A 57671-nucleotide genomic window follows, 5' to 3' on the forward strand; every position below is an offset into this window, starting at 1 on the left:
GCCCAATAAATCGAGGTCATGCGGCAGAGAATTTCAGTACATTTAGGCATGTAGGACTGAACCAGTTGAAAAGAGAAAGTACCTTAAAAGCCAGCGTACGACGAAAACAACGTCGCGCTGCGATGGACACTGAATATTTAGATAAGGTGATCAGGGCTTAGCTGTTAACAGAATATTCACGCTCTCGCCCTGCAATTATATCCGGTACATACCTATTCACGCTTTAACTATGATTTATTATATCAACCCGCTTTATCGCATTCAGCTTGTGATATCGCATGCTCCATCGCGGTAATTAAAGCCCTTATTTTACGTTCAATATTGTCTATGTCATCTGTTTTCAAACAAACATCTATATCTGCAGACAATTGATGAATGTCTTCACAATCAAACATCCCTGCCGTACCTTTTATGGCATGTATTGATTTTGATAACCCATCTAGATCTTGATATTTTATCTGGTTTTGTAATTGCACCTTTTGCTCATATAAGCCACTGATATATTGCTGCTTTAAAGCTTCAAATTCTTCATCAGGTAAATCTAACTCATCATCAACCGCAATATTTAAATAGTGACTAACTTTTTGGTTGAACTGTGCTCTATCAATTGGCTTTGACAAATGATCGGTAAAACCGAGCTTCATATAGCGCTCAATTTCATGGCGCATCGTATTGGCGGTTAATGCGATCACTGGTGTGCTGCACCCCGTTGCTTGAATAAAGTTCAGTGCTTGCTCACCATCCATCACGGGCATCTGAATATCCATTAAAATTAAGTCATATTCGTTATCTAACACCGCTTGCACAGCCAACTGACCATTTTCCACTGTAGTCACGTTCAACCCCATACGCTCTAAAATACGCTTGATCAACCGACTATTATCACTATGATCTTCTGCTAACAATATATCGCCATTGAGTTCATCCTGTGTGTGAAGGGGCTGCTCTTGCGCTATTTGGCTTTGATTAACTTGCTCGAAACTCGTTAACCAACGGGTTTTCTCAGTCGTAAATAAACCTAACTTTAAGGTAAATGCGGTACCAGAACCCACCTCACTTTCAACATCAATATCACCGTCAAGTTTACGTGCTAAGCTTTTAGAAATATTAAGCCCAAGTCCAGTGCCTCCGTACTTCCTTGATGTCGAGGAATCAGCTTGGTAAAATGCGCTAAATAACTCTTTTTGTTCATCTTTTGCCATTCCAATGCCCGTATCTTTTACACAGATAAGTAATTTTTCATCTACACACCTTACTTCAATAGAAATCTTACCGACTGTTGTAAATTTCATGGCATTTGAAGTAAGATTCAGCAATATCTGTCTAAGGCGTGTCGGGTCAATCACCACATAGTCAGGTAATGGAAAATGGTAATTCAACTCAAACTCAAGTCCTTTGTCTCGAATTTGTTTACCCAGTAATGACTCAACATGTGCGATTGACTGGAATAAATTGGCCTCTATTAATTCAATTTCTAACCGGTTGGCCTCTATTTTAGACATATCTAAAATATCATTAATAAGGCCCAGTACATGTCGGGAGTTTTGTAAAATAACACTGATCGCATGATTACGTTCATGCGGTTTTATATCCCCTAACATTATGCCATCAGCATAGCCAATGATTGAGGTCATAGGTGTCCTGATCTCATGACTCATATTGGCTAAGAAGCGACTTTTTGCTTCACTTGCATCACGTAATTCAGACGCTAACTGTTCTAGCTCATACGTGCGTTTGAGTACCTTTGATTCAAGGTTTTTATTAAGCTCAATATTCTCTTCACTGGTTAGCCTAAACTTGTCTGCAACCGCAAATGCCAGCAACATCGCATCTAATGCGATACCGGTTAAACCGAGCAAATATAAGTTAAGAGTAGAAGGGGGCAATATTCCTAAGTTGGTTAAATTACCAATCATGTTGGGAACCATCATAGCAACATACGCGAGTACAAAGTATCGCGCTGGCACAAAGCCATCGAGCATGCACCTCACCCCAATGTACATACCTAGACATAACGCAATGCCTGTCATAACGGTTGCCCATAAAAAACCAAAGCCTGGGAACAAAATACAAAAGGGTAGCCCTGTTGCCGATATAACGCCAACCCAAATCGACAAGGTCGCTAAGTTAGGGTGTGTTTCTTTGAGTTTAAGAAGGCTGTTATAAAAGAGCACGTTGGCAATCGGTGCTAGCGCAAAGCCTAACCAATGTAAGTGGGCTGAATAAAATCCAAATAACTGATCTGAAATATGAAAAAAGTGGCTCCAAGCAAAAACCCATACGCCAGTAAAAATAGCGTAATAAAGATGTGTCGTATCTTTAGAGCCAATGTATATCAATAAATTATATAACCCCAAAACAATGCCTACACCAAAACACAGCACCATGACGAGGTTTTCTCTTACCACCAGCTCTTTAAATTCACTGACTGGTTTAATAACAAGCTTTGTCGGCGTATAAAAAAAATCGCTTTCAAACATCGTAATTAAATAATAACTTTCACCAGGCAATAACCTAATAGTATTCCCATAATGAAATGCAAATTCATTTGGGTTCTTACCACCAGTATAATAACGTTGCACCTCACCATCACGATGGTAAACTCTTGTTTCAATACTCGACATCACCGTGTTGTATGGATACAGTACCAATTCTTCTTGCTCAGTGTTATTTTCCAGCTCCATCACTAACCAATAACGCCCTGAAAATAGAGTCGTTGAGGGTAAAATATCAAGCCTGTTAGACCAGTCTTCTATTGTCTTAAATGAGTCAGGGAACCCTGTATTATCTTTTGAAGCGAACAATGCAGCATGATCATGTAAATTAACATCAAGTTTTTTTGTGTCGTACGAAAAAGGCTCGCCAAAACCCGGCAAGGAAATAAACAAACTCAGTATCACGATCAATCTAGTCAATAAATACATATAATGCCTTGAACGATTCAACTCTGTAGGCAAACACTGTACTTTGCTTGCCCACCCATGACACCCTTCAGTAAGTATTGGCTATTACGGTCAAAAACGATAGGTAAAATCAACACCAACCCGTCTTCCCTCACCTTTAAAGTCTTCTAACATGCCCAAAAATTGGCTTAGATCAAACTTCAAATGGCTATACTCTTTATCAAATAAATTTTTAGCCCAAACATTAGCTTGCCAACTTTGTGTCCGGTACTGTGTGTTAAAATGCCATAGTGCATAGCCAGATTGCATTGCATATGGATTTTGGTTTTGGTTTTGGTCGAAGTAATACTCCGATTGATAGTCGACACCTAACGAAGTCACAACATCGGCACCGTCTAGCATGTATTCATAACTTAACTGAGCATTGGCGTTAATTTCAGACGTGAAAGGTAAACGCTTATCTGACAGAGTAACCCCTAGCGGATCTGTATAATTCTCAAACTCGGCATGTGGTATAAATCCTACCCCAACATTAAGCATAACGGCTGCTGTTGCCTGATACTCTATATCAATTTCAGCGCCATAAATTTTTGAAGAAGCAACATTTTCTAGTAATTGGATCGGTGGTAACCCAGGTTCAGATGCAGGTTGATTCATGAACACCTGTTGATCTTGGTAATCATAATGAAACAATGCTCCGTTCATTTTAACGCCCACCTCTGACCAAGTAAGTCTTGTGCCTATTTCATGCGCATTTAATGATTCAGGTCCATAAGCCGCATTCTCTGCCTGTTCAGGGCTAGATAAATAACCACCATTATAACCGCCACTTTTATTGCCATTTGACAAACTATAGTAAATCATTTGATATTCAGAAATGTCATAATTTATTGCCACTTTACCGGATAAACCATCGTCGTCACTTTCACCAACCACGTGATAAAAGGGCATAAGTACACCTTGAGGTTCGCTTTGTTCTAGTACGCTATTTACCATTGATACCGAATCATATTCAACAGATTCATCACTATAGCGTAATCCAGCTGTAATACGCGTTGACGGCAGCCATTGCCACTCGTACTGCGCAAATAATGCAGCAACTTTAGTTTTTATATCATTATCATAAAAAAACATTGCTGATGCAGCACCAAATGGTGTGCCACGTAAGTCTCGACCTAAGTCATTATAATTATCTTGGTAAAGACGCTCTTCTAATAAAAATATACCCGCTGTCAGATAATCTTTTCCTATCTGCGAATGGTACCTAACTTCATTATTAAGTAACTCAGCTTTTAAACCTAAATTACCTTCACATAACTTGGTTGGTGCACCATCACAATTAAAGGCATGCTCTCGGTCTAAGCGGGTGAAAGCGTTTAACCACACCAATTTACTATTATCACTGACATCCCAATTAACTTCTGCAGTCCACCCTTTTCCAATACTGTGATGAGGAGAGTCATTGTTTACGCTCACAGCCCAAAAGTCATCGCTACCATCATTAAAACCAAACCGATCAACACATTTACCTTGAGCAGCGACCTCAGCTGGACACGTCACTAAATTTACAGGGTCACTGTATATTCCTATATTACCCACTGGTTGCACAATGCCATTCCAATGACTGTAGTGAGCCTTAAAATAAAAACTTATGGTATCCCACTCGCCCAAATAACTTAACCGAGCATTATTTTGTTCTAAACCAGCTTCGGGTGATGGTTCATATAAATTGTAACTGGTGTATTCATACTTAGTGTGGCTAAAGGCCACTCTAACCGCTGAATTTGCGTCAACTTCATGATTGTAAGCCCCTTGCAGTTTTTGCCAATCATCTGTACCAATACCACCTGTAACATAACCATAACTCCCCGCATCTGGTCTCGCAGAGCGAATTAATATTGCGCCGCCGGTGCTATTACGTCCAAACAACGTCCCCTGAGGACCCTTTAATACTTCGACCTGCTCAATATCAAATAAATCAACTAACTGATTATTAGCAGAACCCACTGAGGCACCATCGAGGTACATGGCTACAGGAGAGGTATTTGCCGTGTTGTAATCAATTAGCCCAACACCGCGAATATTTATGGCTGGAGGTGTCCCTTCTGCAGCGTTTTGGCTAATCTTCATATTCGCTACAAAATGGCCAAGTTCAGTGGCATCTTTAATGCTTCTTTTCTCCAACTGCAACCCCGTGACATGTGAAACGGCAATACTTATCTCATCAATGGATTGAGCACGTTTTTGAGCGTAAACTTCGATTTTTTCAATAGACTCTTGGGTAGCAAAAGTGTCTTGGCTATAAATACCAACCACAATAGACGATAGGATAAAATTAAAGGCGAGAGATTTTGTCATTTCCATACTCTTATATTGCAAATCATTAAGTTGCTGACCGAGAGTATAGTTCAAATGTCATATCATCCCAAAAATATCAATAGGTACAAATCACATTTATTCTGATGATATAGCTGTGTCATGCATAAGATAATTTTAAGGTCGGCAATTTCAGGAAACCTGCGTTTTAGATACTTATATCACGTATTTTAGTCACACGCCGCCTTTTGACATCAACGTAAGCTCATATCTACATCGCCGCAACCACGGCACGACTCGTTTTAAATTGCTCAGTAATGAGTATCCCCCCTCTACTTTCGAAAACAATACATATTGAAAGTCGCTGTGCTCTGTGATGTCCAACGAGCTTTTTATTCTCCTTCAAATAGTATGCTCTTAATAAATTGTAGAGTGAGCGATAACACTAATTGCAGAATTTAATTTTTGACCTTTTCATTTGTAGTACAAGCTTAGGTACAGTACTTCGTATCGTCACCTAAAACAAAATTAGCCTAAACCAGATATACCATCCATCGAGACGCATACCAAATTAGCTCTTAAATTCATCACTCAACATATCAATAAACCGACGGACTTTCGGCGAAAGATGTTTTTTACTTGGATAAATGACATAAACATTAACCGTTGCTTGGGTATACTCTGCAAAGAGCACTTCTATATCATCACTAGTCAATGCATTCCCCAAATAAAATGCAGGTAACCGGCATACGCCTAGCCCAGCTTTAACCATCGCAAGTTCCATGTGACCGTTATTACATTTAACTCGCTGTTTTACATCAACCGAAAATGCTTTTTCACCACGCTTTTCAAACTCCCAGCGACCTGGCATCTTTAAATTTGAATAACAAATTGCATTGTGGTTAACCAACTCCCGAGGGTGGTGTGGCTTCCCATATTTTGCAATATAACGCTTGGACGCGACGATATAAGTCGGGCAAGAATAGATTCGTTTGCATATTAAGCTCGATTCATCGAGTGCGGGGGCCGCTCGCACCGCTAAATCATACCCATCACCAATCACATCAATACGCTTATCACTCAAGTCTAATTCTAAGCTGACGTTCGGATATTGTTCCATATATTGTGCGATAACCGGCTTTAAATGATCATGACTAAAGCCTATTGGGCAGCTGATCTTTAATGCCCCTTTTGGGATCGAGTCATTATGAGCCACTAAATCAAAAGCGGTTTGAGCATCTGAGACCAACTGCTCACATTGCTGAAAATACGCTTCACCTTCTGGCGTCAATGCAACTGAGCGCGTCGTACGATTTAAAAGTCTCACCGCTAAGCGCGATTCAAGCTTAATAACCTCTTTACTTACGTGTGAATTAGAATGCCCTAATGCTTTAGCCGCTGCACCAAAGCCCCCACGCTTAACCACTTCAACAAAAATAAGGATCCCATCAAACAAATCATTATTAGCCATATGGAAAAAGTAACTCCACTTTTAAAGTATTAACATCATATAGAACTTAATATACACTTCTTTTCATCGAGTCAAGCGTAGTCACTATCATTTAAGAATTTCAAAGCAAACCGCACGCTAACGCTCATTATCATAAATATTATTGGAGAACACCATGAAAGTATTAGCATTTGCAGCAAGCAGCAGCCGTCAGTCAATTAACAAGCAATTGGCAATCCATGTCGCATCAAAGATAGATAACGCAGAAGTTGAATTACTTGACCTCAACGATTACGAAATGCCTATTTACAGCTCAGATAGAGAAAATGAATCAGGGATCCCTGAACAAGCACAACGATTTTTTGCAAAAATAACAGAAGCGGATGCCATCGTTATTTCTTTCGCGGAGCATAATGGGACATATACTGCAGCTTATAAGAATATCTTCGATTGGGCGTCTCGTATTGACATGAAGGTCTATCAAGACAAAGCCGCTATTTTGCTTGCAACATCACCAGGCCCTGGTGGAGCAAAAAGTGTGTTAAGTGCGGCTACGAGCTCGGCACCTTATTTTGCTTTGAATGTAAAAGCCTCAATATCAGTACCAAGTTTCTATGACAATTTCGATATGCAATCAGAGCAAATCACTCACTCTGAAATTATTGACCAGATCAACACGGCGATAAGCGGGTTAGTAGCATAGTCAATCGAGTGTAATCGTAATACCGCTATCAACAACAATGATTAGGGAGCTTCTCCTCCCTAATCAAAAAAACATGAGTACAAAATAGCCTAGTTAAATAAAGATTACTAAAAAGTTAATTAATGAAAGACTGGTAACTATACAACCCATTTAAGAAAGATTAATATCACTAAATATTAAAATTATTGAAATATAATATTACATTCTATTATCAGCAAACAATAAAAACACATTACTCCAAGCTATAAAAAACACCCATTATAATTAGTATTTTAGTATTAATTAACCCTTTTTCATTGACACTCGTTTACAAATATACGCTGATAACCATTCTCATTCGTTGACGTATCGTGTACATTGCGCCGCTGTTAATAATGAGTGGAGTATGTATGCTAATTAAAACCCGGTTACTATTATCTTTTATGTTAATTGGTCTGGTGCCAGCAGGAATAATCGCGCTATTTTCCTTACTAACGGCAAGCTCTGCTCTAGAAAAGCAAGCATATAACCAACTCACCTCGATTAAACAAATAAAACACACACAATTGACGGATTACTTTAACGCACGTCAAGCAGATTTAGAGATCTTAGTCTCCGAGTGGCAAGCCGCGCACGCTAAAAAAGCAAATCAATCTCTCAAGCAAACAGCGCAGCAACATCACAGCTTTTTTAAAACGTTTATAGAACAAAAAGGCTACTACGATTTATTTGTCATAAACCCAAATGGCTTTGTAGATTACACCGTGGCCAAGGAACCTGATTATCAAACGAGTTTGGTGTCAGGCCCATACCGAAACTCTGGACTAGCAATACTTTACAACAGTGTACTTATTAAGCGCAGCTTTGTACTTCAAGATTTTAGTCGCTACGCACCGAGTAATAATGAACCAGCTGCTTTTATTGGTTTGCCTGTTATTGTCAATGGTAAAATTGAAACAATAATCGCGCTACAGCTGTCTATCGATGCAATCAATCGAATTATGCAAACTCGAGATGGAATGGGTGAGTCGGGTGAATCATATTTAGTGGGTGATGACTTATTAATGCGCTCAGACTCATACCTTGATCCAACAGGCCATTCTGTTATTGCAAGCTTTGCTGGCAACGTTGAGCAAAACGGCGTAAATACCGTCGCAGTAAAAAAAGGCTTGCAGGGCATTTCTGATACTGAGATTATTATCGATTACAATGGTAACCCTGTACTCTCAGCATACCTCCCCTTCACTTTTTCAAACCTAAAATGGGTTTTGCTCGCAGAAATTGATGAATCAGAAGCCTTTGCCCCCGTATATAAAATGTATTGGGCGATTGGTTTAATTGTCATTATCACGTTAATTGGCGTCGCTGCCATCACCATTATGATCGCAAAGTCAATCATACGCCCGCTTGGCGGAGAGCCAAGCACAATGCAATCAATAAGCGAACGCATAGCACAAGGTGATCTTCGTCAAACCTTTGACCATGTGGACTCGCAGCAAGGTGTTTATGGTGCCATGGCACGAATGAATCAATCATTAAATAGTATGATTGGCACTATTGTTGAATCTACCTCGCAATTAGCGAGTACCGCAGCGCAAACCAGTGCTGCCAGCAGTCAATCTAATGCCAGTTTGCAAGAGCAACACGCAAATATCGAGCAAGTCGCATTTGCAATGGAGCAAACCAATCAGTCTATCGAAGAAGTTGCCACTAATGCACGTGTGGTGGCTGATTTAAGTCATAGTGCTGAGCAAACCTCTAGTTCAGCCAATGAAAACCTGCAAGCAACCGTTATTCAAATGCAAAAGCTGGGTACTGCCATCGATAATGCAGAGGCGGTGATCAAACGTGTTGAAGGTAATGCACAAAATATTAGCCGCGTATTAGAGGTTATTCAAACTGTGACCGAACAAACCAATCTACTGGCGTTAAATGCGGCGATAGAAGCAGCACGCGCAGGCGAACATGGTCGAGGCTTTGCGGTTGTTGCTGATGAAGTTCGACAGCTTGCTAGAAAGACCCAAGAGTCAACGGCTGACATTGAAGGAATGATCAATAACTTACAGTCAGGTACACATCAAGCTGTTGAAGAAATGCACCTTTCTATTGAAGCGACCAAACTGACCATTAATGCTGCAAACGACAGTGCAACGTTACTTGAAGATAGCGTGCAACAAATCAATCAAATTGCACAAAGCGCTGAAATGATTGCCACTGCAGCTCATCAACAAACCATGACCACAGATGAGATCAAGCATAACGTTGAGTCAATTAAACAAGCAGCTGTTGATAACGCAGCAGGCGCAGATCAAGTCTCTTCCGCGAGCTATGAATTAGATAGACTAAGCAAGGACCTTAAAAACGTGACTGAAAGCTTTAAACTCGCTAATTAATTCCCCCTCAAATAAAACGCCAGTTCACTCACTGGCGTTTTAAAAGCTAAGTTATATTAACGTTTTACAGTACATCCCTTATAGCTTTTTGGTGATCATCAAAGCTAAAGCCAGCAATATACTCGATACCACTAAGCAAGCTTCTAACCCATAACTTTGATAAATTAAGCCTGAAAATACCGTGCCAAATAATCGGCCCATAGCGTTAGCCATATAGTAAAATCCAACATCTAACGATACGCCATCGCTGTCTGCAAGTTTGACAATTAAATAACTGTGTAAAGACGAGTTAATCGCAAACAAAGCACCAAACACCAAAAGCCCAATAACAACAATAGCGAGTGGAGCAACATCCAACACCAAACCTGCCGCTATCAACAAAGGCACCAAAGTTAATGGCGTAGCCCAAACCACGGCAGCTCGGTTGCTTTGCTGAATATTAGTCGCTTTACCAGTAATTTTAGGCGCATTCGCTTGCACAATACCATACAAAATGACCCATGTTGCCATAAAGCCGCCTACCCAAGTGTGATCCCAACCAAACTGACTAGACAAGTAAACAGGTAATGCGACAACAAACCATACATCTCGGGACGCAAATAGACACAATCGGGCCGCAGACAGTAAATTAATCGCTCGGCTTTTTGAGAAGATCTCAGAAAACTTGGGTTTATTTTGCTTTTTACCTAGGTCTTGCTTTAACAAACATAAACTCACCAACCAAGTAATACTCAACACACCAGCCATCATCCACAAAGCACCAGAAAAACCAAGCCATGTGAGTAATACCGCCCCCAGAAAAAAGCCAACCCCTTTTAAGGCATTTTTTGAGCCAGTTAACAAAGCAACCCATTTATACAAGGTGCTATCTGCATTTTTGGGGATCAATAATTTAATGGCACTTTTTGCACTCATTTTATTAAGGTCTTTGGCTATTCCAGATAACGCTTGTGCCACCATAACATAAGCAACGGTTAGCCATTGAGGGTCAATGGCCAACATGGCAATGGCGCCGATTTGTAAGAATAGCCCCACATTCATCGTTTTATTCAAACCCAAGCGTGCACCAAGCCAACCACCGAGCAAATTGGTAACAACACCAAACAGTTCATAAAACAAAAATAGCATGGCAATGCTTAGCGGGCTGTATCCTAACTGATGAAAATATAACACCACCAGCATGCGCAGCGCGCCATCAGTCAACGTAAAAGTCCAATAGTTCGCTGTGATCACTAAGTATTGCTTTAGCGCGTGCGATAAATGTGGAACGGGCATAATACGCTCTAACTATTTTGTGCAATAACATAGCGAACAAGGTCGGCGGTACGATTTGCATAACCCCATTCATTGTCATACCACAAGTACATTTTTACTTGGGTATCGTTAATCACCATTGTCGATAATGCATCAACCACACTGCTGCGGGGATCTGTTTTGTAATCAACCGATACTAACGGTCTCGTTTCATATCCTAACACCCCTTGCATATCACCATTTGCAGCGTCTTCCATCCAACTATTGATTTCTTCAGCTGTTGTCGCTCGACTTACTTCAAAAACACAGTCAGTAATAGAAGCATTTGCTAAAGGCACACGTACCGCATGGCCATTGAGTTTACCTTTTAATTCAGGAAATATATGTGTGATTGCAGTCGCAGACCCAGTGGTTGTTGGGATTAAGCTAGCACCACATGCCCTCGCTCGACGTAAGTCTTTGTGAGGCGCATCTAAAATGGTTTGCGTATTGGTTATATCGTGAATGGTGGTCATTGACCCATGAACGATACCAATCTTATCTTGTAACACTTTAACAACTGGTGCCAAACAATTGGTCGTACACGATGCTGCCGTCACTATTGGGTGTACTGATTTATCATATAAATCATGATTTACACCCATAACAACATTCAACACGCCCTCTTCTTTAACTGGCGCAGTCACTACCACATGTTTAACACCTTGTTGCAGATATCCTGATAGCTTTTCTGTGGTTTTAATTTTTCCTGATGCTTCGATGACTAAATCACAGTCAGACCAATTCGTCTCTTCAAGCAGCGTATTTTGTGTCACTGCGACCTGCTGCTCATTAATAATGATGTTTTCGCCTTGCGCTACCGCTTCATGCTCCCAACGCCCATGTACAGAGTCAAAATTCATCAAGTGCGCCAATGTATGTGCGTCACCAGCAGGATCATTAATGCGGGTGATCGAAATATTGGCACTGTTAAATAAAGCGCGCATTGTTAAACGCCCCATACGGCCAAACCCATTAATACCAACTTTAATCGTCATTTTTCTCTCCTAAGTTTTCTGTATCACAGCATGATAAAATACGCTCAGGCCTAGAGCCCATTGTATTCAGTTTGGTCAATGCCGCTAAATAATATGCTTCGTTATCTTTATGTGTCTGCGCCAATGTTACTAATGCCCATTGAGGCAACGCATCGTTTACTCTGTAATACACCCACTGCTTATGTTTTCTATCTAATAACAGTTTTTCTTTACGTAACTGCGCAAGGTGGCGAGACACTTTTGGTTGGCTTTCATTCAGCGCCACCATAAGTTCACACACACATAACTCACCCTCTTGCTGAATGAGTAATAACGCTTTTAAGCGTGTTTCATCCGCTAAGCACTTGAAGAATGTGACAGGATCCATACTGACTCGCTATAGCTTTATAATATATGAAATATCATATATTCGATTTACCGTATATACAAGCGTAAAATGACTCTGACACATTTTGTAATAAAATATTCATTGATAATTATCGATATTTGTATAGGTTAATAATCACCCAAGGAACCTTGGGCAATCAAAATTAAGGAATAGTTATGAAATTAAGCTTGAATAAAAAACAAATAAAAACACTTATTAATGAAAAGTCAGGCCTTAACTTAGATGCAACACCACAAGTAGCAGGCGGTCGTCCTAAAAGTTGGTGGGGGGGCTGTGGCCCGTCTATGGACCGTTTTTGCTATGAAGAGTCTCTTTCCCCACGCTTTTGTGAAGGCTAACTAAGTAAGTCAATAAAGCACTTTTAGAGTGCTTTTTATTTCCCACGCATTAAAGAACATAGAGTAGTCCTCTATCTACTAAATTTGATACTAATCTTTCACCTAAATCGGCATAATAGTACAAAATAGTTCAACAAGGATTTAACATGAGTGAGCAAAGTTCAAGCTTTGAAGTCAACTTTGATGGTTTAGTGGGCCCAACACATAATTACGCGGGGCTATCCTACGGTAATGTCGCATCTCTCAATAATGCCGACGCAATTTCTAATCCCAAAGAAGCAGCACTACAAGGCTTAGTCAAAATGAAAGCCATGAACGATATGGGGTTAAAACAAGGTGTATTCGCTCCTCATGCCCGTCCAGATGTTTCTGCATTACGCCGACTGGGTTTTACAGGCAATGATGTACAAGTGATCAATAAAGCGGCAAAAGAGTCTCCCGTATTATTGAGAACTTGCTATTCAGCGTCAGCCATGTGGACCGCCAATGCTGCAACTGTGTCTCCTTCTCAAGATACCACTGATGGGAAAGTACATTTTACCAGTGCAAACCTAAATAATAAGTTTCACCGTTCATTAGAGCCCAGTACAACCAGTAATTTGCTCAAAGCCATGTTTAATGATGATGAAGCCTTTGCACATCATACTCACCTACCCGACCAACCATTTTTTGGTGACGAAGGCGCAGCAAATCATACTCGTTTATGTGATGAACATGGTGCTAAAGGGTTAGAGGTGTTTGTGTATGGTGCAAGCAGTTTAAATCCACAGATAGTCGGACCAAGTAAATTTCCTGCGAGACAAACATTAGAAGCGAGTGAAGCGGTCGCGCGATTACATAAAATTCCAAATGAGCAGCGTATTTTTGTTCAACAAAACCCTGCCGTAATCGATCAAGGTGTTTTTCATAATGACGTTATTGCCGTGGGTAATGCGAATGTTCTATTTTGCCATGAACAAGCATTTTCAAATCAAGCACATGCATTAACTCAAATACGTCAAGCCTACACCGGTGAAAAATTACATATTGTAGAAGTGCCGACCCATGCGGTCAGTGTGCAAGATGCAGTAACTAGCTACCTGTTCAATAGTCAATTAGTTAGCCTTGCTGATGGCAGTATGATGCTGGTTGCGCCTGAAGAATGTGTTAAAAATCCAAAAGTCGCTGACTATATTGAGTTTATGCTGGGCGCTAATAACCCTATTAATTCAGTGAAGTTCTTTGACCTACGTCAAAGCATGCAAAATGGCGGCGGCCCAGCTTGTTTACGTCTACGTGTAGCGCTCACTCACACAGAACTAAGTAAAGTCAATCAAGCGACATTAATGAGTGAAGAAAAATTTAACACTTTAAACCAATGGGTTGAAAAACATTATCGAGACAAGTTAAGCGATCATGATTTGGCAGACCCACAATTGCTCGTTGAAACTCGCGCGGCGCTTGATGACCTTACTGGCATATTAAATCTGGGGAATGTTTACGAATTTCAAAAGTAGGCACACACTAAAAGACACGTTCTCTTTAAAGGCTACAAAGATTTTGTAGCCTTTAACCACTCTGTACTCATGTATTGCTATCCATATTTAAATTTGTATTCAAAAATATGACATGATAAATTAAATTGCATACAATATACATAAATGGATCTTCTTATGCTGCGTACTTTTATTATACTCAGTACACTACTCTTATCAGCCTGTGCCCAAACAGGTATTACTGTGCCTATTAACAAACAGGCTAATTTACTACAGCCAGTTTCTTATCATGATCAACGCGTCGATATTCAAATCAGTGGCAGAACCTCTAAACTGAACCACATAGACATTGCCTTTTTAGGGAAAACAATTCCCCGCACTTATAGCGACAATAAAATTCATAACAGCAGAGGCTATGACTGGTGGGTAAGTAAACATTTCGCTTTGAAAAGTGATTTACCTGAAGACAAAGTCCGCCTCTATTTAGAGTTGCTAGAAATGTCTTATCCTCATTACGTTGAACTGTTTGGAATGGCACCCAGCAACATCGCTAACCAACGAATAGCTGTCGTATATGGAAGCTCTCGAGAACGGGTGCGAGAAGCAATGTTAGATGATGGTTTTTTAAGAGGTGTACATAAAACAGCGGGCGGAGAGACCATGTTCTACAATCGCGCGGGCTATAACTTTCCAAGTCACCGTGAGCATCATCAAAGGTATATCGTAATACATGAAACTATGCATGCATTTCATATGGCACTCAATGGTCATTCAACTTGGGCACCCAATTGGATCACAGAAGGTCTTGCTGATTCAATTGCCAGTCATGTATATGACCCAGAGACGAAAGAACTCACCGTCATGGTTTTTGATAGAGCGCCAATGAATTACATCACGACTGGCTTAAAGCAATTTAAAGCAGGCTATGCCCCTTCAATTGAGGCAATTAATAATGATCCGGCACTAAAACGAGGCCTCAATTTCTTCGTCATACACTTTTTAATGCAAGATCCAATAAGGCAGCATTACTTCAAACGTTTTCTTGCTAAGCTCATGCACAAAAACCCCCATTCAGGTGATACGCTCCCGACAGCAAATCGATTATTGAAGGAAATATTCCCCAACTGGGAAAAGGTTGAGCGTCAATTTCAAGCGTTTGTAACAAACGTTCGGCCTACATTTCAGATAAAAAGTGGTCCATGGGAACAAAATGGCGGCGCGTATTGGTTACGAAGTGACGACAGCAAAACATTACACGAGCTCACAATCTCCCCTCATAAACAGGCGCATCACGCAGTTTTAGACTTTCCTAGGCCTCAAGCAAGCTCTCTCGTAGATACCACGCTCTCAGAAAATATTGCCATTAAAATTGATTTTGAAAAGTCACACATTCATCGAGGTCAGATAGGTATTGGGCTACGTGCTCATCGCGTATTACACCAAGATGCACAGGAACATGTGATCCCGTTAATGCTTACTGAAGGTCAACGACTTTCCCTTGGCTCAATCGCTTCGACTGCTCCTATTGAGTCACTTGCACTCACATCAGATATAATCGAGGAACTTGCAAAAACTGGTCGTTTGGGTATGACCATTACTCAACAAGACGATAAGTTAATCGTTATTGCTGCAACTAAGAACCACAAACAAACTCTGAACTTTAATTTACCTATGCGTGTTGACCTAAACACTCTATCAATACTTGGCCAAAGCATGAACCACAAGCTAACACCTTATTTATCAAGCCATACTCACACCGTTGTGCACCAAGAAAATAACAATACTGACCCTTGGCGCTATCCTCAGCCAGATCTCATTCTGCGCGCTTTTAATGCATGCGAAAACTATGCGACTATTCTACGTCACTGTCGCTCACAACTCGCTCAGTATATGCAAAAGCTCCCCGACCCAAGCCAACATTTATCAATTACACAAGCAATTCATGACTTGATTTCAAAGTGGCAACCACAAATACCAACCTATGCAGCCCTGACCCTTAATGGGGTAGATATCAATACTTACTACGACGCCCTGCAACCTTACATGACCGTTAATAACACAAGCAACACTGCTGTGAAGATCATGATAAGTCCGCTCTCTTTGTCGAGCAACAAGCACGCAGAAGTCAAAGCGAAAACGACTGCTCATATCAAGCTAGATCCTAAAATGGCAGTAGTTAACTACACTCTACAACTAAATGATTTAGTCGCGGGTGGTCAAATTGACCTGCATGACACATTATTTGATGGCGTGTATTTAAGTGTGTCCAAAAGCGATGGAAGATTGACAGTTGAATTAAGTGGCCCTTATTCAGGACAAACGTCAGGGGAAATTTCTGCCAATTTTATAAGCTACACGCATTCAGGCGCAACTAAGAGCGTATGGCGTAAACCCGTTTCAATAGCCCCTTACGAGCATAAAGTTTGGCGCCCCACAGAACTAAGTTTGCAGCACTATAAAATGGGCATACTTGAAATATCAGCGATCTTAGATGTAGATGGAGAACCTCTCAAGCTGACTAAACGAGTTAGCTTATGAATCTAAAGTCGTTTAAGTAAATACGACCGCCTACACTCAGTCTAGAATCCAGTAACTAGCACATTCATGTGAGTAATATACTTGTATGAATGTGCCACCGCCTATACATAACTGGTCAAGTTGAAAAAAGTGCTCAATTAAACCAATGCCAAATAACATGTTATTAATCTAATCGCTATCTTCGAGATCCAACTTAATATCAGGAAATGGAATAGTTAGATCCTCTATGCCAAACTTTTTCGATAACTGTGAACAAGCTATGTATTCCTTATTGGACGTGCTCGTGTATGGGACAATTAAATGCTCTGTCACACTTTTCCCATCAAGCTTAATCATATTCTCAATACCTGGAGGGGTATAAAATATCATCATTTTCGCTATGTCGTCTGATTCATTACGAAACGCTCTTTTTGTGCCAGGAGGGCACATTACAAACGTGCCTACATTTGCAACAACTCGGCGTTCACCTTCATAAAAAACTACCTTCCCCTCTGTGATTAAAAATGATTCATCTTCATTATGATGAATATGACTTACTCCTCCTTCACCAGGGTTAACGAAGGCTTCCATAATACTAAAGCGGCCTGCTGTCTCTTCACCAGTCAGTATTATTCGATAGGTATTACCCATAGATGAAATTAGCATTCCCATATCATTTGTACGCACGATCATTTGATCCAAGTTGGTATCCATATGCTTTCCTTTAAAATAAAAATGAGTAAACTAAGCCGCCTAGATATAGCCCAACGCCAAAGATACAATGCGTCTGTATACTTCGTATTCGAGCAACATTAGGCAATGGGGTCTTTGCTGCTGCAATGCCTAACCCCATAGCCGGCTGCATAATTAAAAATGGTAGTAACACGGTAAATAAGCCAAATAATATGGATAGATAGATAGTAGGTTCATGAAACCAAAGTTCATCAACAAGGCCGATGAATACAGCTGAAAATATGACGCCAATCAGGTAATGGAGAACCCAACCCAGCATTAACTCTCCTGTCATTTCTTGGCTCATATTAATGTTTTTATGGAAGAACTCTCCTTTTATAGCATGTAACCCCAGCCGCCCTACCAACGCATAATTTAAAGGACGTACACCAAAGACATGCTTTAAAAAAATAGCCCACATATCCATGAAAGCCGTTGCGACCATACCAACAACGACACACGCAATCATATGCTCAAATACACTTTCAACGTTCAATTTTATCTCCTATATAGTCAAATATTGCCATTACATACTCCATTCTAATTATAGGAATATGCCTTGTTTACCCTGTCCTTTGGTTCTATCATGGCACTTAAAGTTAACTTGAAGTCAATAGTCAAATGCAGAAAACATTAGATATTAGTGAAGTCGTCAAACGCTCAGGGCTGCCAGCATCAACTCTGCGCTACTACGAAGATAAAGGGTTAATTAAGTCTATAGGTCGCAATGGACTTAGAAGGGTCTTCAATGAAAAGGTGATTAATATTTTGGCATCAATATCACTGGGTCAATTGGCAGGATTAACGTTAGATGAAATCGGAACAATGATCATTGATAGTAATCGAGTGCAAATAGATCGAAATAAGTTAACAACAAAAGCCAACGAAATCGAACAAACTATTGCACAGCTAAGTGCTGTTCGTGACGGCCTGCGTCATGCCGCTGTTTGTCCTGAAGAAAATCACTTTAACTGCCCTAAATTTTTAAAGCTTTTACATAATGCCAATCAATACACTAAAAAACGAAACAAGTCATAGCTGTCTTTCGCATTCTATGGAGAAGGCTTAAGTCACTTAAATAGAGAGAAATAGAAATTCAGGGGGATACAAATAATGGAGGAGTAATGTAATTAAATTCAGTATTTGGCTTATCTCTACCATTCTGTCATATATAAAAACCACACCCTAACTGTATAGTACAGTGTCGCTATATCGAATAAAATGTGCAATATCTCAGTAAATTGACTTAGCTTTATTCACGCATCTGAAACAGGTATTCGAGACTAATAATCGGCCTAATACTCCATCGTTATAGCAAGTTCCTTTGCGGTTTACTACCTATTAATCAGGTAGTAAACAATTTCATCTGTGCTAGCGTATCCTACCACTTATATAAACGGCACTTCTGTTTTACTTTTACACCATAATTTGCCACGGTGTATGGTCCTACTTTAGCATCTCTGATAGTCTCGAACGTAAAGTTGTCCATTGACACATCTAACGTACCATTTGAATTTAGCGCGTATGTGGTTTGGATTTTACTAGAACCAATCTCAAACATGCTAACAAACTCATTACCAACCAAGAATTGGTCAATAATAATGCCGTTATTCTCATCTATGGCGTAATGCCCTTTTGTTTCATCTATCGTCAATAAATTATAATTTCGGATACTTTGTGACGGTGCGCTACCATAAGTAAGCACCCAAGACACTTCGCCGTTTTCTTGATTGGCAATTTCTAACGACATCGCAAAATTCAAGTAAGCACCGCGTTGCGGGGAGATCAGATCACATTCCCCCTTATATAGCCCAGCCCATCCATCAGGGATTGTTGAAGAGGCGTGAACTGCGCCAGAACTAAATACAATGCTTGAAAGCAATATTGGTAAAATTTTCATATATTGAGGTCCTTATCTAACTAATCGCAAATGATAAGGACCCAATATAGCAACAAAGATAAATTGTTCACAAGTGTTATTACGGTGTAACTTACTTTTCAATCCAAGGCTTTACAGTCACAATGTTTGCCCTATCATTACTCGATAATAATTTCATCGTGCTCTCTTGCCACGTCGAGTCAATTGAGAACTTGCATACCGTATCTTCACACTGTATTTGTTCATGACTAAACGTAACCGGTTTGGAAAACTCAATCACAACGCCTTTTTGCTCCGGTAATAAAAAGTGCATTAATTTACTCACAAAAAAACCTGATAAATCAGCTAGTAGCTCATCAAATTCAGTATGTAGCTGAAACAAATGTGAGGGTGTTAAATGAGATGAGTCAAAATGTTCAGCTTCAATTTGAAACTTCAATTGGCAATTATGTTGTGAGTTTTTAGGCTCTAATACGACCACAGCTTTATCTTTATCTAACTGTTTATCGAAAGGTAACAACAATTTCGCCTGCTCTGTATACGCAAGTGGAGCTTCAGTCTTCTCTGTAATTATCTTCCCAGACGCAATTGTACAAGGCGCTAACGTCGCAATATCCACAACGTAGAAGTTCACTCGAGCAAACTCAAATTCCCCTTTTTCAATGACTTTCAATCGGTCGTAAAAACCATCATAAGACACAACAAATTCTTTTGCTTGCGCAACATGGCTAAATCCAAATGCGAGAAAAAGCGCTGCTAACCAATTAGTCTTCATCAAAATACGCCTTGTTATGTCTGATCATATCATTAAGTTCATTTACGTATGCTTCGCCGCGCTCTGAATAAGCGATTAACCCTGCGGTTAATTGTGTTGCGTCAATAGGCTGCTTATTTGCTCTTAGTTCAGCTCGCTTGGCCCTAAGTCCTGTGTAAGCGTCATGTGTATTAATATTTCTGAAGTAAGACTTTACTGCCGCACGTACTGACTTAAACGCCGCAACTTCATGTTCGGCTTCGTTATCTCGGCGTTTAGGCACCATGCCACACCCTTTTTTGTAACACCATTGGCCAAAAAAGTTCAACCCTATGCGTGCGAACCTAGACGTGCCCCATGCAGATTCATTCGCTGCTTGCATTAACGCCAACTCTTTTGGGATCACATCAACATGTGTCAATGCATTACTTAGACTCGCAACCGAATAGCGCTCCCCTTTTATGCGATAATGGGTATAAATTACATTTAATTTATCTGTTTGTGCAGGGGTCAGTGCTTCACCAAACTGCAACATCATAAGAGCAATCTCTATGCTCGCACGTTGCTGCATAATGTCTTTATTTTCTGCAATAATATGCGGTTTAATAAAGTTGAAAAATTGTTGCTTCTTTTTCGCAGTGCTTTTTATTTCTGAAAACCTCGGCAGAACCACCGTATGTAATGGCTGTTCTACTTTGACGGGAGGTTCTTGAATTACTATCGGACTCTCTTCTTTAGGTTCTATTACGGGCGCTTGCATAAACACAAACGGGTAAGCTAATGCCCACAGTGCCACGACCCAAATCACTAATTTTACTAATTTGACTTGCATGTCTTTCCTCATCATTGAGCGTACCAGCCTCTATCCATAATTTGACTGTAAGTTACTGATATAACTTGCTACCATCAGTATTTGTGTACACTATTACATCATTCTTTCATTTTAAAATAACGGCGTATTATACTTAAAGTAGCAATTAAACGCGAGTTTGTGCACACTCAACTATGTATGAAAATGTACAACCTGCGTTACTATGCCATTTGATCATGGAGTCATTATGCATTCTGCTTGGCAGCAAAGACTATCTGAACAGCAAAAAAATCGGCCAAACGACAACCGTTCTGCATGGCAAGTAGATCGCTCTCGAATCATTCATGCAGCAGCGTTCAGGCGCTTGCAAGCTAAAACTCAAATTATGAGTATAGGCGTCAATGATTTTTATCGTACCCGACTCACTCATTCACTTGAGGTCGCACAAATTGGCAGTGGTGTTTTACGACACCTTCGTATTCAAAACCCCGACTTTACGCACTTTCCTTCCACCAGCTTAATAGAAACGCTTTGTTTGGCGCATGACATTGGCCACCCGCCTTTTGGTCACGGAGGTGAAACGGCCCTAAATTATTTAATGCGAGAATACGGAGGGTTCGAAGGTAATGCACAAACACTCAGAATTGTTTCAAAACTAGAACCTTACAGTAAAGGGTTTGGTATGAACCTAACCCGACGCACTCTGTTGGGGTTTATAAAATACCCCGCCATTATAGATACCTTGTGGTTTAACATTCCCAAACATGATGCAAGCCGACCTTTTATTAAAGCCAAAGACTGGTTACCTGCAAAAGGCGTTTACCGCTGTGATTTAGATGTATTTAATTGGGTGCTATCACCTTTTTCCGAATCTGATAGGCACTTACTGCAAAAAAATAAGCCCTTTGACGGGCATAAACGTAAGACGCAATTTAAATCTTTAGACTGCGCTATCATGGAATTAGCAGATGATATTGCCTATGCAGTGCATGATTTAGAAGACGCCATAGCCACGGACACATTAAGCTTAACTGATTGGCAAAACTATGCGTTGCCGCAATTAAAAGCCGTGCCATCAAAGTGGCTTACAAACAATTTAGACAGCTTAACTACCCGATTATTTTCTTTTGATGAATCTCTCCGTAAAGATGCCATTGGCGAGCTTGTAAACCTATTTATCGTTAATAGTCATTTGGTTGTGCAAAATACGGGGTTTGATTCTCCTCTTCTTAAGTACTGCGTAGAAATTGACGCTGAATATGCGGCGATTTTACAAGTGCTCAAAACCTTTGTGTTTGAACGGTTAATTCGTGAACCAAAAATGCAGCAAATTGAATTCAGTGGGCAAAACTTGCTCATCGACTTATTTGAAGCACTCGCAAGCGACCCAATGCGATTACTCCCTTACACAACACAAGAACTTTATGTGCAAGCCAGCTCTAAAGCCGAACAAATGCGTGTATTAACGGATTATTTAGCGGGCATGACGGACGAGTATGCCAGAAGAACACATAAACGGTTATTTAGCAGTGAATAAATAACAAAAACGCCAAGCAGTCGCTTGGCGTTTTACACAATAACTTTTCCCTCATCAAATTGAGGAAAACAATTAAATGGCAGTATTTGCGAACTGTCTAACAAACTCTCTTACAGGTACATCATTACAACGTAGGCTACGCGCTTTATGGCCATATTTTGAAATACTTGATAAACCATTTTTTGCTGCTTTTATGCATAATTCAGTCGCTGATGTTGACGTCTTAGCATACAGTGCAACTTGTTTGGTACTGGTATTTGTATCATTTGTAAGTTGCTTTGCAATATCACGAATATCTTCGCCATTACATAAGATGCTTTTTGAAAAGCGAGAAATATGAATACCATGTTGTGATGCAGCCAAACGTGCCGCACTCAACCCTTCTTGTGCAGCAACTACGCATACTTTTGATGCCGCAGATGCGTCACCTTGAGTATATTGTACCGGTGTCGCGTTAACTGACAATGTAGCAGAGAGTGCAACAACTAAAGAGATAGATTTAAACATAATATACTCACAAATAATAAATTTGCGCGCATTATATAGCCAAGTGTAAGTTTGTAAATGCTTAAACAAGCCAAAATAGCGCATTTAATAGCCTATTTACATATTACTAAAGTGATCTCTGTGCAACAGTAACAAATGCATACATTTGCCTCATAAACGATCAAATATTAACCTTTATTTTTTATTCCTGACGATATGCCATAAACGTATTTCAGTGGTAGAATATGAGCACCTTAGCGTATAACAATAAATGTTCATAAATATGAAAGTCATTTCTTTTAATATCAATGGTTTGAGAGCAAGATTACATCAGTTGCAGGCAATTATAGATAAACATCAGCCTGATGTTATCGGATTACAAGAAATAAAAGTCCATGATGAAGCATTTCCCATTGAAGATGTTGAAGCCATGGGTTACAACGTGTATTTTCACGGACAAAAAGCCCACTACGGCGTAGCGCTCATGTCTAAAAAGCCAGCTAAGTCTATTCAAAAAGGCTTTGCGACAGACACTGAAGAATCACAAAAACGCATGATCAGCGGCACATTTGAAAACGCGGCAGGTGAAGACGTTGTGATAATGAATGGATACTTCCCGCAAGGTGACAATATTAGTCACGAAACAAAGTTCCCTTATAAGCGTCAATTTTACGCTGACTTAATGACGCATCTGCAAGCGCACTGCGACCCTAAACAGCACCTGATCGTTATGGGTGATATTAATATCTCTCCAACCGATTTGGACATTGGTATTGGTGAGCCAAACAAAAAGCGCTGGCTAAAAACAGGTAAGTGTTCTTTTCAGCCAGAAGAGAGACAATGGTTAGCCACATTACTTGATTGGGGTCTAAAAGACACCTTCAGAACCCTCACGCCTGATGCAACCGACCTGTACTCGTGGTTTGACTACCGCTCGAAGGGTTTTGTAGACAACAGGGGCCTAAGAATTGACGTTATTCTAGCCACAGAGTCTCTCTTACCCCGTTGTACCATTAGTGCAATAGACTATGAGTTACGAGGTATTGAAAAGCCATCTGATCATGCGCCTATTTGGGCTGATTTCAACGGCTAAGCAACCATGTTTGAAGCGTTTATCGCAGGCATACTGCTACTGCTTACTTTCAATAAAGCAGAGTGTTACGCCCTATTCACAAGCCCTGCTCGCCAAAGTGGGGTTTTTGCTTGCTCGTTGGTTTTAGCGCTGCTTTGGCAAATCAAAGCTGGGATATTACCCTATCTCAATATTCATATATTGGGGGTAACAGCCATCACATTGGTGATGGGTTGGCGATTAGCCAGTCTTTGTGCGTTGCTCAGTACCAGCCTACTTTGGTATTTTACACCACTGTCGGCCAGCGAGTTTGCTCCTTTTTTACTGTTAACAGCTCTGGTTCCTATCTATTTAAGCTATGGGTTATTTGTACTGTGTTACAATTTCTTACCTAGGCACTTTTTTGTTTATATTTTTGTATGCGCATTTATATGTGCAGGGCTCGTAGGCGCAGCAAAAATTATACTCAACACTGGCTACTTCTGGTGGTCAGGTGTCTACCCATGGCAAACATTGTACGACAATTATTTGTTTTACTCTGTGCTCATATGGTTTCCAGAAGCAATGCTTAACGGCATGGCCATAACCTTACTAATTACATACCGCCCTGAGTGGGTAAAAACTTTTTATGATCGGGAATATTTAGATAAATGACCTTGATGTATCGCTGTCCATTATGTGACGAACCTTTGCTTCTCAATAACAAAAGCTTACAGTGTAAAAATCGCCACCAATTTGATTTTGCTAAAGAAGGTTATGTTAATTTATTACCTGTACAAAATAAAAACTCGAAACAACCCGGTGATAATTTAGAAATGGTACAAGCACGTCGTGCTTTTTTTGCAACAGAGCATTATGCGTTTCTAAGAGATGCTATTGCTGAGCGCATAACTACAACTGAGCCATCATCCGTCATTGATTTAGGGTGTGGAGAAGGCTTTTATACACAAGCTTTTGCTAAACAACTGCCCGATGAGACACAAGTTTATGGGGTCGATATTTCTAAGTCTGCCGTAAAGTATGCCGCAAAGCGCTATAAAAATGTCAATTTTAGCGTCGCGTCAATTAAACAGGCCCCCTTTGAAAACCAGACAGCTGACGTATTAGTTAGTATCTTTGCTCCCGTATTTGCCGACGAGCTTCACAGATTATGTCATGAAAATGGCACAGTGATCATTGTTAGCCCAGGGCCGACACATTTATTTGAACTAAAAGCGCGTATTTACGATGAAGTGAATTTGCATGAACCCGTAACGTGTCCAGAAGGATTTGAGCTCAAAAAGCAAACCCATCTTGAGCAATGTCAGTCTCTTCCAACCAGTGTGATTGAACACCTTATAATGATGACGCCGTTTGCATGGAAGTTTAAAGCTTCTCATTATCAAGACTTAAACCAAGCCCCCGAGCACATGGTTACGCTGTCATTTTATATCAGTGAGTTTGTGCCAAATAAAGTGTAACTAAACGCAATAATTAAGACTAATAGGCTGTTAAAACAGCCTATTTGATCAATCTTCACCTAAAACTGCTCTTTGGTGAAAGCTTTATCCATTTTGTTAAACATGTCAGTGAGCAATTTCGCCAATTGTCTATAATTCGGCTTCCTAGATGCCAGCGGCGTATCATATCCATTAGCAACCATTTTATGGTACAGATCGTTATACCAAGAATTCAAAGACGGGTTTAACGACGTATCTGCGCGCTTACCTAGCCATAAAAGCCCTTGAACTGGCAGAGATAAAAAGAATAAAGCAATTGCTATTGCTTGTGGTAAATATTCCATACCTAACTGACTGGTCTGAAAAAACACAGTAAAAATGGCCAGCATCGGCATAACAGTCAAGCCAAACTCTGTGGCTTTTATCACTCTAAACTCGGCAAACATCGGGGCGAGTTCTTTTCGCATAGGCCATTCTTTGGCGTATTGGCGTCCAAGCTGCACTTGTGAAATAAGACTTTTTTGCATCATGACTCCTAGGTGCTAACTTTTAGGTAAATATTCAGGTAAAATCACTGTCTTAATTAAGTCAATTATACCTTGGTCTAACGTGTAGCTTTAGTGCAACTTCACTATAAGCTTAATACGCGTTTACTGTTCTTGTCAAAAACGGAAAGTCATTATGTCATCTTCGCATGTTCTGGTCCTAAACTGTGGTAGCTCTAGCCTTAAGTTTGCCATTATCGATATCAACTCTGGCGCTGAAGCCCTGTCGGGGTTAGCTGAGCGTCTTGCAGAGCAAGCTCCACTTATAAAATATAAATACAATGGCGCCAAACACAACATTGACTTAAGCGCGGGTGATGCTCACCAAGTCGCTATCGAAAAGCTTGTTGAGCTTGTGAAGCAACTAAAGTTGGATACCCACCTGATTGCTGTTGGCCACCGTGTAGTACATGGCGGTGAGCATTTCACCAAATCGGTTCTTATCAATGATAACGTGATTGATGCCATCAAACAAACCAGTGCCCTAGCCCCGCTTCACAACCCTGCAAACTTACTTGGCATTGAAGCGGCGAAAAAAGCATTTTCGCATCTGCCACAAGTTGCTGTATTCGATACCGCCTTCCACCAAACAATGGACAAGCAAGCGTTTTTATACGCTATTCCTCATGCATTATATACTGAACACGGCGTGAGACGTTACGGCTTTCATGGTACTAGCCACTATTATGTATCGACTCAAGCACACAAAATCTTAGCTCTACCTGAAAATAACTCTCGTATCATTAGTGCACATTTAGGCAACGGGTGCTCGGTAACAGCCATCAAAAATGGTCAGTCAGTCGATACGAGTATGGGCCTTACCCCACTTGAAGGGCTCGTCATGGGAACTCGCAGTGGTGATGTCGATCCAGGTTTATTTTCATTCTTAGTCAATCAACTTAATTATTCTGCACAAAACGTTGATGAACTACTCAATAAGCAAAGCGGTTTGCTAGGTATTAGCGAGTTATCAAACGACTGTCGTACGATAGAAGAAGCCGCCGCTGAGGGCCATGTGCAAGCGACATTAGCGCTAGATATTTTCTGTTACCGATTGGCCAAACAAATCGCAGCATTTATTGTGCCTCTTGGCGGTTTAGACGCGCTAATTTTCACTGGCGGAATAGGCGAAAACTCAGATGTGATCCGTGCAAAAGTCGTTTCTATGCTCGAATTTATGGGCCTGAGCATTGATCACGATAAAAATCTGGCGGCTCGATTTGGCAATCAAGGCATTATTACCAGCCAAAACACGCCATGCGCTATTGTGATCCCAACAAATGAAGAGTGGGTAATTGCGTCTGACGCAGCCACCATCGCACAGGAGCAATAGTATGGGCCGTCGTATTATGCTGATCCCTATCTCTACAGGCGTAGGGTTAACCTCTATATCTGTAGGTTTAGTGCGTGCACTGGAACAAAAAGCCGTTAAAGTTAATTTCTTTAAGCCGATTGCACAACCACGTAAAGAAGATGAAGGCCCTGAAAAGTCCACCGTTATCGTACAACAGGGCTCGACTATACAGCCACCTACACCATTTGCACTAAGCTACGCAGAACAAATGATTGGTGACGGTAAAGGCGACGATTTACTTGAAGAAATCGTCGAACGTTTTGAGAGCGCTATAAACGACGATGAAGTTGCCATTATTGAAGGGATGGTGCCTACCCGCCTGCAACCCTATGCTGGGCGAGTCAACCGTGAAATCGCACAAACGCTCGGGGCAGATATTGTGTTTGTCCTCACCCCAGGTAACGACAATAACAGTCAATTAGAAGATAGGTTAGAAATTGCGTCTGGAAACTACGGTGGAGTCGACCATAGTCGTGTATTGGGCTGTATTTTTAACAAAGTAAACGCCCCGCTTGACGAAGAAGGCCGTGCACGTGCTGATCTTGTTGATCAACATAAGCCTGAAGAACTTGAGAACGAAATTAACCGTTTAGCTTCATTGCCTATTTTCCGTAAACATCCGTTCAAATTACTGGCGACGATCCCTTGGGATTTTGACCTCGTTGCCCCACGAGTCGTTGATTTAAGTAATTACCTCAACGCCGAAGTAATGAACGAAGGCGATATGGCACATAGACGCCTACGTCGTGTGACCTTCTGTGCTAGAACAGTATCAAATATTCTTAACCACTTTACCCCGGGTGCACTGCTTGTTACACCGGGTGACCGTTCCGACATTTTAGTGGCCGCATGTCTATCAGCAATGAATGGTACAAAACTAGGCGCGATTTTACTCACTGGTGGCTTTAAGCCAGAACCTAGGATCATGAGTCTATGCGAACAAGCAATGGCAACGGGTTTGCCCATTCTTGCAACCGAAGCTGATACATGGCGTACCTCTTTGCTACTGCATAATTTTAATATGGAAGTACCCAGTGATGATGAACAGCGCATTGATAAAGTGAAGCAACACAACGCCAATCATATAGATTCAGACTGGTTAGATAGTTTGGCTCAAGGGGTCGCAAAAACACGTAAATTATCACCACCAGCATTTAGATACCTACTGACTGACTTGGCAAGAAAAGCGAATAAAACCATTGTACTACCTGAAGGTAACGAGCCCAGAACAATCAAAGCTGCTGCAATATGTGGTGAACGTGGCATCGCTAAAACAGTTTTACTAGGTGAACGCGAAGAGATAGAACGTATTGCATTACAGCAAGGGGTTGAACTGAATGAAAATGTGACCATTCTTGAACCTCACCAAGAAATTGAGAATTATATTGCTCCAATGGTTGAACTTAGGAAAAACAAAGGGTTAACAGAAGTCGTCGCAGAAGAGCAATTGCAAGACAACGTGGTACTTGGCACCATGATGTTAGCCCAGTCTCAAGTCGATGGGTTGGTTTCTGGTGCGGTCAACACGACGGCAAATACCATACGCCCTCCCCTACAGCTGATAAAAACAGCACCAGGCTCATCACTTGTCAGTTCGGTATTCTTTATGCTGTTACCAGATCAAGTACTGGTTTATGGGGACTGTGCTATTAATCCAGATCCGACAGCCGAGCAACTTGCAGACATCGCAATTCAATCAGCAGACTCAGCCGCGGCATTTGGTATTGAACCACGTGTTGCAATGATTAGCTACAGTACCGGCACGTCAGGACATGGTGCCGATGTTGAAAAAGTACGCCAAGCCACGGAGCTTGCTCAGCAAAAGCGTCCTGATTTAGACATTGATGGACCCCTGCAATATGATGCTGCAATTATGGAAAATGTTGCGCAAAAGAAAGCCCCAAACAGTAAAGTGGCAGGTAAAGCGACCGTATTTGTGTTCCCTGACTTAAATACCGGTAATACAACGTATAAAGCCGTACAGCGAAGCGCAGATCTGATCAGTATTGGTCCTATGTTACAAGGCATGCGTAAACCTGTGAACGACTTAAGTCGCGGAGCCTTAGTAGATGATATTGTTTATACTATTGCGTTAACGGCTATCCAAGCCCAGCAAATTATAGAGTCAGACTCTCAAGCGTAAGTCTAAATTAGCCAAGCGTTAAAAAGGTTTTAATTTTTTGCGCTTGGCTATACTATTAACTTAATTAGTGTTTATAGAGCTTACGGGATGTCAAAGCAAACCTTACAATTGCTCAACCAAGACTTCACCATTCACAGCCTCGACTGTGATGACACTATTCCGGCGGCTGTCTTAAACGCTGAGATATTTTTTATCGCAAAAACAGATGAAGAACTCTCGATTGTCTGCCCAAGCCAAATAAAAATGAATAGTTTTGCTGCTGAAAAACACTGGCGTGCCTTAGAAGTCGTCGGCCCTTTAGGTTTCTCACTTACTGGGATCATGGCCGATATTTCTGGCGTGCTTGCTAATGCTAATATTTCCATATTCGCCATGTCGACCTACGACACCGATTTTATCTTAGTCAAAGAACAACAAATAGATGTGGCAATTCAAGCACTCAAAAAAGATGGTTATATGGTACTTTAAAAATGCAATTTTCCCCTGTTATATCTTATGCGCCGATTAACTCAATTGACCAGCCTTTACTGCATTTAGCGAGTCCATTTAGCGGTAAAGTCGCTCCCCTCAGCAGTCACCCCGACCCTTTATTTTCACAAGGGATGTTAGGCCGAGGAATTTGCGTACAATTGAGCAACTTTAAAATCGTTTCACCTGTCCATGGCACAATAGAACAAATAAAACAGCATGGCACCGAATTCATCATCTCAGCGCAAAATGGCCTTAAAATACTGGTGAATATACGTATTCCTACTGAGTATTCTGCCCCCCAATATCAAACCTTTAATACCTTTGGTAAAACCACCATACAACAAGGTGAGTTGCTTGCTTATTTTGACATTCCCGCCTCTGTCACCCCAGCAATTGGATCGGTAATACTCATCAATGCAGAAAAACTGGGACCATGTTATTATCCATTAAAACAAGTAAGTGCAGGGCAAGATCCGCTCGTAACACTTACTAAATCTGAATAATTTTATGAATAAGGCCTGTTTATGACCATCATGTACGGTATTCCAAACTGCGACACTATAAAAAAAGCCAAAAAATACCTTAATGATAAAAACATCGAGTTTACTTTTCATGACTACAGAAAAGACGGTATTTCTGCAGACCTTATTGATCAGTTCTTTTTACAACTTGGGTGGGAAAACGTTTTAAACAAGCGTGGCACAACATACCGAGCACTCACAGATGAACAAAAAAGCACTTTAAATGAAAGTTCTGCAAAACAATATTTGCTCGATGCACCTGCAATGATCAAACGGCCAATCGTGATACACCAAAACAGCTATTATTTAGGATTTAAGGCTGCACAATATGACGAGATTTTTACCTCATGAATGACGCAAACGTTAGCCCTGTTATTGCACTTGCTCAAGCGTTAATACAGCGCCAATCGGTCACACCAGAAGATGCAAACTGCCAGTCGCTAATGAACCAACGACTACAAAAGCTTGGCTTTAACATTGAAGAACACTTCTTTGTTGATACCCTCAATACCTGGGCACGTAAAGGCCATAGCCAGCCACACTTCTGTTTTGCAGGGCATACTGATGTGGTCCCTGTAGGTGATGAAGCCGCATGGCAATACCCTCCATTCTCAGGCACTATCGAAAATGACATGCTACATGGGCGCGGTGCAGCAGACATGAAGGGCTCGCTTGCAGCCATGGTTATCGCGACCGAGCGCTTTGTCCAAAAGCATCCTGATCATAAGGGGTCAATCTCATATTTGATCACTTCTGATGAAGAAGGTCCCTTTATCAACGGCACAACCAAAGTCGTCGATTTACTCGAAGCTCGTAATGAGAAAATTGATATGTGCTTGGTGGGTGAACCATCATCGCGAAACACGTTAGGAGATGTAGTAAAAAATGGTCGCAGAGGTTCTTTAACGGCACACTTAACGGTCAAAGGAAAACAAGGCCATGTTGCGTACCCCCACCTAGCCACTAATCCGATTCATAAAGTCGCGCCATTTATAAATGCTTTGACTGAAACCGTTTGGGACAATGGCAATGACTACTTTCCAGCGACCAGCTTACAGGTGTCAAATATTGCTGGCGGTACAGGTGCTGGCAACGTTATTCCCGGCGACGTATACGTACAGTTTAACTTTCGCTTCAGTACACAGGTCACGGCTGATGAGCTGAAAAACCGAGTTCATAACTTATTAAGCGACTTTGATCTAGAGTACAATATTGAGTGGATAGTAAACGGCTTACCATTTTTAACAGAACCAGGGCCTTTATTAGATGTTACCTTAGAGGCAATTAAAGAGGTAACAGGTATTCAAAGTACCCCTGAAACATCTGGTGGCACCTCTGATGGACGCTTTATTGCACAAACGGGCTGTAAAGTTATAGAGCTTGGTCCACTCAATGCCACCATCCACCAAGTGAACGAATGTGTAAGCACAGACGATCTCGATAAGCTCGCATTAATTTATGAACGAATCTTGGAAAAACTACTGACCTAATGCCTCAGCAAACTTTTGATACAGATTTAGCCAATATCGCCTGTGGGTTAATACAAACCCACTTGTATGACTACCAAGGTACTTGGTTACATAAAGACATTGTTAGTGACTTTGATAAACTTAAAACTAACGCGATGAATGCAGGTTTTGAGTTATCTATTGCATCAGCCTACCGGGATTTCGAGCGTCAAATGCGTATTTGGAACGGAAAATTTCAGGGTGAGCGCACGGTCTTAGACAAGCTAAATAAACCGATTGATTTATCACAGCTCAACGAGCTTGATAAGTGTCATGCAATTATGTTGTTCTCAGCATTACCAGGCGGAAGTCGACACCACTTTGGCACCGATCTCGATGTATACGCGGGTAACTTTTTAAAACCGGGCCACAAACTACAATTAGAGCCTTGGGAATATCAAATTGATGGTCCTTTTTATGAATTTAATAACTGGCTAGATGAAAACTTGGCATCATGTGGCTTTTATCGACCTTATGCACAATACAATGGTGGAGTGGCCGCTGAACCATGGCATATTAGCCACATCAACACTGCAAAACACCTTAACGACGCGCAAAATATCGATAATCTAAGCAATGCAATAAGTCAATTTGAGGTAGCTGGTAAAGACACTATCTTAGCTAATTTATCAGACTTGCATGCACGTTACATACGCAATATATCTTTACCCTAAATATGGCAATTAGGTGCGTTTTTGTTTTAAATACACACCTACCGAAACTAAAATTACTGCCGCACACACAGCTTGAATTAGACTAATTGATTCACTTAGCAAAATAAAGCCAAGGAACAACGTAATAATTGGCACTGTCAGTTGTAATGTTGCTGCTGTATCGGCTTTTAGCCATATTAAGCTTTGATACCACATGACATAGCCTAAGCCAGAAGTAATTGCACCACATATTATGGCTAAGACAGCACCGTACCATGTAAATACCATGGACGGTGTAAACAGCAGTATTATTGGCACAAACAAGCTACATTTGATAAAGCTACCTGCGGTACTTTGCGTTGCCCCTTGTCCTCGCTCGCTGAGCGTTGCGCCATGTAAACTATATGCCCCCCACCCCAATCCACTGATCATCATAGCCACGACAGCAGGCCAACTTATATCTGATACAACGGGGTTTAATAGAACACTCAAACTTATCAAAGCAACAACTAATGCACCCCACTGGACACCCGATAGTCGCTGACCAAGAAGCAATCCCCCAACCACCATTGTTAAGGTTACTGATGTAAACAGTATTAAAGCGCCAAATCCGGCATCTAATGCTGTATAGGCAAGACTAAAACCAACAAGGTACATGAGTAATGTGATAGCACCATACCAACTACCATAACCAGACAGCTTCCTAACGCTTTTCTCTGATGCGATTAAGATAACTGCAAGCATAGCAGCACCACTGGCCAATCTCAGTCCGGTATAGGTATACTCATCGAGTAATTGAGAATTGATCACGTATCGCGTAAATAGTGAGTTTAAGGCAAAACATACAAGTGCACATACCAGTATCAAATATCGCATATCATGATGCCTATTAGAAAAGCGCTACGTTCATATCAATCGTGTTCCGTATCAAGTCTGTTTTTTTACATAGAAATAAAAGACTAATATATTGTTCACACCGTGATTAATACAAGATTTATCACACAGGAAGGACCCGCTATGCAATGACTTACCTAAAAAGCATTATCTTCCAAGGTAAATCATTTGCAACAGCCCACAGGGGGTATCATCAAAGAGCAAATCAGCTACAAGACCCGACTATGACTGTCGATAACCATCAAAGAAGTATTTAATTCTTTGCATTGCAGGTTCAAGTTCATCTTTATGAGGTAAGAAGACCAATCTAAAGTGATCTGGCTTCGGCCAATTAAAGGCTCGCCCAGGTACTAACATGATTTTCTCTTCGCGCAGTAAATCAAGCATCATTTGCTCATCATTGGATACGTTAAACTTCGCTAAGTCTATTTTTGGAAAGGCATAAAGCGCGCCTTTAGGCTTTACACACGTAATACCATCAATCGCATTAAGGCCTTCTGTTGCAATATTGCGTTGCTCATACAACCGGCCACCAGGCAAAATCAAGTTATCAATTGACTGTATTCCACCAAGCGCTTGTTGAATTGCAAACTGAGCGGGCACGTTCGCGCATAATCGCATTGAGGCTAACATGTTAAAACCAGTAATAAGATCACTCATAGCACTGATTTTTCCACTTAGGATCATCCAGCCCATACGCAATCCTGCTGCGCGATATGACTTAGCTAATCCATTAAATGTGATAACAGGAAGGTCATCACACATCGCCGCAATTGACGTATGCTCTATATCGTCATAAATGATCTTTTCATAAATCTCATCACTCAGTAATAACAGGTTATGCTCGCGCGCGATATCAATGAGCCCTTGAAGCAACGCCTTATCATAAACTGCCCCTGTGGGGTTATTCGGGTTGATCAAAACCAATGCCTTAGTGCGAGAGGTCACTTTAGCGCGAATGTCTTCCAAGTCAGGAAACCAATCTTGCTCTTCATCGCATAAGTAATGTACTGGTGTCCCACCAGCCAATTTTACTGATGCTGTCCAAAGTGGGTAATCGGGTGCAGGAATTAACACTTCATCACCGCTATCAAGCAATGCTTGCGTGGTCATTTGGATGAGCTCACTCACTCCGTTGCCAATGTAGATATTATCAACATTAATATTCGGTAAGTTTTTTTGTTGGTAATGCTGGTAAATAGCGACTCGTGCTGAATATAGCCCTTTGGAATCGCAATAACCTTGCGCCGCATGTAGGTTACGAATAATATCGCGGTGCATGTCTTCAGGCATATCAAAGCCAAACACGGCTGGATTACCTATGTTAAGTTTTAGGACTTTTAGCCCTTCGTCTTCCATTTTTTTTGCTTGATCAAGCACAGGACCACGAATGTCGTAGTACACCCCATTTAATTTATTGCTTTTTGTTAGTTTAGACATTAATTTCTCCCTCATTCGGCTTTAGAATAGCCTAAAAGGCATTCTAATAACCAGAGGGAGCTTGCACTTTTTGGTAGGTTTATTTATCGCTTAGCTACAGAGAAGCTTTAGAAGAGAGCCATTGTAATAATTGCGCTTTTGAGCCTGCAACTTGTGCAGATAAACACGCCACATTCTCTTGTACAGATTGCGTGTCTTCATTTATCAAACCTTGCTCAATTGCACGAGCCGCATTACTCAAACTCATCGCACCAAATTGTGCTGCGTTTGATTTTAAACTATGCGCATGACGTATTGCATCTTGGTTATTAGACGTCAACGCCATTCTCAATTCATTTTCGAGTCGTTCAAACTCATCACAACAAAAGGTCAGCGTGTCTTCAAACTGCTCACCCAAAAGTGATTGCATACCTTCTAAGGCGTCTTCATTAATAGTTACATTCATAACAATCCCTTCGTCTTGTTTGTTACTTGTAATGCTAGTCAATTCAGTAACTATTAGCAAAACAATTCGCGATATATGGTACTATTTGCCTAGGTTTTATCCACGAGTAGCTCATGAAACGTTTACAATGCTCCAACTGTACATACCCACTCACAACGTGTGTTTGTAAATACCTTCAGGAACCGATTAAAAATAGAACTAGAATCATCATTTTGCAACATCCTGATGAAACAGAATTGGCAAAAAATACCGTGCGGTTATTGACTCTGCAATTATCAAATATAGAAGTCTTTGTGGGTGAGTCACAACAAGATTTTATGCAGTTACAGTCGCAGCTTAATTTAGCAACCTGCGCATTGTTGTATCCATCAGAACATGCGGTAACAACAGATGCCTTATCAGACTCAGAGCATATTATAGAAACTTTGCTGGTTATTGATGGGACATGGAAAAAAACCAATAAAATTTTAGCACTCAATACATGGCTAAAAACACTCCTTGCCGTGAGCTTTAAAGATATTCCCCAAAATAAATATACCATTCGTAAGGCTGAACAAATATATAGCTTGTCCACCCTTGAAGCCGTGGGGCTTTTTCTAACCCACCAAGAACAGGTAGACTCACAACCTTTGCTATTACTATTAGACGGCATGATAGAAGAACAAACAAAGTTTATGCCTGCACATGTTAAGGCTAGATATCAGAGATGAAAGTGACACGCTTGAGCAAAGGGTTTCGTCGCCACGGCCCTGATTATCGATTTGGTGATCAGGTTGATTTCGATGAAGTGCGTGATACATTTGGTTTTTGTACCATTTCTATCGGCCATTGGGTTACTAAAAATGAGCGATTCCTCAGCGCTAATTTAGTCTATGATGCACTGGCTGATTTGGCGCAAATTCTTAACATTCCACCAAAGGCTATCGGCTTAAGAGGTACTCTCAATTTTTCTTTTGGCACCGGCGGTCAACTTGGCGTACAAGCACATTATAATAGTGCGTCTCGCACTTTAGCACTGGCTAAAAATGCGGGTGCAGGCGCCATCGCACACGAATGGTGGCATGCATTTGACCATTATATTTGTAAGCATATGTTCACGTCATCTTCAGCTCACGGGTTTGCATCTAGCTACTGGTTAAGTAACATACAAACTAAGTTACATCCCTTAAACACCATACTCAGTGAGTTTTATAAAGCATGTTTATTAGATTCCACCACAACCAAGCCCAGTGTTTACTTTAATAACGCCGTTAAGCTAGACAAAGAATACAAACAGCTCTATTTCAGTAAACCTGAAGAGCTGACTGCCCGAGCATTCGAAGCATGTATCGCATATTATGCCGATATACGGAACGAGTTCTTGGTTAGTGGTGTCATTAATAGTGATCTAGAAAAAGCCGGAGGGTTTCCTTGCCCGTTACTTCGCCCTCAACTCTCTCAGCATGTGTTTAAATACTTTAACGTATTAGGTGCTGCTTTACATCATCAGCGCGGGTAGCCTTATTTAACCATAGGATATATTCGTCAAATCCCAATGGACGAGAAATAAAATAACCTTGTCCAAAATCGCAGCCAAACCCCTGCAAACGGGTATAACTGGCTAGACTTTCAATCCCTTCCGCCACGACTTTAGATCCTAAGCTATGTGCCATATCACAAGTTGCTTTACAAATGGTTTGATTACTTCGAGAGCTTTCGATATCCATCACAAATTGCTTGTCAATTTTCAGCTCATCAAACCCTAACTGGCTCAAATATGCCAAAGACGAATAACCCGTACCAAAATCATCAATCGCAACCTTGATGCCAATACGTCTATAATCATCTACCACCCCTTTTAAATTGGCTTCTTTACCAATTGTCACCGATTCTGTGATCTCCAATATAATTTGACGTGGATTCAAATTAAATTCGTTGATGAGAGTGATCAGCTGCACCGTTAGCTCTCGCTTCGCTAAGTCTTTTCCAGAAATATTGAGTGATAAAACATGATTTGGGTACAACTCTACTATTTGTTTTTGATAATGTAGTCCCTGCTCAATGACCCATTCTGTCACTGAATAAATCATTCCTGATGACTCTGCAATAGGTATAAACTCATCTGGTGGCACTTGCCCTAACTCTGGGTGTTCCCACCTTAATAACCCCTCAGCCCCATGTACCTTGCCAGTCGACAAATTAACTTGGGGCTGCATATACAGTGCAAATTCGCCCTTATCTAACGCGGTTTTCAATGCAGAAGTGACTTTAAGCCTGCGCTCAGACACCATAGAGTTAGCCACATCAAAAAGCTGCCACCGCTCACTGCTTGAGCACTTTGTCGCTAGTGCTAGCATGGCTCGCTGTATTAACTTCTCCGCACTTTTTGCATGTACAGGTGAATGGGCAACACCAATCTCTATTTTATCAACCAGCTGATGGCCCTTTAACTCGACACCTTCTTCAAACACCGAAGAGAGTAAACATACATATTGTTCTACTTGCGACAACGACAGTTTTCCCACCAAAATTACCGCAAACACCGAGTCATCTAGCCGATAAATATCAGTATGCTTGTCACTGTGCTTAGTGCTGATGGTAGAATTACCATACGTATCCAGTTGTAAATTAAGCTTTTCAAACAAACTATTCAAATGACGGTCGGCATAATCCATTCCATAATTTAATCGAATGCTGTTTAATACCAATGGTTTAAATAACAACAATGTGTGGTGCTGGTGACTTGATGCAAGTTTGCTTAATTGCTGGTTAAGTGCCAAACGATTGGGCAGCCCCGTGTCTTTATCATGATTAGTGTAAAAAACAAATGCATCTCTTTGCTGCTTATCTCTTAGATAAATAACCAACCCAAGTAAACTAACATGTGAGATCACGGCAATTTGACTCATATTCACTAAAGCACTGTTCACAAATATGCCTAATTGCATACTTACCCATGTAAAGGCTAAAACAAACATAGGCAGCCAAGCGAACAACAATACTCGAACCTCTGTTACATGCTCTTTACCCAATTGTGCACATATGGCGATACCTAGCCCTATCGTCGTTAGTACGCTCAACGCTTGGACTTGCACCGCAATTGGCGAGCCAATACCAATAGACAATAACCCCATAAAAATGAGTAAACCAGCCAAAATAAAAGTAGGATATGTCAGCTGCTTTGCATTCTTACTGATTTTAAAAAAGGTAAAATGAAAGAGTAAACAAGCTGCAAGTCCCATGACCACCAGCATACTGCAATGATGCGTGAACCACTGGGCGGCCTTTTGTGGTAAATAATAATAAATACTGCCATTGTTAGCACTGCACTGTAATGCTAACAGCAGTAAATATGTGCCCAAGTACAGTAAGTAATGACGACCACTAAATACCGCAACCGACAAAATAAAAAACGCCACAAAATACAATAAGCCAAGTTCTAGGCCATACCAAAAAAGCCTCGCTTGAGAGTGTTCAGCAAAATCATGAATAGACTGTACTTGATAATTAATCCGAGCATTGAAGGGCGCTTGAAATCGAACATAAACCTGTTGAGGGAACGCAGACGTTTTATATTTAATATGAGGGTAAATACTTTGTAATCGCGGCAGTACTGCGTTGTCTGTCGGTAAATTAACAGCAGCAATGACTTGGCCCAATTCGACAACATACATATCAAGTGTGGTTTCAACAGGCTTGTAAATAGTAAAGAACGATTCGCGGGTTGCTTTTGGTTCTGCTGGAATATCAAATTTTACCCACGTAGACACCGCTTTTGACGCAACAGCACCGTCTTGCTCAATGTTTTCAAATTGGCCATGGCCATTGATTATTTCGTTAATGGTCATTTCATTACTTAAATCGTTAAATACCTGTGATGCATTCGCACTTGCACACACAACGACCATCATAAGCAATGCACACAGCACCTTTAAAGCTTTGTCACATCCCCACATACTCTCTCCTTGATGTCGAGACAGTTCGTCTCGTTCAATCAATATTAAAGTATGTAAACTTTATTCAGTATTGCCAGTCTCGAATAAAAATATTCATATATTAGGCACTGTTAATCTTTCAGATTCATTTTTGCAGCCGTTTGATTGGCTTTTATACAAGGCAGAGGCTGCGTAGCATGGTTATTCCATGTGAGTCAGCCGATAACATAGTAGAAAAGCCAATCAAGCGCTGCGTGAGTCATTTATCTAATTAAAAGCCAAGCATATAGCCTTACTGTTTATCGTCGCTAATTCGGCTCGCTACAGCACTATTTTGCCCTTTATATTTAGCATCTTTCCTTGTGTTATAAGGGGTTTGTGCCTCACTGCTCATCGTTTCAAAACTTAGCGCACCTATCTTCATATTAGGTCTAAGTGCAAGGGGCAATTTACCAGAATTATAAAATTCAAGTACAATATTACCAGACCAACCCGGATCAATACGGTGAGCGGTTACGTGCACCATTAGGCCTAATCTCGCCAACGATGAGCGCCCATCTAACCACCCAACAAGATCTGCTGGGAGTGTCACAGACTCATAAGTTATCGCTAATGCAAGTTGTCCTGGGTGTAAAAAAAAGGCTTCATTCTCGTCCAAGACAATTTCATCGCTCATAATCGATTCCATTGCAGCATTTAGTTGATCTTTTGGCCCACTTAAATCAACGTACGGGGCTGCATGATCTTGAAATACTCTAAATTTATTTCCTAAGCGTAAATCTAACGTGATCCCAGAGATCATACCCTCTTCTGGTTTTGGCTCAATAATGATCCGTTGCTCTTCTATCGCTTGTTTTATATGGGTATCTGATAATCTCATTGATTAGTCATCCGTTATCACTATATCGACCGTTGAGGTGGATTGTGTTTGATAATGCAATATGCTGCCAACAAGCTGTGCACAAGCAACATAGTTAGCTGCTTGCTCTGTTGACGCCGTTAAAATATTTTCGCCCTGCTCTGATGTCTCTCGGATATTAATATCTAAAGGCACTTCAGCTATCAAAGGAACACCATGGCGACTTGCTAGATCAGCACCGCCATGCTGACCAAAAATATGGTTTTTTTCTCCACAATGGCCACATAAAAAATGACTCATATTCTCTATTAAACCTAAAATAGGTAAGTTAACTTGGTTAAACATCGCAATGCCTTTTTGAGCATCGGCTAACGCTAAGTCTTGTGGAGTAGTCACAATCAATGCGCCACTTGCAGGCACTTTTTGTGTCATGGTCAGTTGGATATCTCCCGTACCTGGAGGCATATCCACAATAAGGTAATCGAGTTCGCCCCACTCGGTTTCATTCAATAACTGATTTAATGCTTGTGAAGCCATTGGTCCTCGCCACACAGTGGCATTTTCAGCAGGCACTAAAAAGCCTATCGATTGAATGCTGATCTCGTCTTTTATAATGGGGTTAAGCGTTTTATTGTCTTTTGACGTTGGTTTTGCATCCTGCACACCAAAAATAGTCGGAATAGATGGACCGTATATATCAGCATCAAGTATGCCTACTCGCCCGCCTTCTGCAGACAGTGCCTGTGCTAAAAACGCTGCGGTGGTCGACTTTCCGACTCCCCCTTTCCCGGAAGCCACTAATAAAATATGTTTAACTGCTTTATACTTATGTACGTCTGGCAATTTTACGTCAATCGTCAGTTTTACTGATTGACCCAACTGTTTAGTGAGATAGTCAGTCAAACGTGAATTTACGCTTTTCACAGCAAAGGGCATCTGCAGAGCCAGGGTAACTCCATCATTACCTTGAGTATAATTTTCAACCCACTCTCGCTCTATTCCTAAAGGAAATACGCCGCTTTTATAAGCTTCTAATACCTCGTATAGCCGAGTTCTGTCTGAATTATTTTTTTTAAATAGCTTATTAATACCAAACATAGAAATAAAACGTACTCGAGTGATGAAAAAGACCTCGGAATTATGTAACATTCAACCCATTAACACCAGTCTATTGATGCTTTACACGAGCACAAAGTGGCAATTGTAAACTAAAACTTAGAGGGTTGGCTGTTTCTTAAACAGAACCGCTCAGAATTCACGGAACCGTTATGACTAAGAGAAAAATTCTCATCACCAGTGCTCTACCTTATGCCAATGGCCCGACTCATTTAGGGCACATGCTTGAATATATCCAGACAGATATTTGGTCACGCTTTCAAAAACTACGTGGTCATGAAACATATTATGTCTGTGCAGATGACGCGCATGGCACGCCAATTATGCTTAACGCGCAAAAACAGGGTATTACACCTGAAGAAATGGTGAAAAATGTCAGCATCGAACGCCAACGTGATTTTGCGGATTTTAATATTGAGTTTGATAACTACCACAGCACCCACAGTGAAGAAAATAAAGAACTCAGTGCGCTAATATATAACCGCCTAAATGCAAAGGGGCATATTAAAAAGCGCACCATCTCTCAGTTGTTCGATCCTGAAAAGAATATATTTTTACCAGATCGTTTTGTAACAGGCACATGTCCAACCTGCGATGCAGTTGATCAAAATGGAGACAGTTGCGATGCGTGTGGTGCAACCTATAGCCCAACGGAGCTAAAAGAGCCGCGTTCTGTAATGTCAGGTGCGACGCCCATCTTAAAAGACTCTGAGCACTTCTTCTTCGACTTACCCGCATTCGAAGGCATGCTCAAAGAATGGCTTCATTCCGGCAGTATTCAAACAGAAATGGCTAATAAGCTAGATGAATGGTTCGCTGATGGTCTTCAGCAATGGGATATTAGCCGAGATGCGCCTTACTTTGGGTTTGAGATCCCAGGTGCGCCGGGTAAATACTTTTATGTTTGGTTAGATGCACCGATTGGCTATATGGCCAGCTTCAAAAACCTGTGCGATAAAAAAGGCTTGGATTTTGATGCTTTTTGGGGTGAAGGCTCTGATGCGGAACTTTACCACTTCATTGGTAAAGATATTATTTATTTCCACAGTTTGTTCTGGCCAGCCATGCTAGATGGTGCGGAGTTCCGTAAACCAACGAATGTATTCGCGCACGGTTTCGTGACGGTCAACGGTGCTAAAATGTCAAAATCAAAGGGCACATTTATTAAAGCCCGTACCTATTTAGAGCATTTAGATCCAGAATTTTTGCGTTATTACTTTGCCGCTAAGCTTAATGGCGGGATCACTGATTTAGATTTAAATTTAGAAGACTTTGCACAACGTGTAAATTCAGATCTGGTCGGTAAAGTAGTTAATATCGCATCCCGTTGCGCTGGTTTTATTACCAAAAAGTTTGATGGGAAAACAAGCGAGAATGTACTTGAGCCTGAACTGATCGCTGAATTCCAAGCTGCTTCAAGCGTGATAGCTGACTATTATGAGCAACGTGAATATAGTCGTGCCATTCGCGAGATCATGGCACTTGCTGATAAAGCAAACCAATTCATCGATGCACAAGCACCATGGGTGTTAATTAAAAATGAAGACACGCATGAGCAAGCACATCAAGTATGTTCATTAGGCTTAAACCTATTCAAGATACTGATGACGTATTTAAAACCTGTGTTACCGGCGATGGCAAGTAATGTTGAACAGTTTTTAAACACTGAGCTTACATGGGAGAGTGCCCAAACTGTACTAACAAGCCACTCAATCAATAAGTTCAAGGCCCTAATGCAGCGTGTTGATATGGATAAAGTAAATATCATGCTTGAAGAATCTAAAGAAAGCTTGGCAGCGACAACTCAACCGAAAGTTGATCCAAATAGCCCGCTTGCAAAAGAACCTATCGCAGACGAAATAGAGTTCAATGACTTTGCTAAGGTCGATTTACGTGTTGCAAAAATAGCCAAAGCAGAGCACGTAGAAGGAGCTGATAAGCTGCTCAAACTGACGCTTGATTTAGGTGGCGAAACACGCCAAGTATTCGCAGGTATTAAATCTGCCTATGCGCCAGAAGACATCGAGGGGAAACTTACTGTCATGGTTGCTAATCTTAAACCACGTAAGATGCGCTTTGGTATGTCTGAAGGCATGGTCTTAGCAGCTGGACCTGGTGGCAAAGAAATCTATATTCTTAACCCAGACGATGGTTCAGAGCCGGGTATGCGTGTCATGTAAACGATAATAGAAATGGCCTTATAATAGGCCATTTCTTTACATTACTACTCTGAACTTTTTTCACCTTCAATGGGGACTTTTAGTTTCACTGCAATTCCATTACCTTGCTCAGAGAAACACTTTATTTCTCCTTTTAACAACTGTGTCACCAAGTTATACACAATATGCATCCCTAAGCCACATCCGCCCTGACTGCGTTTGGAAGTGACAAATGGATCAAATACGGTTTTCAACATCTCTTCACTCATACCAACACCATCATCGGTATAGTTAACGTACCAACTCGTATCATCAAGCGCAATGGTCACCAAGACCTCTCCTTTGCCTTGTTGCTCAAACCCATGTAATACAGAATTATTTAGTAAGTTGGTGAGGATCTGATAAATCGCACCGGGATATGTTGTTAGCAACACAGTATCGCTCCCCGTTACATTTACAGTAATGTTTTTCCCCTTTATTAATGGAGCCAAAGAGTGAAATACATCTTCAATATATGCTTTAAGGTTGATCTGTCGCGACGTTTCACTCGACTGATCAACGGCAACCTGCTTAAAGTTACCGATCAGATTTTGCGCTCTATCTAAGTTTCTCAGGATCAACTGATAGCCTTCAGTTTGCTCTTCTATGGCTTTTGTTAAATCACTTTGCTTTAACGTTTTATCTGCCAGTTTTTTCTCAACGCCTTGCAAGCACTCTTGGTTGTAAGTCATCGCAGTTAAAGCAACACCCAAAGGTGTATTTATCTCGTGAGCAACCCCCGCGACTAACCCGCCTAACGACGCCATTTTTTCACTTTCAATGAGTTCTTGCTGAGTTTGCTTCAGAGTGACCATCGCATGTTCGAGAGTTTGATTCTTGGTATATAACTCGTTAGTGCGCATCTCAACTTTAATCTCTAGCTGCTCATTAAGCATTTGCAATGCATTCTCATGCTCTTTAAGTTGCGCAATATCTTTTAGTGCCCCTGCGATCCTAATTGCTTGTCCATTTTCATCTCTATCGACCACTTTTCCTCTATCGAGTACCCATGTCCATTTACCACTTAAATCCTTAACGCGTATGGCAATTTCATAACTTTCCACATTGCCTCGAATACATGCCTCTACTTTGTCTTCAAGTAAAATATTGTCTTTGGGGTGCACAAACTGAATGAAGTCATCTAGTTCCATATGACTTTCAGCCTTACCATAATCCACTCTGGGCGAAACGCTATGTCGATATATCGCTTTCTTATTTAAATGCCAATCCCATAATTCATCACCACTGGCCCAAAGCGATAACTCTAACCGTTGGCGTAATTCACTCATTTTTAAGTTATCAGCAACCACTTGACGATATCGTTTTTGTCTAATTCTGACTGTGATTAAAATTAATGCGAGTAGCGCCAATACATAGACAGATTTTGCATATATATTCCACCACCACGGTGCATTAATTGTAAGAGCAAAATGGTGTATGGGTGACTGAACGTTAAACCGATTTATCGTATAAGACTCCACAATATAATTTCCTGGTGCCAAACGCAGCAGGTTAACTTGTCTCACCCCTTTGGCAAGTTTCAACCATTTGTCGCTGAGCCCTATCACACGGTAATAAAATTGTTGTTGCTCTGAACCATACTCTAAGCTGGAATATTGCAAAGAGATAATATCTTGGTCGTAGCGTAACTCTAAGCTTTGTGCCAGCTCTGGTGCCGTTTTCAACAGCCCTGTTTCACTTGGCTCTAAGCTTTTACCTAATAGCTCGATGTGACTTACAAGTAAGGGGCTAGCAGAGTTATCCACTCTCAGTTTTTGTGGGTAAAACTGATTGAACCCCATCGCGCCTCCAATAAAAATACGTCCATCGGGTGCAAGCCATGCAGCGTTATAGTTAAACTCGTTGCCTTGTACGCCATCAACGGGGGAGAAATTATGAATACTCAAGTTACTGGTGTTGATTTGACTCAACCCGCCGCTACTCCCAACCCACAAATGGTTTAAGTTATCAAATACTAAGCCCCATATTGCATTATTTGCTAACCCATCTTGCTGCGTAAAGACTTGTTCAATCTCAAACTCTTTAGACACAAGTGACAGGCCTGATTCACTTGCAACCCACACCCTGCCATATTGATCTTGTTCAAGCATAAACACCAGATCAGAAACTAACCCTTCAGTCGTTGAGAGCTGCTCAAGCGTCCCTCCCATATCTCGATACAAACCGTTGCCTATCGACCCAAACCACAGCTTACCGTCAACTACCGCCATAGAAGAAACGTGACTGGGAGCGTTCTGTTGTGGTGTGTACATAGATTGCAAAGTTTTGCTCTGCTCATCGAAGTACATGGCACCCATTGTTCTTGAGCTGACGAGCACTTTCCCATTGAATAACATAACATCATTGAAGCTAAGCTCCGGACCGTTACCAATATCTGGCTTTAAATGGATAAGCTCTTTACTCGTCAAATTAAATGAAACGACCCCATTACCCCGGGTAGCAGCCCACAACCAGTCCCCATTAAAAATAATACGTGTAATAAAACTACCATTGAGTACTTTAAGCTCTGAAAAGTAATGATTTGCGGGTTTAAACCCCCTGCCATCAAAAATATGCGCACCATTTGACGTAGCTAACCAAATGCGATCTTCACGATCAATTGCGAAATTACGTATATCCGCGGTTTTCATTGGCGAATGGGGGTAGTTATATTCGCTCACATGACCAAACGACTCACTGAGCTGACTGAAGAAGTGTAACCCTCGAGTTTCAGTGCCTATCCATAAATCTTGGTTTTTGTCCCGCATGACGGTCAAAATATTATTATCTTGTAAGCCTGCTGTTTGCCTATCTCTTTTATACCAATGATTAAGCAGCTTTCCCTGAAGATCTAATAAATAAACTCCATGATCACTGGCTACAAGAATTTCATTGCCATTTATTTCTAAACTATGAAGGGTAATATTTTGAACAGTATCGAAGTTACGTGACCAAAGCACTCTTTGATACAGGGTGTCATAACTGATCAACCGATTTGACTTACTAACCAGCATGGCACGCTGACCTTGATAGGTCATTTTTTTAAATTCACCGGCAAGTAACTGCACAGATGTTTGCGCTTGCTTGTGATATGCCATAAAACCCATATCACTTAAGTAAAAATAATTGTCACCGCGCTGTACAACATTGCGAATGTAATTGCCTTCAATATCAAGAGAATGTGGCATGAGAGATGATTTATCAACTTCGTAGGACATATTGTCTTCAGTAGAGATAACAACATGCTCACCTTTACAATCTATCCAGCTTACACGATCAGATTCTATCACTGGTTGATCTTTTGCTAACAACGACGTAAAGCGCCCTTGTATTGTATGATAAACGCTCAACCCTGTACTGGTGCCAACCCAAACCTTATCATTACTTACACACAAGGCTGTTATAAAGCCACCCGCTAAACTTTTAACATCTTGTTGTTGTGAAGCAAATGTCTTGAATTCATGGCCATCAAAGCGATTGAGCCCTGCTTGAGTACCAATCCAAATATAGCCAAACTGATCTTGTGCTAAAGCGGTAACAGTGACTTGGCTTAGCCCTGTTCGATAGTCATAATGTCTCATCACTTGGGCTGTGTCTGTGAACTGAGGCACAGCCCATACTTGTTTACATATTAAATATAATAGCCAGCCGAGATACCAAGCAGTTTTCATAGACAGCCAAAAAGCGAGAACGGATTTATAAAATATAGCAAAGCCTATAAAATATAGGGTATTTTATTCTAACTCTAGACTAAACTCGCTAATTGAACCGTCTCCATGCCACAACTCATACTGTGCTAACTTCCCTTGCTCTAACCTGATCAGACTGATCGCACTATTAGAGACTAAGTAAGGCTGTTTATTCGTGGCACCTTCTAATGGGTGTTTGTTGACTTCCATTTGCCAGCGCTTAGTAAAAAAGTTAAGCGGGCTCCACGGACCATAAAAAATAGAGTCTAACTTATCTAAGCAAGCAATTAACTTTTTAGGAAACTCATTTTTAATACCGGATGCGGTTAACTGCCAAATTCGATTATGATGTCGACCAAACCGAGACTGTACTGAAAAACAAAACGAATAATGTACATCTCCTGACAAAATGATCGTTTCCTTCGGTGTATCAGCACGCTTAAATATATCTAATAGCTTTTTGGCAGACCCTTCATGGGCCATCCAGTTTTCTACATCAACCATTAAAGGCTGACCGCACATATTAAAAGCAGCTTGGATCGCTTCAATTGATTTAACGCCAAAAACGGGAGGAGGTGATACTAAGATAACAGCTTCATGATTAACTAAGGTCTCTTGCAACCCCATTAACATTTCCCAGTCCATCAAACCACTGGGCTCTGCAAAGTTTTGTTCATTTCTCCAACGATGTGTGCGCGTATCTAATACGACAACTTTAGGGAATGTATCCAAACAAAAATGCCATCGCCCAAATCGTTGTAATTCTTTATCTAAAGTTGAAAACAGCCATTGCCCTTCAACTAAACTCGCTTCAAAAGGCGCTAACAACGTTTTAGAATGCACCATGGCATCATTGCCTAAACCCTGAAATAACCAATAGCTCAACAAACCATTATGGATAATTCGGCTACTGACTGAATTGCTGGCAATGGCTTGTTCCCACTGCGCTGTTAAATTCCAATCATCCGTTACATCATGATCATCAAACATCATTAATGTAGAAATGTTCGCAAATAAGCGCTGGGTATTAGGCAGCCCAGTAATAAATTCCTGTAAAACTAGCCATTCATCGTAAAACTTTTGTCGCTTAGCATTGTCTTGCGCTTTATACCTAATTTTATCCGCTTCAATCAATGTCCACACCACAGGACTGAATGCCAACAAATAATAGGCGATAAACTCTTCAAAGTGCATAAGGTGGTTACACGCATGCATACTCGTAAAGTGTGCATCATCTGTTTTTGTCCAATAGCGCAAAGAGCGCTTAGAACATGCTTGCCAGGGTGTTTTTGGTAATAGGTGTTCTCGATTGAATAATTGTTCTTGAATTTCTTCAAGCGGGCCTAAGCTATTGAGCGTTTCTTTATATAATCCAAGTTTGTCTATTAATTGATGAATAGCCAATAACATCGCACCTGCCACATCATCCGCATATATCTGATCACCCGACATCAATAATAAGCTTGGGCCACTCTGACCTTGTTGCCGAAAACCCTCTAACTGGGTATCAGCCATAACCAAGCTATCTTTACTTGAATGATGTGGATTTCTACAAGAACCATGTAAAACTTTAGAGAGTTGCTTAGGGATTATGAACTGTGGAGATGATAGTCCTCCATAACAAAATTCATCTAGCCTTTGAGCTTTTTCGTCAAAGTAGACGCCATAACCCAAGGCTTGATCTGCTATAAAATCGCCTTGTAGAGGTGTCACTATTACAGTGTGCAGGTAACAGTACTTTCCCAACTCAAGCGTTGTTTGTTCCGAGTGAACATCGTATCCAGATACTGAAAAAGTGACCTGAGTAGCACAACTTGTCACCAGTTGGATGCATACTTGATGCGGCTCGGCTCGACGGATCATCGGGCCAAGTAGCATCATAGGCAAAGTTTTTTTACAATCAGACATTCACTTTTGGGGCTAAATTAAATAGTTGATAAAAGTTATCCGTTGTCGCTTTTGCCAACTCATTAAAAGTCAGCCCTTTTAAATCAGCAATATAGTAACCAACATCTTGCACATAAGCAGGCTGGTTAGTTTTACCACGATAAGGCACAGGCGCTAAATAAGGAGAGTCGGTTTCAATTAATAATCGGTCTAACGGAAGTTGTTTCACCACATCTTTTAATTCAACTGCATTTTTAAACGTGACAATACCCGAAATTGAAATATAAAACCCCATATCAATGGCTTTTTTCGCCATAGCCCAATCCTCGGTAAAACAATGCAGAACACCACCACACCGCTCTGCGTTATGGGCTTTCATTAACGCAATCGTATCTTCGCGTGCATCACGTGTATGAATAATAAGAGGCTTGTTTAGCTCGTTTGCTACTTCAATATGGCCAACAAAACTATCTTGTTGAACTTGATGAGTATCTTTTGAATAATAGTAATCGAGTCCAGTTTCCCCTACCGCAACGACACGTTCGTGCCCAGCTAACTGACGTAACAATGCTTTATCTAATTGATCTTTCTGATCTAATGGATGGACGCCACATGATGCGGAAATATCTTTATAGGGAAGGATCGTGTCGAGCATGCTGGGGAACTGTTCAAGCGTCACGCTCACACATAAAAAGTGCTCAACCTGCTTTGCTCTTGCAGCTTGTAAAATATCAGGTAAGTCCTGTCCTAGCTTGTCAAAATCAAGCCTGTCTAAATGGCAATGGGAATCTACAATCATAACTACTCTTACATGGTGTAGGTGGGTTTATCGGCGTTAAGCATAGTGCCTAATAGCTTAATTATTTTGTCGTTAACACGGTCTTTATCTTCGACAAAACCAATGCCAACTCCGGGGGGGTTGGAATTTTGTGCACCCTGAGGGGTGATCCAAACGACCTTGCCCAAGACTAAATCATGTTCTAATGCATCAGGTAGGGTTACGCGCATGTTCGCTGGCTGGCCCAGTTCATAGCGTGTATTGGTCTTTATAAACAAACCACCGTGCTTTAAAGCTGGCATATAACACCGATACAGTTCATCTAAATCTTCAAAATCTACTAATAACTCTTGCACAATGTTACATCCTATTTTATTGCGTTTTGTAACGTATATATTAGCTTAGCTAACCCTAATGATTGATTTAAGCCTAGGATCTGTTGTGTATCTAACATAAAACGATGCATCGCTTTCTGCGCATCATTATATGCACTAAAAGCCAAACCGTGTTGTAAACTATATTTAAGCTGTTGATTAATAAATACGTAAAATACAGAGACCAACTGGGTATGCTCTGTCAAAATCTTTTGTACTTCGGCAAAATTATGACTTGCTTTTAAGTTACTTGCAAATAAGTACAGCGTCTCGATTTTTTCTAACAGCCCCTCTTGATGCCACTGCACTAACTTTAAGGGTTGAGAATAAAAATGTGCACCCCAAGCAAAGTCATGCAGCGGGATATGTTGTTTTGCTAACCAAGCTTGGGCATGAGATCCGTCAATTACTGCGACGGCTTGTTGTCCGCAACGACTTAAAACCGTTGCAGGTAACTGGCTTTTATCATTACATGTTAATAAGATATATCGATTTAAATTCGGCTCTTCAAGGTTTTTTAACAACGCATTAGCCGCAGAGTGCGTCATTTTCTCTGCATCTTTGATTATGACGACTTTATTGCCACCTTGCAGCGCAGAGTGATGTACAAAGTCACTTAAACTGCGTATCGCATCAACGCCTATGCTATTTGCTTCAGCACTTATTAACAGCCTATCAGGGTGTGTTCCGGCAGCCAGTAATCCACATGTTTTACATGTATTACAAGGTTCAAAGCCCTCTGGCCGCTCACAGAGTAAAGTACTCGCAAGCTGGTTAGCTAAATCAAATTTACCAACGCCAGCTAAGCCAATAAATAATTGTGCATGATGAAAGCGGTGTAACTGAAAACTATCTTGTAATTGTTGCCACACGCCCTGTTGCCAAGTATACATATTATGCTTTCACACTAAGATAAAAAGTGTGTAGCGCTGCGACAATATCTTGATGTACGCACTCTATTGATTGTTCAGCATTGATAACAACACACTGTTCATTCGCATTCGCAAGCGTTAAATACCGCTCACGCGTGCGTTCAAAAAAGCTCAGCGCCTCACGCTCAATTCGGTCAAGTTCACCACGACCTTTAGCCCTAGCGAGTCCGACTTCCGGTCTAATATCTAAATAAAGCGTCAAATCAGGCTTTAGCCCTTTCAATACGATGTCCGATAGTGCCGCTAACGTCTCCTGCGGTAGGCCCCGTCCCCCACCTTGATAAGCTTGTGAAGACATATCATGGCGGTCACCCAGTACCCACTTACCTTGGCTAAGCGCTGGCGTAATTACATTATGTAATAACTGCATACGTGCTGCATACATCAGCATAAGTTCTGTTTCTGGCGCTATATTTTCTTCATGCTGCTGTTTAATAAGATCTCGTAACGCTTCAGCTAATGGGGTACCACCTGGTTCACGTGTCTGAACAAAATCAATGGCTTTATCAGCTAAAAACTGCTGACATGCCTGCATTGCTGTAGATTTACCTGCGCCCTCAAGGCCCTCTATTACGATGAATTTAGCTGTCATTACGTCTCTTTAAAATATATTTTTGTACAGCGCGGTTGTGCGCTGTTAAATCTTTTGAAAATTGATGCTGGCCATTACCCTTAGCAACAAAATAAAAATAATCCGATGCTTCAGGGTTTAATGCTGCCCGAATCGCATCTTGCGAAGGCATAGCTATGGGAGTGGGCGGCAGACCTTTTATCCTATATGTATTATATGGCGTGTATTGTCGTAAGTCTTGGCGTTTTATATCCCCATCAAATTGCTCTCCGAGACCATAAATAACCGTAGGATCTGTCTGCAATCGCATTTTTGCATTTAACCTGTTTATAAAGACTGATGAGATCAACCCTCGCTCCGGTCCATATCCTGTTTCTTTTTCAATAATTGACGCTAATATTAATGCTTGATAGGGCGTACTTATCGGCAAGTTCTGCGCGCGACTATTCCACTCGACATCTAACACTTCATCCATTTTACTTTTTGCTCTATTAAGAAGTGATACCGCACTAGTCCCTGCAGTGTAAGCATATGTTTCTGGTAATAAATAACCCTCAGCAGAGCCATCTAGTCCGAGCTGTTCTGTGAGTGTTTCTAACTCAACATCATACGTAATATACCGACTTTCTTTCAACTTATTGAGTACCAGTCTAAGTTGCTCACCCTCAATAATGGTAAAGAAAAACTGCTGTTGCTGGCCTTCATTTATTTTCTCAATAGCAGCAAGTACTGTTAAGTCGCTGATATCGTAAACGCCCACTTTCAATGTGACCTTCTCAGGGAATAGTTTAGCGTAGAATTTATAGGGAACGCAGGATACTAAATACTGTTCATTTTGCCATGCTCGACATAGCTGGTTAAACCCGGTGCCTGGCTTCACATGAAATAAGCTTTGTACATTATTAAGTGGTAGCGACTTAAACTTAGCGACTTGGTGTGTAAACAATATCGTTACGACAACGGTTAAAGCAATGACTACCAGAAAAAAATTTTTCAAGACTGTACCTTGTTATTCAGCTTTCTAATGGCACCAAACACGATGTCTAAATCATATGCTTTTTCACCCAATTGCGAAACAGGCATGCATTCCATTAGGCTATTACATACCACAACTGCATCCATCTCAAGTAGTTGCTCTAATTTAATTTGGGTGGGCTTGATCAAATTGTGCTGAGCTAAGTGCTTTAGATATACCCCTTCAATACCGCATTTATCTAACTTTGGCGTATAAAACTTTCCCTCTTTATAAACAATAATGTTTCCAACAGAAGTTTCTATAACATGGTTATCAATATCCATAACAACCACATCATCATCACTAAATTGCATCGCATCTTGTTTAATTAAAACTTGCTCTAATCTGTTTAATGTTTTTAAGCCAGCCAACAATGGTTGATGCCCTAACTGAATGTTACTGACCCCCAAGCACAAGCCTGTTTGGGAAAGTTGTGTATAATGCATTGGGAATTCGCTGACGGACACGGTCACCGTTGGTGTTACGTTTACTGGAGGGGTATAGCCTCGTCCTCCCACACCACGAGTAATAATGACCTTTAATACCGCTTGTTGGTGTATTTTTGCTACCTCAACACAATAGTCGGTGAGTTCTTGCCAATTAAATGCTGTAAACCCTAACCTTTGTTGGCATTGCTGCAATCGTTGTATGTGTAATGGCCATAATGCGAGTTGCCCCGCTTTGATTTGTACGGTCGTAAAAAAGCCATCCCCGTACTGCAGCCCTCGATCTTTGCAAGAGAGTGTGTCTGTCATTATTATATTCATCTAACACCTACAAAAAAGCCCGGCATTGCCAGGCTTTTAATTATTCCTTACTGACTAGATATTATACCTTTTTAAACAGTAAAGAACCATTGGTCCCACCGAAACCAAAAGAGTTACACAAAGCATACTCTAATTTTGCATCTCGTGCGGTGTGGGCAATGTAATCTAAATCACACCCTTCATCAGGGTTATCTAAGTTAATCGTTGGTGATACTTTTTGTTCTTGTAACGACAACGCAGTGATTATTGACTCTACAGAGCCAGCAGCACCCAATAAATGCCCCATCATAGATTTAGACGACCCAACCATCACTTTATCAGCAGCACTGCCAAATACAGATTTAACGGCCTGTGTTTCCGCTTTATCACCCGCATTGGTTGACGTGCCATGTGCGTTGATATAACCGATTTGATCAGCATTCACACCAGCATCATTTAATGCATTAACCATCGCTAATGCTGCACCAGAACCATCTTCTGGTGGCGAAGTCATGTGAAATGCATCACCACTCATGCCAAAACCCACTAGCTCTGAGTATATTTTAGCACCACGTGCTTTAGCATGTTCATACTCTTCAAGTACCATCACGCCAGCACCATCAGACAAAACAAAGCCATCACGGTCTCTGTCCCATGGTCTTGATGCCGCTTCAGGGTCATCATTGCGTGTAGATAATGCTCTCGCCGCACTAAAACCACCCATACCAATAGGGGTTGACGCTTTTTCAGCACCACCAGCTACCATAGCATCTGCATCGCCATACGCAATCATACGTGCGGCATGACCAATATTGTGTAGGCCAGTTGTACATGCTGTAACAATAGAAATGTTAGGACCACGAAGTCCGTGCATAATAGATAGATGACCCGAGATCATGTTAATGATGGTCGACGGCACGTAAAATGGTGACAATTTACGTGGACCACTGTTTAATAGCTTAACATGATTCTCTTCTATCAGTGTCAGTCCACCGATCCCAGAACCCACTGCAACCCCAATACGTGCTGCATTTTCGTCTGTGACCTCTAGACCAGAATCTTTAAAAGCTTGAATACCCGCTGCGATACCGTACTGGATAAATAAATCCATCTTCTTAGCATCTTTCTTTGGCATGAACTGTGTAACATCAAAGTCGTTCACCAACCCAGCGAATTTAGTTCCAAAGCTTGAAGTATCAAAATGAGTAATGTTTTCGATGCCACTACGGCCATCTAATAAACCCTGCCAGGTTGATGATACATCGTTACCTAGCGGCGTAAGCATACCTAAGCCAGTTACTACGACTCGACGTTTAGCCACGGTGACCTCCAAAAAAGGGATTATTATATTGTATGAGGGGATATAAAGACTAAGGGCAGCGAATGCTGCCCCTGTGATTAGTTACTTACTCTGCGTGAGCTGTAACGTAATCGATCGCTGCTTGAACAGTAGTAATTTTTTCTGCTTCTTCGTCAGGGATCTCAGTGTCGAACTCTTCTTCTAAAGCCATTACTAGTTCTACAGTGTCAAGAGAGTCAGCACCTAAGTCGTCTACAAAAGACGCTTCGTTTTTAACTTCTTCTTCTTTAACACCTAGTTGCTCAATAATGATTTTCGTTACGCGTTCTTGGATGTCGCTCATTCTTCTTTCCTTTATTTAAACGCATTTGCGTTATTTTCAGATTGCGGCGTAGTGTACGGCGCATAATACTGTGATTCAAGGATTTGCTCAGAATTTTTTATCTGGTCAAACCTGTTACCAAACATTTTGTTCTTTTATCGCCTATTTTGAGTGCGATTTCAAGACTGTTTGCAACACGATCACAAAAAATTAAACTTATTATTGCACTCAATAGTGCCTTAAACCATGTACATTGCACCATTTACATGCAATGTTTCACCAGAAACATACGCTGCAGCGTCAGATGCTAAATAACACACAGCTGCAGCAATCTCTTGCGGTTGACCTAAACGGCCAGCTGGCACGTTAGCAAGTGTTGCCGCTTTTTGCTCATCAGTTAATTCATCAGTCATATCAGTTTGGATGAAACCGGGTGCAACAACGTTAACGGTAATGCCACGAGAAGCAACTTCACGGGCTAAAGACTTAGTAAAGCCAATTACGCCTGCTTTTGCTGCGGCATAGTTTGCCTGACCCGCATTCCCCATTGTACCCACAACAGAACCTATATTGATAATACGACCAGATTTTTTCTTCATCATTGGGCGCAGTACTGCTTTTGATAACCGATAAACTGAGCTCAAGTTTGTGTCAATAATATCATCCCACTCGTTCTCTTTCATGCGCATTAAAAGGTTATCACGAGTAATACCTGCATTATTAACAAGTACATCAATGTCACCCAAATCTGCTTTAATCGCAGCGAGTGTATCAGCAATTGAGTCTGCATCAGTTACATTTAGCGCATACCCTTTTCCTTGCTCTCCAAGGTAAGTGCTGATCTTGTCAGCTCCTGACTCACTTGTTGCAGTTCCAGCAACAATTGCCCCTTGTGCGACCAACTCAGTTGCTACTGCTTTACCAATGCCACGGCTTGCACCAGTGACCAGGACGACTTTACCTTCTAATGAAAATAGATTACTCATATTCTTTCTCTAATTATTTTGCAGATTCGATAGTAGCTGTATCATTCACTGCGCTACATACCACTGATTTATCAATACGTTTAGCTAACCCAGTCAATACTTTACCTGGGCCAAATTCATATGCTTGGGTCACGCCCAATGCCGCTAACTTTTGGAATGTTTCAGTCCAACGAACAGGGCTATATAATTGACGAACTAACGCGTCTTTAATTTCTTTTTCTGAGCAAGAAACTGTTACATCAACATTGTTAATGACATCAACTTTAGCATCGTTAAATGCTAACTGCTCTAAATCTACCGTTAATTTATCTGCCGCTGGCTTCATTAAAGCGCAGTGTGAAGGAACACTCACAGATAAAGGCAATGCGCGTTTTGCACCCGCTTCTTTACACGCCTCTGATGCGCGAGCAACAGCTTCTTTATGACCTGCAATCACCACTTGACCAGGTGAATTGTAATTTACTGGTGATACAATCTGTTCTTGTGCACTTTGTGTGCACACATCTGCAATTATTGCATCGTCTAACCCAATTATTGCTGCCATCGAACCTGTCCCCGCGGGTACAGCTTCTTGCATATATAACCCACGCTTTTCAACTAACTTAACTGCTTCAGCCAAGCTGATCACTTCAGCACAAACTAGCGCAGAATATTCACCTAAGCTATGGCCTGCCATCACGACCTCGCAGTCAGGATTATTCGCACGCCACTGACGATAAATAGCAACACTTGCAGTTAAAAGAGCGGGTTGTGTACGGTGTGTTTGATTTAACTCTGATTCAGGCCCATTTAAAACCAATTCAGCTAAATTGTAACCCAAAGCATCAGAAGCCTCTGAGAAAGTCGCTTTAACTGTGTCTGATGTAGCAAGTAGTTCTGCAAGCATACCAACGGCTTGAGAGCCTTGCCCTGGAAATAAAAGTGCGATTTTTTGTGACATATTGTGCTCTTAAAATAGATAGTTGTGCCATTCCCGCTCAACACAACTACTTTTTAGTTTTCGAGCGAAGATGACGAATGTTCTGGTTTTGCTGTGATCTGTGCAAAAGTCGCTTGAATTTTCTCTGGAATACAGCGTTCTACTTCTCGTGAAGCTTCTTCAATTGCAGCAAGAAATGCTTTATTTGAGGCATTTCCATGGCTTTTCACAACAATACCCCGCAATCCTACCAGACTTGCGCCATTATACTGGTCGGGGTTCACACGTTTATACAGCTTTTTTATTATAGGGCGAAGTGCCAGTGCTAATAAACGGTAAAATACATGTTTTTTCAATGCTTTTGTAAACTTATACATGATAAGTTTTGCTATTCCTTCGCATGTCTTCAATGCAACGTTACCAACAAAACCCTCACAGACTATAACATCTGCTTTACCTGAAAACATATCGCTTCCCTCACAATACCCTTGGTAATTGATTTGAGGTGTCGCTTTCATCATCTGCGCTGCCTGCTTTATTGTGTCGTGGCCTTTAATTTCCTCCGATCCAATATTCAATAGGCAGACTTTCGGTTTATCAATGTTTTGTGCTTGCCCTGCAACAATTG

The 57671-nt window shown here is 41.1% G+C and carries 52 protein-coding genes (1 of these 52 running past the window's edge); 20 read left to right on the forward strand and 32 right to left on the reverse strand.

The features are described from left to right. Positions 1 to 242: 242 nt before the first annotated feature. The 3 genes from BGP78_RS01350 to BGP78_RS01360 all read right to left on the reverse strand — a co-directional run bounded on the left by BGP78_RS01350 (position 243) and on the right by BGP78_RS01360 (position 6690). Positions 243 to 2924: a 7TM diverse intracellular signaling domain-containing protein gene (locus BGP78_RS01350; protein ID WP_119859721.1), complete on the reverse strand. Its 2682-nt coding sequence runs from the start codon at positions 2922 to 2924 to the stop codon at positions 243 to 245. A 90-nt stretch (positions 2925 to 3014) separates the two neighbouring features. Beyond that, the gene (locus tag BGP78_RS01355) at positions 3015 to 5261 is read right to left on the reverse strand and encodes a TonB-dependent receptor (protein ID WP_119859722.1); all 2247 of its coding nucleotides are present in this window, start codon (positions 5259 to 5261) and stop codon (positions 3015 to 3017) included. A 529-nt stretch (positions 5262 to 5790) separates the two neighbouring features. Beyond that, positions 5791 to 6690 carry a LysR family transcriptional regulator gene (locus BGP78_RS01360; RefSeq protein WP_119859723.1) on the reverse strand — a complete coding sequence of 300 codons (900 nt, stop codon included), beginning with the start codon at positions 6688 to 6690 and terminating at the stop codon, positions 5791 to 5793. 154 nt (positions 6691 to 6844) lie between these two features. Between BGP78_RS01360 and BGP78_RS01365 the strand changes: the two genes are divergently transcribed. Further along, positions 6845 to 7372 (forward strand): NADPH-dependent FMN reductase, encoded by a 528-nt coding sequence (locus tag BGP78_RS01365; RefSeq protein WP_119859724.1) that lies wholly within the window; start codon positions 6845 to 6847, stop codon positions 7370 to 7372. Between the two features lie 389 nt (positions 7373 to 7761). Continuing rightward, positions 7762 to 9744 (forward strand): methyl-accepting chemotaxis protein, encoded by a 1983-nt coding sequence (locus BGP78_RS01370; RefSeq protein WP_119859725.1) that lies wholly within the window; start codon positions 7762 to 7764, stop codon positions 9742 to 9744. A 78-nt stretch (positions 9745 to 9822) separates the two neighbouring features. Here BGP78_RS01370 and arsJ read toward each other — a convergent pair whose 3' ends face one another. Genes arsJ through BGP78_RS01385 form a run of 3 tightly spaced genes read right to left on the reverse strand, consistent with a single transcriptional unit; the run spans position 9823 to position 12402 of the window. After that, entirely contained in the window at positions 9823 to 11019 is a 1197-nt protein-coding gene (gene arsJ, locus BGP78_RS01375; RefSeq protein ID WP_119859726.1) for an organoarsenical effux MFS transporter ArsJ, read from the reverse strand. Between the two features lie 8 nt (positions 11020 to 11027). Next, a complete protein-coding gene (locus tag BGP78_RS01380; RefSeq protein ID WP_119859727.1) occupies positions 11028 to 12035 on the reverse strand; it encodes an ArsJ-associated glyceraldehyde-3-phosphate dehydrogenase in 1008 nt (335 codons plus the stop codon). Further along, a complete protein-coding gene (locus tag BGP78_RS01385; protein WP_119859728.1) occupies positions 12025 to 12402 on the reverse strand; it encodes a metalloregulator ArsR/SmtB family transcription factor in 378 nt (125 codons plus the stop codon). Before BGP78_RS01385 ends, BGP78_RS01380 begins: the two co-directional genes overlap by 11 nt. A gap of 176 nt (positions 12403 to 12578) precedes the next feature. Here BGP78_RS01385 and BGP78_RS01390 point away from each other — a divergent pair, with 176 nt between their 5' ends. From BGP78_RS01390 to BGP78_RS01400, 3 genes are all read left to right on the forward strand, one after another. Then, positions 12579 to 12761 carry a hypothetical protein gene (locus tag BGP78_RS01390; RefSeq protein ID WP_119859729.1) on the forward strand — a complete coding sequence of 61 codons (183 nt, stop codon included), beginning with the start codon at positions 12579 to 12581 and terminating at the stop codon, positions 12759 to 12761. A 146-nt stretch (positions 12762 to 12907) separates the two neighbouring features. Beyond that, positions 12908 to 14257: an N-succinylarginine dihydrolase gene (gene astB, locus BGP78_RS01395; RefSeq protein WP_119859730.1), complete on the forward strand. Its 1350-nt coding sequence runs from the start codon at positions 12908 to 12910 to the stop codon at positions 14255 to 14257. Between the two features lie 156 nt (positions 14258 to 14413). Next, the gene (locus BGP78_RS01400) at positions 14414 to 16774 is read left to right on the forward strand and encodes a hypothetical protein (RefSeq protein WP_259386079.1); all 2361 of its coding nucleotides are present in this window, start codon (positions 14414 to 14416) and stop codon (positions 16772 to 16774) included. A gap of 168 nt (positions 16775 to 16942) precedes the next feature. Here the strand turns inward: BGP78_RS01400 and BGP78_RS01405 are convergent, their stop codons facing one another. After that, a complete protein-coding gene (locus BGP78_RS01405; protein WP_119859731.1) occupies positions 16943 to 17467 on the reverse strand; it encodes a cupin domain-containing protein in 525 nt (174 codons plus the stop codon). Between the two features lie 10 nt (positions 17468 to 17477). Continuing rightward, complete coding sequence (locus tag BGP78_RS01410; protein ID WP_259386081.1) at positions 17478 to 17981, reverse strand: DUF2938 domain-containing protein; 504 nt, start codon at positions 17979 to 17981, stop codon at positions 17478 to 17480. Between the two features lie 125 nt (positions 17982 to 18106). Here BGP78_RS01410 and BGP78_RS01415 point away from each other — a divergent pair, with 125 nt between their 5' ends. Continuing rightward, positions 18107 to 18523, forward strand: coding sequence for a helix-turn-helix domain-containing protein (locus tag BGP78_RS01415; RefSeq protein ID WP_119859732.1), 417 nt, complete (start codon positions 18107 to 18109; stop codon positions 18521 to 18523). 343 nt (positions 18524 to 18866) lie between these two features. On the opposite strand, the gene BGP78_RS01420 is transcribed toward BGP78_RS01415, so the two are convergent. The 3 genes from BGP78_RS01420 to BGP78_RS01430 form a co-directional block, all read right to left on the reverse strand. After that, entirely contained in the window at positions 18867 to 19385 is a 519-nt protein-coding gene (locus tag BGP78_RS01420; protein ID WP_119859733.1) for a hypothetical protein, read from the reverse strand. A 91-nt stretch (positions 19386 to 19476) separates the two neighbouring features. After that, complete coding sequence (locus BGP78_RS01425) at positions 19477 to 20139, reverse strand: DUF2987 domain-containing protein (protein ID WP_119859734.1); 663 nt, start codon at positions 20137 to 20139, stop codon at positions 19477 to 19479. Further along, entirely contained in the window at positions 20129 to 20950 is an 822-nt protein-coding gene (locus BGP78_RS01430) for a glucosaminidase domain-containing protein (protein WP_119859735.1), read from the reverse strand. Before BGP78_RS01430 ends, BGP78_RS01425 begins: the two co-directional genes overlap by 11 nt. A gap of 226 nt (positions 20951 to 21176) precedes the next feature. Here BGP78_RS01430 and BGP78_RS01435 point away from each other — a divergent pair, with 226 nt between their 5' ends. Then, a complete protein-coding gene (locus BGP78_RS01435; RefSeq protein WP_119859736.1) occupies positions 21177 to 22466 on the forward strand; it encodes an anti-phage deoxyguanosine triphosphatase in 1290 nt (429 codons plus the stop codon). Between the two features lie 72 nt (positions 22467 to 22538). Here the strand turns inward: BGP78_RS01435 and BGP78_RS01440 are convergent, their stop codons facing one another. Then, the gene (locus BGP78_RS01440; protein WP_249348509.1) at positions 22539 to 22973 is read right to left on the reverse strand and encodes an exonuclease III; all 435 of its coding nucleotides are present in this window, start codon (positions 22971 to 22973) and stop codon (positions 22539 to 22541) included. A gap of 262 nt (positions 22974 to 23235) precedes the next feature. On the opposite strand from BGP78_RS01440, the gene xthA reads away from it, so the two are divergent. From xthA to rlmA, 3 genes are read left to right on the forward strand one after another with little or no spacing between them, the layout of a single operon-like run. Next, a complete protein-coding gene (gene xthA / locus BGP78_RS01445) occupies positions 23236 to 24045 on the forward strand; it encodes an exodeoxyribonuclease III (protein WP_119859738.1) in 810 nt (269 codons plus the stop codon). A 6-nt stretch (positions 24046 to 24051) separates the two neighbouring features. After that, positions 24052 to 24678 (forward strand): energy-coupling factor ABC transporter permease, encoded by a 627-nt coding sequence (locus tag BGP78_RS01450; protein WP_119859739.1) that lies wholly within the window; start codon positions 24052 to 24054, stop codon positions 24676 to 24678. Beyond that, positions 24675 to 25484 (forward strand): 23S rRNA (guanine(745)-N(1))-methyltransferase, encoded by an 810-nt coding sequence (gene rlmA / locus BGP78_RS01455; RefSeq protein WP_119859740.1) that lies wholly within the window; start codon positions 24675 to 24677, stop codon positions 25482 to 25484. The genes BGP78_RS01450 and rlmA overlap by 4 nt, the downstream gene beginning before the upstream one ends. A gap of 59 nt (positions 25485 to 25543) precedes the next feature. Here the strand turns inward: rlmA and yfbV are convergent, their stop codons facing one another. Next, entirely contained in the window at positions 25544 to 25990 is a 447-nt protein-coding gene (yfbV, locus tag BGP78_RS01460; RefSeq protein ID WP_119859741.1) for a terminus macrodomain insulation protein YfbV, read from the reverse strand. A 154-nt stretch (positions 25991 to 26144) separates the two neighbouring features. Here yfbV and BGP78_RS01465 point away from each other — a divergent pair, with 154 nt between their 5' ends. From BGP78_RS01465 to BGP78_RS01495, 7 genes are all read left to right on the forward strand, one after another. Further along, the gene (locus tag BGP78_RS01465; RefSeq protein ID WP_119859742.1) at positions 26145 to 27341 is read left to right on the forward strand and encodes an acetate kinase; all 1197 of its coding nucleotides are present in this window, start codon (positions 26145 to 26147) and stop codon (positions 27339 to 27341) included. Between the two features lies 1 nt (position 27342). Further along, on the forward strand, positions 27343 to 29505 hold the full coding sequence (pta, locus tag BGP78_RS01470; RefSeq protein ID WP_119859743.1) for a phosphate acetyltransferase: 2163 nt from the start codon (positions 27343 to 27345) through the stop codon (positions 29503 to 29505). 87 nt (positions 29506 to 29592) lie between these two features. Then, positions 29593 to 29973, forward strand: coding sequence for an ACT domain-containing protein (locus tag BGP78_RS01475; protein ID WP_119859744.1), 381 nt, complete (start codon positions 29593 to 29595; stop codon positions 29971 to 29973). Positions 29974 to 29975: 2 nt separating this feature from the next. Continuing rightward, complete coding sequence (locus BGP78_RS01480; RefSeq protein ID WP_119859745.1) at positions 29976 to 30479, forward strand: PTS glucose transporter subunit IIA; 504 nt, start codon at positions 29976 to 29978, stop codon at positions 30477 to 30479. Positions 30480 to 30500: 21 nt separating this feature from the next. Continuing rightward, the gene (locus BGP78_RS01485) at positions 30501 to 30848 is read left to right on the forward strand and encodes an ArsC family reductase (protein ID WP_119859746.1); all 348 of its coding nucleotides are present in this window, start codon (positions 30501 to 30503) and stop codon (positions 30846 to 30848) included. Then, a complete protein-coding gene (gene dapE / locus BGP78_RS01490) occupies positions 30845 to 31987 on the forward strand; it encodes a succinyl-diaminopimelate desuccinylase (RefSeq protein ID WP_119859747.1) in 1143 nt (380 codons plus the stop codon). Before BGP78_RS01485 ends, dapE begins: the two co-directional genes overlap by 4 nt. Further along, complete coding sequence (locus BGP78_RS01495; RefSeq protein WP_119859748.1) at positions 31987 to 32679, forward strand: M15 family metallopeptidase; 693 nt, start codon at positions 31987 to 31989, stop codon at positions 32677 to 32679. The genes dapE and BGP78_RS01495 overlap by 1 nt, the downstream gene beginning before the upstream one ends. A 9-nt stretch (positions 32680 to 32688) precedes the next feature. On the opposite strand, the gene BGP78_RS01500 is transcribed toward BGP78_RS01495, so the two are convergent. The 3 genes from BGP78_RS01500 to BGP78_RS01510 all read right to left on the reverse strand — a co-directional run bounded on the left by BGP78_RS01500 (position 32689) and on the right by BGP78_RS01510 (position 35437). After that, the gene (locus tag BGP78_RS01500; RefSeq protein ID WP_119859749.1) at positions 32689 to 33534 is read right to left on the reverse strand and encodes a DMT family transporter; all 846 of its coding nucleotides are present in this window, start codon (positions 33532 to 33534) and stop codon (positions 32689 to 32691) included. Between the two features lie 240 nt (positions 33535 to 33774). Beyond that, positions 33775 to 34992, reverse strand: coding sequence for a pyridoxal phosphate-dependent aminotransferase (locus BGP78_RS01505; protein WP_119859750.1), 1218 nt, complete (start codon positions 34990 to 34992; stop codon positions 33775 to 33777). A 94-nt stretch (positions 34993 to 35086) separates the two neighbouring features. After that, entirely contained in the window at positions 35087 to 35437 is a 351-nt protein-coding gene (locus tag BGP78_RS01510) for an Hpt domain-containing protein (RefSeq protein WP_119859751.1), read from the reverse strand. A 113-nt stretch (positions 35438 to 35550) separates the two neighbouring features. Here BGP78_RS01510 and BGP78_RS01515 point away from each other — a divergent pair, with 113 nt between their 5' ends. Both BGP78_RS01515 and BGP78_RS01520 read left to right on the forward strand, forming a co-directional pair. Beyond that, a complete protein-coding gene (locus BGP78_RS01515; protein ID WP_119859752.1) occupies positions 35551 to 36147 on the forward strand; it encodes a tRNA-uridine aminocarboxypropyltransferase in 597 nt (198 codons plus the stop codon). Further along, entirely contained in the window at positions 36144 to 36935 is a 792-nt protein-coding gene (locus tag BGP78_RS01520; protein ID WP_119859753.1) for a CLCA_X family protein, read from the forward strand. Before BGP78_RS01515 ends, BGP78_RS01520 begins: the two co-directional genes overlap by 4 nt. Here the strand turns inward: BGP78_RS01520 and BGP78_RS01525 are convergent. From BGP78_RS01525 to apbC, 3 genes are all read right to left on the reverse strand, one after another. Beyond that, positions 36895 to 39372 (reverse strand): EAL domain-containing protein, encoded by a 2478-nt coding sequence (locus BGP78_RS01525; protein WP_119859754.1) that lies wholly within the window; start codon positions 39370 to 39372, stop codon positions 36895 to 36897. The two genes, BGP78_RS01520 and BGP78_RS01525, sit on opposite strands and share 41 nt — an antisense overlap. 271 nt (positions 39373 to 39643) lie before the next feature. Further along, the gene (dcd, locus tag BGP78_RS01530; RefSeq protein WP_119859755.1) at positions 39644 to 40231 is read right to left on the reverse strand and encodes a dCTP deaminase; all 588 of its coding nucleotides are present in this window, start codon (positions 40229 to 40231) and stop codon (positions 39644 to 39646) included. Between the two features lie 3 nt (positions 40232 to 40234). Next, on the reverse strand, positions 40235 to 41308 hold the full coding sequence (gene apbC / locus BGP78_RS01535; protein ID WP_119859756.1) for an iron-sulfur cluster carrier protein ApbC: 1074 nt from the start codon (positions 41306 to 41308) through the stop codon (positions 40235 to 40237). A gap of 170 nt (positions 41309 to 41478) precedes the next feature. Here apbC and metG point away from each other — a divergent pair, with 170 nt between their 5' ends. After that, positions 41479 to 43506 (forward strand): methionine--tRNA ligase, encoded by a 2028-nt coding sequence (gene metG / locus BGP78_RS01540; protein ID WP_119859757.1) that lies wholly within the window; start codon positions 41479 to 41481, stop codon positions 43504 to 43506. A 44-nt stretch (positions 43507 to 43550) separates the two neighbouring features. Here metG and BGP78_RS01545 read toward each other — a convergent pair whose 3' ends face one another. The 13 genes from BGP78_RS01545 to plsX form a co-directional block, all read right to left on the reverse strand. Next, positions 43551 to 47195 (reverse strand): two-component regulator propeller domain-containing protein, encoded by a 3645-nt coding sequence (locus BGP78_RS01545; RefSeq protein ID WP_119859758.1) that lies wholly within the window; start codon positions 47193 to 47195, stop codon positions 43551 to 43553. 63 nt (positions 47196 to 47258) lie between these two features. Beyond that, positions 47259 to 49121, reverse strand: a complete 1863-nt coding sequence (locus BGP78_RS01550) for an alkaline phosphatase D family protein (protein ID WP_119859759.1) — start codon at positions 49119 to 49121, stop codon at positions 47259 to 47261. Beyond that, entirely contained in the window at positions 49114 to 49899 is a 786-nt protein-coding gene (locus BGP78_RS01555) for a TatD family hydrolase (RefSeq protein ID WP_119859760.1), read from the reverse strand. Before BGP78_RS01555 ends, BGP78_RS01550 begins: the two co-directional genes overlap by 8 nt. Before the next feature lie 8 nt (positions 49900 to 49907). Beyond that, positions 49908 to 50234, reverse strand: coding sequence for a PilZ domain-containing protein (locus BGP78_RS01560; protein WP_119859761.1), 327 nt, complete (start codon positions 50232 to 50234; stop codon positions 49908 to 49910). 11 nt (positions 50235 to 50245) lie between these two features. Further along, positions 50246 to 51145, reverse strand: a complete 900-nt coding sequence (locus BGP78_RS01565) for a DNA polymerase III subunit (protein WP_119859762.1) — start codon at positions 51143 to 51145, stop codon at positions 50246 to 50248. Between the two features lies 1 nt (position 51146). Beyond that, positions 51147 to 51776: a dTMP kinase gene (gene tmk / locus BGP78_RS01570; RefSeq protein ID WP_119859763.1), complete on the reverse strand. Its 630-nt coding sequence runs from the start codon at positions 51774 to 51776 to the stop codon at positions 51147 to 51149. Beyond that, positions 51766 to 52752 (reverse strand): endolytic transglycosylase MltG, encoded by a 987-nt coding sequence (gene mltG / locus BGP78_RS01575; RefSeq protein ID WP_119859764.1) that lies wholly within the window; start codon positions 52750 to 52752, stop codon positions 51766 to 51768. The genes tmk and mltG overlap by 11 nt, the downstream gene beginning before the upstream one ends. After that, positions 52749 to 53537: an aminodeoxychorismate lyase gene (gene pabC / locus BGP78_RS01580; protein WP_119859765.1), complete on the reverse strand. Its 789-nt coding sequence runs from the start codon at positions 53535 to 53537 to the stop codon at positions 52749 to 52751. The genes mltG and pabC overlap by 4 nt, the downstream gene beginning before the upstream one ends. 61 nt (positions 53538 to 53598) lie before the next feature. Further along, a complete protein-coding gene (gene fabF / locus BGP78_RS01585; protein ID WP_119859766.1) occupies positions 53599 to 54837 on the reverse strand; it encodes a beta-ketoacyl-ACP synthase II in 1239 nt (412 codons plus the stop codon). 85 nt (positions 54838 to 54922) lie between these two features. Then, a complete protein-coding gene (gene acpP, locus BGP78_RS01590; RefSeq protein ID WP_010364517.1) occupies positions 54923 to 55159 on the reverse strand; it encodes an acyl carrier protein in 237 nt (78 codons plus the stop codon). Between the two features lie 218 nt (positions 55160 to 55377). After that, positions 55378 to 56124 carry a 3-oxoacyl-ACP reductase FabG gene (fabG, locus tag BGP78_RS01595; protein ID WP_119859767.1) on the reverse strand — a complete coding sequence of 249 codons (747 nt, stop codon included), beginning with the start codon at positions 56122 to 56124 and terminating at the stop codon, positions 55378 to 55380. 13 nt (positions 56125 to 56137) lie between these two features. Next, complete coding sequence (fabD, locus tag BGP78_RS01600) at positions 56138 to 57064, reverse strand: ACP S-malonyltransferase (RefSeq protein WP_119859768.1); 927 nt, start codon at positions 57062 to 57064, stop codon at positions 56138 to 56140. A 53-nt stretch (positions 57065 to 57117) separates the two neighbouring features. Continuing rightward, a protein-coding gene (plsX, locus tag BGP78_RS01605; protein WP_119859769.1) for a phosphate acyltransferase PlsX crosses the window boundary here: on the reverse strand, positions 57118 to 57671 show its 3' portion. The gene runs 499 nt beyond the window's last position; only the last 554 of its 1053 coding nucleotides appear in the window; its start codon lies beyond the right edge, outside the window; the stop codon is at positions 57118 to 57120.

The sequence above is a fragment of the Pseudoalteromonas sp. MSK9-3 genome (assembly GCF_003590335.1).
Classification (GTDB): Bacteria; Pseudomonadota; Gammaproteobacteria; order Enterobacterales; family Alteromonadaceae; genus Pseudoalteromonas.

Coding starts and splice junctions, on each gene's coding strand:
- BGP78_RS01350 (WP_119859721.1), bottom strand. CDS start 2,924: ATGTATTTATTGACTAGATTGATCGTGATACTGAGTTTGTTTATTTCC.
- BGP78_RS01355 (WP_119859722.1), bottom strand. CDS start 5,261: ATGACAAAATCTCTCGCCTTTAATTTTATCCTATCGTCTATTGTGGTT.
- BGP78_RS01360 (WP_119859723.1), bottom strand. CDS start 6,690: ATGGCTAATAATGATTTGTTTGATGGGATCCTTATTTTTGTTGAAGTG.
- BGP78_RS01365 (WP_119859724.1), top strand. CDS start 6,845: ATGAAAGTATTAGCATTTGCAGCAAGCAGCAGCCGTCAGTCAATTAAC.
- BGP78_RS01370 (WP_119859725.1), top strand. CDS start 7,762: ATGCTAATTAAAACCCGGTTACTATTATCTTTTATGTTAATTGGTCTG.
- arsJ (WP_119859726.1), bottom strand. CDS start 11,019: ATGCCCGTTCCACATTTATCGCACGCGCTAAAGCAATACTTAGTGATC.
- BGP78_RS01380 (WP_119859727.1), bottom strand. CDS start 12,035: ATGACGATTAAAGTTGGTATTAATGGGTTTGGCCGTATGGGGCGTTTA.
- BGP78_RS01385 (WP_119859728.1), bottom strand. CDS start 12,402: ATGGATCCTGTCACATTCTTCAAGTGCTTAGCGGATGAAACACGCTTA.
- BGP78_RS01390 (WP_119859729.1), top strand. CDS start 12,579: ATGAAATTAAGCTTGAATAAAAAACAAATAAAAACACTTATTAATGAA.
- astB (WP_119859730.1), top strand. CDS start 12,908: ATGAGTGAGCAAAGTTCAAGCTTTGAAGTCAACTTTGATGGTTTAGTG.
- BGP78_RS01400 (WP_259386079.1), top strand. CDS start 14,414: ATGCTGCGTACTTTTATTATACTCAGTACACTACTCTTATCAGCCTGT.
- BGP78_RS01405 (WP_119859731.1), bottom strand. CDS start 17,467: ATGGATACCAACTTGGATCAAATGATCGTGCGTACAAATGATATGGGA.
- BGP78_RS01415 (WP_119859732.1), top strand. CDS start 18,107: ATGCAGAAAACATTAGATATTAGTGAAGTCGTCAAACGCTCAGGGCTG.
- BGP78_RS01420 (WP_119859733.1), bottom strand. CDS start 19,385: ATGAAAATTTTACCAATATTGCTTTCAAGCATTGTATTTAGTTCTGGC.
- BGP78_RS01425 (WP_119859734.1), bottom strand. CDS start 20,139: ATGAAGACTAATTGGTTAGCAGCGCTTTTTCTCGCATTTGGATTTAGC.
- BGP78_RS01430 (WP_119859735.1), bottom strand. CDS start 20,950: ATGCAAGTCAAATTAGTAAAATTAGTGATTTGGGTCGTGGCACTGTGG.
- BGP78_RS01435 (WP_119859736.1), top strand. CDS start 21,177: ATGCATTCTGCTTGGCAGCAAAGACTATCTGAACAGCAAAAAAATCGG.
- BGP78_RS01440 (WP_249348509.1), bottom strand. CDS start 22,973: ATGTTTAAATCTATCTCTTTAGTTGTTGCACTCTCTGCTACATTGTCA.
- xthA (WP_119859738.1), top strand. CDS start 23,236: ATGAAAGTCATTTCTTTTAATATCAATGGTTTGAGAGCAAGATTACAT.
- BGP78_RS01450 (WP_119859739.1), top strand. CDS start 24,052: ATGTTTGAAGCGTTTATCGCAGGCATACTGCTACTGCTTACTTTCAAT.
- rlmA (WP_119859740.1), top strand. CDS start 24,675: ATGACCTTGATGTATCGCTGTCCATTATGTGACGAACCTTTGCTTCTC.
- yfbV (WP_119859741.1), bottom strand. CDS start 25,990: ATGCAAAAAAGTCTTATTTCACAAGTGCAGCTTGGACGCCAATACGCC.
- BGP78_RS01465 (WP_119859742.1), top strand. CDS start 26,145: ATGTCATCTTCGCATGTTCTGGTCCTAAACTGTGGTAGCTCTAGCCTT.
- pta (WP_119859743.1), top strand. CDS start 27,343: ATGGGCCGTCGTATTATGCTGATCCCTATCTCTACAGGCGTAGGGTTA.
- BGP78_RS01475 (WP_119859744.1), top strand. CDS start 29,593: ATGTCAAAGCAAACCTTACAATTGCTCAACCAAGACTTCACCATTCAC.
- BGP78_RS01480 (WP_119859745.1), top strand. CDS start 29,976: ATGCAATTTTCCCCTGTTATATCTTATGCGCCGATTAACTCAATTGAC.
- BGP78_RS01485 (WP_119859746.1), top strand. CDS start 30,501: ATGACCATCATGTACGGTATTCCAAACTGCGACACTATAAAAAAAGCC.
- dapE (WP_119859747.1), top strand. CDS start 30,845: ATGAATGACGCAAACGTTAGCCCTGTTATTGCACTTGCTCAAGCGTTA.
- BGP78_RS01495 (WP_119859748.1), top strand. CDS start 31,987: ATGCCTCAGCAAACTTTTGATACAGATTTAGCCAATATCGCCTGTGGG.
- BGP78_RS01500 (WP_119859749.1), bottom strand. CDS start 33,534: ATGCGATATTTGATACTGGTATGTGCACTTGTATGTTTTGCCTTAAAC.
- BGP78_RS01505 (WP_119859750.1), bottom strand. CDS start 34,992: ATGTCTAAACTAACAAAAAGCAATAAATTAAATGGGGTGTACTACGAC.
- BGP78_RS01510 (WP_119859751.1), bottom strand. CDS start 35,437: ATGAATGTAACTATTAATGAAGACGCCTTAGAAGGTATGCAATCACTT.
- BGP78_RS01515 (WP_119859752.1), top strand. CDS start 35,551: ATGAAACGTTTACAATGCTCCAACTGTACATACCCACTCACAACGTGT.
- BGP78_RS01520 (WP_119859753.1), top strand. CDS start 36,144: ATGAAAGTGACACGCTTGAGCAAAGGGTTTCGTCGCCACGGCCCTGAT.
- BGP78_RS01525 (WP_119859754.1), bottom strand. CDS start 39,372: ATGTGGGGATGTGACAAAGCTTTAAAGGTGCTGTGTGCATTGCTTATG.
- dcd (WP_119859755.1), bottom strand. CDS start 40,231: ATGAGATTATCAGATACCCATATAAAACAAGCGATAGAAGAGCAACGG.
- apbC (WP_119859756.1), bottom strand. CDS start 41,308: ATGTTTGGTATTAATAAGCTATTTAAAAAAAATAATTCAGACAGAACT.
- metG (WP_119859757.1), top strand. CDS start 41,479: ATGACTAAGAGAAAAATTCTCATCACCAGTGCTCTACCTTATGCCAAT.
- BGP78_RS01545 (WP_119859758.1), bottom strand. CDS start 47,195: ATGAAAACTGCTTGGTATCTCGGCTGGCTATTATATTTAATATGTAAA.
- BGP78_RS01550 (WP_119859759.1), bottom strand. CDS start 49,121: ATGTCTGATTGTAAAAAAACTTTGCCTATGATGCTACTTGGCCCGATG.
- BGP78_RS01555 (WP_119859760.1), bottom strand. CDS start 49,899: ATGATTGTAGATTCCCATTGCCATTTAGACAGGCTTGATTTTGACAAG.
- BGP78_RS01565 (WP_119859762.1), bottom strand. CDS start 51,145: ATGTATACTTGGCAACAGGGCGTGTGGCAACAATTACAAGATAGTTTT.
- tmk (WP_119859763.1), bottom strand. CDS start 51,776: ATGACAGCTAAATTCATCGTAATAGAGGGCCTTGAGGGCGCAGGTAAA.
- pabC (WP_119859765.1), bottom strand. CDS start 53,537: ATGAATATAATAATGACAGACACACTCTCTTGCAAAGATCGAGGGCTG.
- acpP (WP_010364517.1), bottom strand. CDS start 55,159: ATGAGCGACATCCAAGAACGCGTAACGAAAATCATTATTGAGCAACTA.
- fabG (WP_119859767.1), bottom strand. CDS start 56,124: ATGAGTAATCTATTTTCATTAGAAGGTAAAGTCGTCCTGGTCACTGGT.
- fabD (WP_119859768.1), bottom strand. CDS start 57,064: ATGTCACAAAAAATCGCACTTTTATTTCCAGGGCAAGGCTCTCAAGCC.